General features: G+C 67.2%; 51 protein-coding genes (1 of these 51 cut by a window edge). 28 read left to right on the forward strand and 23 right to left on the reverse strand.

Annotated features, from left to right (window positions below; genetic code table 11):
* Both BLR03_RS11425 and BLR03_RS11430 read left to right on the forward strand, forming a co-directional pair.
* A partial coding sequence (locus tag BLR03_RS11425; protein ID WP_254788411.1) for an HpcH/HpaI aldolase/citrate lyase family protein occupies positions 1 to 528 on the forward strand: 528 nt, incomplete at its 5' end.
* Positions 529 to 587: 59 nt separating this feature from the next.
* Positions 588 to 1,409 (forward strand): fumarylacetoacetate hydrolase family protein, encoded by an 822-nt coding sequence (locus tag BLR03_RS11430; protein WP_091252654.1) that lies wholly within the window; start codon positions 588 to 590, stop codon positions 1,407 to 1,409.
* A gap of 225 nt (positions 1,410 to 1,634) precedes the next feature.
* Here BLR03_RS11430 and BLR03_RS11435 read toward each other — a convergent pair whose 3' ends face one another.
* The 7 genes from BLR03_RS11435 to BLR03_RS11465 all read right to left on the reverse strand — a co-directional run bounded on the left by BLR03_RS11435 (position 1,635) and on the right by BLR03_RS11465 (position 6,518).
* Positions 1,635 to 2,600: an amidohydrolase family protein gene (locus BLR03_RS11435; protein WP_091252655.1), complete on the reverse strand. Its 966-nt coding sequence runs from the start codon at positions 2,598 to 2,600 to the stop codon at positions 1,635 to 1,637.
* Positions 2,601 to 2,828: 228 nt separating this feature from the next.
* The gene (locus tag BLR03_RS11440) at positions 2,829 to 3,353 is read right to left on the reverse strand and encodes an NUDIX hydrolase (RefSeq protein ID WP_091252657.1); all 525 of its coding nucleotides are present in this window, start codon (positions 3,351 to 3,353) and stop codon (positions 2,829 to 2,831) included.
* Positions 3,354 to 3,550: 197 nt separating this feature from the next.
* The gene (locus BLR03_RS11445) at positions 3,551 to 4,315 is read right to left on the reverse strand and encodes an ABC transporter permease (protein ID WP_091252658.1); all 765 of its coding nucleotides are present in this window, start codon (positions 4,313 to 4,315) and stop codon (positions 3,551 to 3,553) included.
* The gene (locus BLR03_RS11450) at positions 4,312 to 5,142 is read right to left on the reverse strand and encodes an ABC transporter ATP-binding protein (RefSeq protein WP_091252660.1); all 831 of its coding nucleotides are present in this window, start codon (positions 5,140 to 5,142) and stop codon (positions 4,312 to 4,314) included. Before BLR03_RS11450 ends, BLR03_RS11445 begins: the two co-directional genes overlap by 4 nt.
* Positions 5,143 to 5,167: 25 nt before the next feature.
* A complete protein-coding gene (locus tag BLR03_RS11455) occupies positions 5,168 to 5,533 on the reverse strand; it encodes a DUF1048 domain-containing protein (protein ID WP_091252662.1) in 366 nt (121 codons plus the stop codon).
* A 2-nt stretch (positions 5,534 to 5,535) separates the two neighbouring features.
* Positions 5,536 to 5,886, reverse strand: coding sequence for a PadR family transcriptional regulator (locus tag BLR03_RS11460; RefSeq protein ID WP_091252664.1), 351 nt, complete (start codon positions 5,884 to 5,886; stop codon positions 5,536 to 5,538).
* Positions 5,887 to 6,038: 152 nt separating this feature from the next.
* Complete coding sequence (locus tag BLR03_RS11465; RefSeq protein WP_091252667.1) at positions 6,039 to 6,518, reverse strand: MarR family winged helix-turn-helix transcriptional regulator; 480 nt, start codon at positions 6,516 to 6,518, stop codon at positions 6,039 to 6,041.
* A gap of 123 nt (positions 6,519 to 6,641) precedes the next feature.
* Here BLR03_RS11465 and BLR03_RS11470 point away from each other — a divergent pair, with 123 nt between their 5' ends.
* From BLR03_RS11470 to BLR03_RS11495, 6 genes are all read left to right on the forward strand, one after another.
* Positions 6,642 to 7,616 (forward strand): SDR family NAD(P)-dependent oxidoreductase, encoded by a 975-nt coding sequence (locus BLR03_RS11470; RefSeq protein ID WP_091252668.1) that lies wholly within the window; start codon positions 6,642 to 6,644, stop codon positions 7,614 to 7,616.
* Positions 7,617 to 7,618: 2 nt separating this feature from the next.
* Positions 7,619 to 8,512: an amidohydrolase family protein gene (locus BLR03_RS11475; protein ID WP_091252670.1), complete on the forward strand. Its 894-nt coding sequence runs from the start codon at positions 7,619 to 7,621 to the stop codon at positions 8,510 to 8,512.
* Between the two features lies 1 nt (position 8,513).
* Positions 8,514 to 9,725 (forward strand): acyl-CoA dehydrogenase family protein, encoded by a 1,212-nt coding sequence (locus BLR03_RS11480; RefSeq protein ID WP_254788414.1) that lies wholly within the window; start codon positions 8,514 to 8,516, stop codon positions 9,723 to 9,725.
* Between the two features lie 50 nt (positions 9,726 to 9,775).
* Positions 9,776 to 10,231: a MaoC family dehydratase gene (locus BLR03_RS11485; protein WP_018774069.1), complete on the forward strand. Its 456-nt coding sequence runs from the start codon at positions 9,776 to 9,778 to the stop codon at positions 10,229 to 10,231.
* A 73-nt stretch (positions 10,232 to 10,304) separates the two neighbouring features.
* Positions 10,305 to 11,681 (forward strand): MFS transporter, encoded by a 1,377-nt coding sequence (locus BLR03_RS11490; protein WP_091252674.1) that lies wholly within the window; start codon positions 10,305 to 10,307, stop codon positions 11,679 to 11,681.
* A 42-nt stretch (positions 11,682 to 11,723) separates the two neighbouring features.
* Positions 11,724 to 13,304, forward strand: a complete 1,581-nt coding sequence (locus BLR03_RS11495; protein WP_091252676.1) for an acyl-CoA synthetase — start codon at positions 11,724 to 11,726, stop codon at positions 13,302 to 13,304.
* Positions 13,305 to 13,519: 215 nt separating this feature from the next.
* Here the strand turns inward: BLR03_RS11495 and BLR03_RS11500 are convergent, their stop codons facing one another.
* The 3 genes from BLR03_RS11500 to BLR03_RS11510 all read right to left on the reverse strand — a co-directional run bounded on the left by BLR03_RS11500 (position 13,520) and on the right by BLR03_RS11510 (position 17,240).
* Positions 13,520 to 14,011: a DUF3237 domain-containing protein gene (locus tag BLR03_RS11500; RefSeq protein ID WP_302846587.1), complete on the reverse strand. Its 492-nt coding sequence runs from the start codon at positions 14,009 to 14,011 to the stop codon at positions 13,520 to 13,522.
* On the reverse strand, positions 14,008 to 15,753 hold the full coding sequence (locus BLR03_RS11505) for a CocE/NonD family hydrolase (RefSeq protein ID WP_091252678.1): 1,746 nt from the start codon (positions 15,751 to 15,753) through the stop codon (positions 14,008 to 14,010). Before BLR03_RS11505 ends, BLR03_RS11500 begins: the two co-directional genes overlap by 4 nt.
* Before the next feature lie 110 nt (positions 15,754 to 15,863).
* Entirely contained in the window at positions 15,864 to 17,240 is a 1,377-nt protein-coding gene (locus BLR03_RS11510; protein WP_091252680.1) for an MFS transporter, read from the reverse strand.
* Between the two features lie 203 nt (positions 17,241 to 17,443).
* Between BLR03_RS11510 and BLR03_RS11515 the strand changes: the two genes are divergently transcribed.
* Complete coding sequence (locus BLR03_RS11515) at positions 17,444 to 18,370, forward strand: PaaX family transcriptional regulator (RefSeq protein ID WP_091252682.1); 927 nt, start codon at positions 17,444 to 17,446, stop codon at positions 18,368 to 18,370.
* 57 nt (positions 18,371 to 18,427) lie between these two features.
* Here the strand turns inward: BLR03_RS11515 and BLR03_RS11520 are convergent, their stop codons facing one another.
* On the reverse strand, positions 18,428 to 19,717 hold the full coding sequence (locus tag BLR03_RS11520; RefSeq protein ID WP_175460506.1) for a helix-turn-helix domain-containing protein: 1,290 nt from the start codon (positions 19,715 to 19,717) through the stop codon (positions 18,428 to 18,430).
* Between the two features lie 253 nt (positions 19,718 to 19,970).
* On the opposite strand from BLR03_RS11520, the gene BLR03_RS11525 reads away from it, so the two are divergent.
* Genes BLR03_RS11525 through BLR03_RS11535 form a run of 3 tightly spaced genes read left to right on the forward strand, consistent with a single transcriptional unit; the run spans position 19,971 to position 24,542 of the window.
* Entirely contained in the window at positions 19,971 to 21,530 is a 1,560-nt protein-coding gene (locus tag BLR03_RS11525; RefSeq protein WP_091252686.1) for an FAD-binding oxidoreductase, read from the forward strand.
* 25 nt (positions 21,531 to 21,555) lie between these two features.
* Positions 21,556 to 23,007, forward strand: coding sequence for a carotenoid oxygenase family protein (locus BLR03_RS11530; RefSeq protein WP_091252688.1), 1,452 nt, complete (start codon positions 21,556 to 21,558; stop codon positions 23,005 to 23,007).
* A gap of 50 nt (positions 23,008 to 23,057) precedes the next feature.
* Positions 23,058 to 24,542: an aldehyde dehydrogenase family protein gene (locus BLR03_RS11535; RefSeq protein ID WP_091252690.1), complete on the forward strand. Its 1,485-nt coding sequence runs from the start codon at positions 23,058 to 23,060 to the stop codon at positions 24,540 to 24,542.
* Positions 24,543 to 24,658: 116 nt separating this feature from the next.
* Here BLR03_RS11535 and BLR03_RS11540 read toward each other — a convergent pair whose 3' ends face one another.
* From BLR03_RS11540 to BLR03_RS11555, 4 genes are all read right to left on the reverse strand, one after another.
* On the reverse strand, positions 24,659 to 25,282 hold the full coding sequence (locus BLR03_RS11540; protein WP_091252692.1) for a LysE family transporter: 624 nt from the start codon (positions 25,280 to 25,282) through the stop codon (positions 24,659 to 24,661).
* 37 nt (positions 25,283 to 25,319) lie between these two features.
* Positions 25,320 to 25,871 carry a dihydrofolate reductase family protein gene (locus BLR03_RS11545; protein ID WP_091252693.1) on the reverse strand — a complete coding sequence of 184 codons (552 nt, stop codon included), beginning with the start codon at positions 25,869 to 25,871 and terminating at the stop codon, positions 25,320 to 25,322.
* Positions 25,872 to 26,112: 241 nt separating this feature from the next.
* Positions 26,113 to 26,577, reverse strand: a complete 465-nt coding sequence (locus tag BLR03_RS11550; protein ID WP_091252695.1) for a hypothetical protein — start codon at positions 26,575 to 26,577, stop codon at positions 26,113 to 26,115.
* Between the two features lie 229 nt (positions 26,578 to 26,806).
* Positions 26,807 to 27,622 carry a methyltransferase domain-containing protein gene (locus BLR03_RS11555; protein WP_091252697.1) on the reverse strand — a complete coding sequence of 272 codons (816 nt, stop codon included), beginning with the start codon at positions 27,620 to 27,622 and terminating at the stop codon, positions 26,807 to 26,809.
* Positions 27,623 to 27,841: 219 nt separating this feature from the next.
* Here BLR03_RS11555 and BLR03_RS11560 point away from each other — a divergent pair, with 219 nt between their 5' ends.
* Positions 27,842 to 29,218: an APC family permease gene (locus BLR03_RS11560; RefSeq protein WP_254788418.1), complete on the forward strand. Its 1,377-nt coding sequence runs from the start codon at positions 27,842 to 27,844 to the stop codon at positions 29,216 to 29,218.
* A gap of 45 nt (positions 29,219 to 29,263) precedes the next feature.
* Here the strand turns inward: BLR03_RS11560 and BLR03_RS11565 are convergent, their stop codons facing one another.
* Complete coding sequence (locus tag BLR03_RS11565) at positions 29,264 to 29,794, reverse strand: MarR family winged helix-turn-helix transcriptional regulator (RefSeq protein WP_091252699.1); 531 nt, start codon at positions 29,792 to 29,794, stop codon at positions 29,264 to 29,266.
* A gap of 256 nt (positions 29,795 to 30,050) precedes the next feature.
* Between BLR03_RS11565 and BLR03_RS11570 the strand changes: the two genes are divergently transcribed.
* Positions 30,051 to 32,261, forward strand: coding sequence for an MMPL family transporter (locus BLR03_RS11570; protein WP_091252701.1), 2,211 nt, complete (start codon positions 30,051 to 30,053; stop codon positions 32,259 to 32,261).
* Between the two features lie 25 nt (positions 32,262 to 32,286).
* Here the strand turns inward: BLR03_RS11570 and BLR03_RS11575 are convergent, their stop codons facing one another.
* On the reverse strand, positions 32,287 to 33,249 hold the full coding sequence (locus tag BLR03_RS11575) for an NAD-dependent epimerase/dehydratase family protein (RefSeq protein ID WP_091252703.1): 963 nt from the start codon (positions 33,247 to 33,249) through the stop codon (positions 32,287 to 32,289).
* A gap of 124 nt (positions 33,250 to 33,373) precedes the next feature.
* Here BLR03_RS11575 and BLR03_RS11580 point away from each other — a divergent pair, with 124 nt between their 5' ends.
* From BLR03_RS11580 to BLR03_RS11615, 8 genes are all read left to right on the forward strand, one after another.
* Positions 33,374 to 34,162, forward strand: coding sequence for a TetR/AcrR family transcriptional regulator (locus BLR03_RS11580; protein WP_091252705.1), 789 nt, complete (start codon positions 33,374 to 33,376; stop codon positions 34,160 to 34,162).
* A gap of 91 nt (positions 34,163 to 34,253) precedes the next feature.
* Complete coding sequence (locus BLR03_RS11585) at positions 34,254 to 34,688, forward strand: hypothetical protein (RefSeq protein WP_091252706.1); 435 nt, start codon at positions 34,254 to 34,256, stop codon at positions 34,686 to 34,688.
* A 331-nt stretch (positions 34,689 to 35,019) separates the two neighbouring features.
* Positions 35,020 to 36,882 carry a molecular chaperone DnaK gene (gene dnaK, locus BLR03_RS11590; protein WP_091252708.1) on the forward strand — a complete coding sequence of 621 codons (1,863 nt, stop codon included), beginning with the start codon at positions 35,020 to 35,022 and terminating at the stop codon, positions 36,880 to 36,882.
* Positions 36,883 to 36,884: 2 nt separating this feature from the next.
* A complete protein-coding gene (locus BLR03_RS11595; RefSeq protein WP_175460507.1) occupies positions 36,885 to 37,550 on the forward strand; it encodes a nucleotide exchange factor GrpE in 666 nt (221 codons plus the stop codon).
* A 179-nt stretch (positions 37,551 to 37,729) separates the two neighbouring features.
* Complete coding sequence (locus tag BLR03_RS11600; RefSeq protein ID WP_175460508.1) at positions 37,730 to 38,716, forward strand: DnaJ C-terminal domain-containing protein; 987 nt, start codon at positions 37,730 to 37,732, stop codon at positions 38,714 to 38,716.
* 15 nt (positions 38,717 to 38,731) lie between these two features.
* Positions 38,732 to 39,154: a heat shock protein transcriptional repressor HspR gene (locus tag BLR03_RS11605; protein WP_091252711.1), complete on the forward strand. Its 423-nt coding sequence runs from the start codon at positions 38,732 to 38,734 to the stop codon at positions 39,152 to 39,154.
* A 270-nt stretch (positions 39,155 to 39,424) separates the two neighbouring features.
* Entirely contained in the window at positions 39,425 to 39,823 is a 399-nt protein-coding gene (locus BLR03_RS11610) for a hypothetical protein (RefSeq protein ID WP_091252712.1), read from the forward strand.
* 91 nt (positions 39,824 to 39,914) lie between these two features.
* On the forward strand, positions 39,915 to 42,089 hold the full coding sequence (locus BLR03_RS11615; RefSeq protein WP_091252714.1) for an elongation factor G-like protein EF-G2: 2,175 nt from the start codon (positions 39,915 to 39,917) through the stop codon (positions 42,087 to 42,089).
* 8 nt (positions 42,090 to 42,097) lie between these two features.
* Here the strand turns inward: BLR03_RS11615 and BLR03_RS11620 are convergent, their stop codons facing one another.
* Complete coding sequence (locus BLR03_RS11620; protein ID WP_091252715.1) at positions 42,098 to 43,507, reverse strand: aldehyde dehydrogenase family protein; 1,410 nt, start codon at positions 43,505 to 43,507, stop codon at positions 42,098 to 42,100.
* Positions 43,508 to 43,845: 338 nt separating this feature from the next.
* Here BLR03_RS11620 and BLR03_RS11625 point away from each other — a divergent pair, with 338 nt between their 5' ends.
* Positions 43,846 to 45,315 carry an APC family permease gene (locus BLR03_RS11625; protein WP_091252717.1) on the forward strand — a complete coding sequence of 490 codons (1,470 nt, stop codon included), beginning with the start codon at positions 43,846 to 43,848 and terminating at the stop codon, positions 45,313 to 45,315.
* A gap of 84 nt (positions 45,316 to 45,399) precedes the next feature.
* On the opposite strand, the gene BLR03_RS11630 is transcribed toward BLR03_RS11625, so the two are convergent.
* Together BLR03_RS11630 and BLR03_RS11635 are read right to left on the reverse strand one after the other, a co-directional pair.
* On the reverse strand, positions 45,400 to 46,371 hold the full coding sequence (locus tag BLR03_RS11630; protein WP_091252719.1) for an AraC-like ligand-binding domain-containing protein: 972 nt from the start codon (positions 46,369 to 46,371) through the stop codon (positions 45,400 to 45,402).
* Positions 46,372 to 46,496: 125 nt separating this feature from the next.
* Positions 46,497 to 47,087: a TetR/AcrR family transcriptional regulator gene (locus BLR03_RS11635; protein ID WP_091252720.1), complete on the reverse strand. Its 591-nt coding sequence runs from the start codon at positions 47,085 to 47,087 to the stop codon at positions 46,497 to 46,499.
* A gap of 121 nt (positions 47,088 to 47,208) precedes the next feature.
* Between BLR03_RS11635 and BLR03_RS11640 the strand changes: the two genes are divergently transcribed.
* Positions 47,209 to 49,152, forward strand: coding sequence for a primary-amine oxidase (locus tag BLR03_RS11640; protein WP_254788420.1), 1,944 nt, complete (start codon positions 47,209 to 47,211; stop codon positions 49,150 to 49,152).
* Between the two features lie 9 nt (positions 49,153 to 49,161).
* A complete protein-coding gene (locus tag BLR03_RS11645; RefSeq protein WP_091252723.1) occupies positions 49,162 to 49,602 on the forward strand; it encodes a hypothetical protein in 441 nt (146 codons plus the stop codon).
* A 41-nt stretch (positions 49,603 to 49,643) separates the two neighbouring features.
* On the opposite strand, the gene BLR03_RS11650 is transcribed toward BLR03_RS11645, so the two are convergent.
* Complete coding sequence (locus BLR03_RS11650) at positions 49,644 to 53,048, reverse strand: DEAD/DEAH box helicase (protein WP_091252725.1); 3,405 nt, start codon at positions 53,046 to 53,048, stop codon at positions 49,644 to 49,646.
* A 196-nt stretch (positions 53,049 to 53,244) separates the two neighbouring features.
* Here BLR03_RS11650 and BLR03_RS11655 point away from each other — a divergent pair, with 196 nt between their 5' ends.
* Complete coding sequence (locus BLR03_RS11655; RefSeq protein ID WP_091252726.1) at positions 53,245 to 54,156, forward strand: DMP19 family protein; 912 nt, start codon at positions 53,245 to 53,247, stop codon at positions 54,154 to 54,156.
* 106 nt (positions 54,157 to 54,262) lie between these two features.
* On the opposite strand, the gene BLR03_RS11660 is transcribed toward BLR03_RS11655, so the two are convergent.
* The gene (locus tag BLR03_RS11660) at positions 54,263 to 54,808 is read right to left on the reverse strand and encodes a COG4315 family predicted lipoprotein (protein ID WP_091252728.1); all 546 of its coding nucleotides are present in this window, start codon (positions 54,806 to 54,808) and stop codon (positions 54,263 to 54,265) included.
* Between the two features lie 199 nt (positions 54,809 to 55,007).
* On the opposite strand from BLR03_RS11660, the gene BLR03_RS11665 reads away from it, so the two are divergent.
* Complete coding sequence (locus BLR03_RS11665) at positions 55,008 to 55,517, forward strand: sigma-70 family RNA polymerase sigma factor (protein WP_091252729.1); 510 nt, start codon at positions 55,008 to 55,010, stop codon at positions 55,515 to 55,517.
* Positions 55,514 to 56,197 (forward strand): anti-sigma factor family protein, encoded by a 684-nt coding sequence (locus BLR03_RS11670; RefSeq protein WP_091252731.1) that lies wholly within the window; start codon positions 55,514 to 55,516, stop codon positions 56,195 to 56,197. The genes BLR03_RS11665 and BLR03_RS11670 overlap by 4 nt, the downstream gene beginning before the upstream one ends.
* Positions 56,198 to 56,258: 61 nt before the next feature.
* On the opposite strand, the gene BLR03_RS11675 is transcribed toward BLR03_RS11670, so the two are convergent.
* On the reverse strand, positions 56,259 to 56,911 hold the 3' portion of the coding sequence (locus tag BLR03_RS11675; protein WP_091252843.1) for a DUF1206 domain-containing protein. The gene runs 154 nt beyond the window's last position; only the last 653 of its 807 coding nucleotides appear in the window; its start codon lies off the right edge, out of view; its stop codon occupies positions 56,259 to 56,261.

Consider the following 56,911-nt stretch of genomic DNA (forward strand, 5'->3'; position numbering starts at 1 on the left):
GACCAGGTCACGGAGAGCTTCCACCGGATGGACGGCAAGACCCCGGTCATCCCGCTCGTCGAGTCCGCCGTCGGCATCGAGGAAGCCAACAACATCGCGAAGGCCCAGGGTGCTTTCCGCCTGGCCTTCGGCTCCGGCGACTTCCGCCGCGACACCGGCATGGCCGCCACCCCGGAGGCCATGGCCTACCCCCGGGCCAAGCTGGTGGTGGCCAGCCGCGTGGGCAACCTGCCGGGCCCCATCGACGGCCCCACGGTCGGCACCAACCACCCGATCCTGCGCGAGCAGACCGGCATCACCGTGATGATGGGCATGACCGGCAAGCTCTGCCTGGCGATCGACCAGACCCCGGTCATCAACGAAGTCATCAGCCCTACGCCGTCCGACGTCGCCTGGGCCACGGACTTCATGGCCGACTTCGAAGCCAACGGCCGCGTCATCCGGGACGGCTCCGACCTGCCGCGCCTGGGCCGCGCCGAGAAGATCATGAAGCTCGCCGTAGCGTTCGGGGTGCAATCGGCACCCTAACGCCCTTCGCACGCCCGCACACTGCTTAATCGGCAAGCAAGATCAGGAAGAGAAAACGAATGGCCTACGCAAACTACCGATACAAGGGTCACAACTTCATCGGCGAAGTTCATGGCGAACACCTCATCCCGCTAGCCGGCCTCACCGACGTCGGACCGGAAACATCCGCAGAGCTCCTTGCCAGTGCTGCCCGGGTGACCGCATCACGGGTTGCCCTATCCGAAGTCACCCTGCGCGCGGCGTCCCCAAGGGCCGGGAAGATCCTCTGCGCGGGCCTGAACTACAAAGACCATGCCAACGACCCCAGCGCGGCCGCCTTTCCCGTCCTGTTCCCCAAGTACACATCCACCCTCATCGGACCGGCCGAGGACATCATCCTGCCCCCGGAATCCAACCAGGTCGACTTCGAAGGCGAACTTGCCGTCATCATCGGCAAGACAGGTCGCCGCATCACCGAACACGACGCCATGGACCACGTCCTTGGCTATTGCGTCGCCAACGCCGTCACCATGCGCGACTACCAAAACAAATCCCACCAATGGTTGCAGGGCAAGGTCTGGGACGACACCACCCCGATAGGCCCCTACATCGTCACCCCGGCAGAAACCGACATCAGCAAGGCCGGCATCCGCACTACCCTGAATGGGGAAGTCGTACAAAAATCCGACCTCTCCCACCTGATTTTCAGCATCCCCACACTCATCGCCACCATCTCCGAATTCGCCACACTGGAGCCAGGTGACGTCATCCTCACCGGCACGCCATCCGGCGTCGGCTACCGCCGAGACCCCCAACTGTTCCTCAAAGACGGCGACACCATCACCGTGACCGTGGAAGGAGTCGGCAGCATCACCAACACCGTCCGGACAGAAACCGCGTGATCCGAACCGGCATCAAGAAGCAACCCACGGGTCTCGGAAGACAACAGCTTTCCAAGACTGGGTTATACGCGCGTCAGTACTTCCAGCCAGGACGCCCAGCTTCGACATCCTCGGCTCCACACTGCGCGTCAACGCACCCCTTGTTCGGGGATCCTGTCGGATTCGCACGGTCCATAGTGAACTCGGAACCCCGCCTGCCAGGGAGCGCAACGCGCACAATATGAACTAATCCTGATCAGGCCTCAGCCGGGGAAAAAGCGCCTCGGAATTGCCGCGGTCTATCGCCGCGCGCACGGAGGGGTCCAGCGGATAATTCTCATACTCCATATTCAGGAAATCGATCGCCGCAGCGGGTGCGAACGGGAAGTCAGTTCCGTACGTGATGCGGCCCGGGTCAGCTACCTCGAGCAGGCTGGGCAGGGCCGCCGGGCTGGCGGACAGGGCCACGTCGTAATAAAACCGCCGCAAGATGGACTGCTTCTTATCTCCCAGCGCCGCCAGCGCGCTGAGGGCCAGGTCCTTATCGTTGAGCATCGTCAGCAGGATCCTGTAGGCGATGTAAGGAACGAAGCCGCCCGCGTGGGCCAGGATGAACCTGATTCCCGAGAACTTTTCCATCGCACCGGACAGGATCAGGCTGATAGCGGTGCGGGTGGTGTCGAGCAAGAAATCTGCGGCAAAGGCGGGTATGCCCGGCACCGCCGGAGCGGGCAGTTCAGCGGGGTGGATGAACACTACGGCCCGGCGGTGGTGCAGGAACTCCAGCAGAGGCTCAAAGCCAGGATCGCCCAGATAGCGGCCGGCGTTGTTGGCCAGCAATACGATCCCGTCCGCGCGCAGGGTGTCCAGGGCGTACTGGGCCTCCGCCAGGGCGCCTTGCACGTCCGGCAGCGTGAGTGTCGCGAAGAACCCGAACCGCTCAGGCCGGGCCGCGACCACCTCTGCACTGTATTCATTGATCTCCCGCGCCCGCCGCCGTGCCTCCGCAGCGTCCCCGAAGTACACGCCGGGCGTGGACAGGGATAATATGCCGGTCTGCACGTCGTGCCTGTCCATGAACTTCAACGCTGAGCGCTCGGACCACGACGGCAGGCCAATGCCGCCGGGGCGGATACCCTTTTCAAGCATCCAGCGTGCATACCCAGGCGGAACGATGTGCTGGTGAGTGTCAATGCGGTACGGCCGGCCCATCCGGATCCTTGTCCACGTGCTCGTTTCGCTGATACGCGGGACCCTCAGCGGATGTGAACAATCTACTCGCAAATCCGACCAATGAGCAGACCGCCGGACGGTGCCTGGGACTCAGCTAGACCGTCAGTGGGCGCTCTTCGAAATCGTGTGTATCAACCGCCGTGGGTTCTGGGAGCCGTTCTCTCAGTCGCCCTGCTAGCCATAGGCCTCAGGAATCCATGGACAACATCATTGAGATTCCTTATGTTGCTCCCCGGCTGGTGCCGCGCCGAGTCCGAGGTGCCGGAGGAGCGCGTCGAGGATCGGCAGCTGGCCCTTCACCAGCCGGTCCCTGGCTTGTGCTTCCGTGGCCCATTCGGCGTGGTCGATCTCGGGGAAGCTGCGGACGGCGCCGGATCCCTTGGGCCACTCCAGGGTGAAGGTGTTGCTCACGATGCGGCCGGGCTGAAAGTCCGATTCGGTCGCGTAGACCGTGATGACCTTGCCGGAAGGCTGCCGGAAGTCGCCGAGCCGGTGGTAGTCGGACGCGGGCGCAGGGGTGCCTATTTCCTCCGCGAACTCCCGGCGCGCGGCCTCCAGCGGGTCCTCACCGGCGGGGTATTCGCCCTTGGGGACGGACCAGGCGCGGGCGTCCTTGCCGGCCCAGAACGGTCCGCCCATGTGGGCGATCCAGACCTCCACCGGAGAAGCGCTGCCGGGTCCGGGCGTGCTGCCCAGCCGGTAGAGCAGAATGCCGGCGCTCCGAACGGCCATGGCTCCTCCTGTCCCAACGCTATCTCAACCGGCGTAGTCAAAGCGCGTGGCGGGCTGTGGCCCGCCCCTCGAAAGCTGGGTCAATCAGGCGGGCCGGGCCCGGTGGAGGAAGAACTACGCGGCGGGGGCCCGGACCTCAGAGGTAATGGTGGTGGTCCTGAACTGGCGCGGCATTCCGGGACCGCCAGCGCCCGGCCTCAGCTGATCTTGCGACGGTAGATGGCGATCGCGAAGGCGTAGGCGACAACGAGAATGCCGACGAGCCAGGCGAGGGCGATCCAGATGTCGCTGCCACTGGGTTCCTGGGCAAGCAAGGCTCGGATGGTGTTCACGATGGAGGTCACCGGCTGGTTCTCGGCGAACCAGGCGACCGGGCCGGGCATCGAGTCGGTGGGTACGAACGACGAACTGATGAACGGCAGGAAGATCAGCGGGTAGCTGAACGCGCTCGCGCCGTCGACGCTCTTCGCCGACAGCCCTGCGATGACGGCAATCCACGTCAGTGCGAGGGTGAACAGGATCAGGATGCCAGCGACGGCGAGCCAGTCGGCCACGGAGGCGCCGGTCCGAAACCCCATGATCAGCGCGACGCCGATGACGATCGCGACCGCGACAAGGTTGGCAGCCAGGGAGGTGAGCACGTGCGCCCAGAGCACGCTTGACCTCGCGATCGGCATGGACTGAAAGCGTTCGAAGATACCGCCCTGCATATCGAGGAACAACCGGTAGGCGGTGTACGCGACGCCGGACGCGATCGTGATGAGCAGGATGCCGGGGAGCATGTAGTTGACGTACGACTCGCCGGATCCGGTGTTAATCGCGCCGCCGAACACGTACACGAACAGCAGCATCAGCGCGATCGGGGTGACGGCGGTGGTCATGATCGTGTCGGGGCTGCGGAGGATGTGGCGCAGCGAGCGGCCGGTCAGGACGCGGGTGTCGCCAAGGACGCGGGTGGTCATCGGGGTGCCTTTCGTGCCGGGGCCGGGTCATCGGTGCGGTCGTCGTCGGTGCGGTCGCCGCCGGTGCCACCGACGAGGGCGAGGAAGACGTCCTCGAGGGAGGGCTGCTTCTCGACGTATTCGACCGTCGCGGGCGGGAGGAGTTGCTTGAGTTCGCTGAGGGTCCCGTTTTGGATGATCCTGCCTTCATGCAGGATCGCGATGCGGTCGGCGAGCTTTTCGGCCTCGTCGAGGTACTGCGTGGTGAGCAGCACCGTCGTGCCCTGACCGGCAAGTTGCTTGACGGTCTGCCACACCTCGATGCGCGCCTGGGGGTCGAGCCCGGTCGTCGGTTCGTCGAGGAAGACGACCGGCGGGTTCCCGATCAGGCTCATCGCAATGTCGAGTCGGCGCCGCATGCCGCCGGAGTACGTCGACGCCTTGCGGTTTCCTGCTTCGGTGAGTGCGAAACGGTCGAGCAGGTTGTCGGCGATCGCACCCGGGTTTGTCAGATGACGCAACTTGGCGATCAGCACGAGGTTTTCCCGACCGGTGAGCACTTCATCGACCGCGGCAAACTGGCCGGTCAGGCTGATCGACTCGCGCACGTCGCCGGGCTTCGCGGCGACGTCGAAACCGTGAACCGTCGCGGTGCCCGCGTCGGCCTTCAGCAGCGTCGACAGGATCCGCACCAGCGTGGTCTTGCCCGCACCGTTCGAACCGAGCAACGCGAAGATGCTCCCCGCCCTCACGGTGAAGTCGACACCCCGCAGAACGTGCACGTCCTTGAATGATTTCTCGATGCCCTGCACCCGGACCGCGGGTTCGAGGGCCTGGCCGGTGGTCATAGCCGGTTCTCCGTTCCCGGTGCATTCACACGCCGTCGGCGGCGGCCTGATCGATGGCGTCGGTCAGGCGCTTGCGCTCCTTGTTGATCCACTGGCCGTCGGAGTAGTTCTGGATGAAGGTGTCTGCGAACTCCACCGGGTCGTCCCCAACGATGTCGCGGACGGGGGTGCCGTCGACGGCGGCCCGCTCGATCAGGTCTGCGAGGTCCTCGAGCATCTGCATGAGCACATCGCCCTTGACGATCGACCCGGCGTACATGAAGTAGCGCTCGAGTCCGTCGATTGCGGTTCGATAGCTGGCGGGGAGTTGTTCTTTTCGATCCTTGTACCGGCGCCAGCGCTTCTTGTCCTCGAATGATCCCGTGATCTTTTCGATCCATCCTGCGGCCATGGTTACTCCCCTTCGCTTTGCGGGTGTTCTATGTCGTGGTGGAGCTGTTCGATCCGCTTTTGGAGGAAGCTCCAAGTCCTCCAGAACTCTTCGAGGTACTCGCCGCCCAGTGCGTTTAGGGAATAGACCTTGCGCGGCGGCCCTTTCTCGGACGGGACCTGGGCCACGTCCACGAGGCCGCGCTGCTCGATCCTGACCAGCAGCGCATAGACGGTGCCCTCGACGATGTCGGAGAAGCCCTGCTCGCGCAGCCGCGCCGTGATCTCGTAGCCGTATGCCGGCTGCGCGGCCAGGATCGCGAGGACGATGCCCTCGAGCGTGCCCTTGAGCATCTCGGTCATTTGCTTGCCCATGGAACCCTCCCAACAGCTACTCGGTGTTACTGACTACCACTAGATAGTAACACTGAATAGCGACCTGGCAATGGATGGCGGGGAGTCGATTCAGCGCATCCGGTTGCGGATTCCGGCACCCGGGCGATTGGGCGCGCGCCGTGCGGGTCAGATCAGGCCGCCGGCCCCCACAAAGCCTTGCGCAGCAGCCCCTTGAGGGCCGCGATTTCGGCGTCGCTGAGGCCGGCCAGGGCTGCGGATTCCGCCTCCCGCGCCGCGGCCTCGGCTTGCCGGAAGACCGCCGTGCCTTCCGTGGTGGCGGAGACGATCTTGGCGCGCCGGTCCTGTTTTCCGGGCGCGCGGATCACCAGGCCGCGCTTCTCCAGCTCATCAATCAACGCGACGATCTGGCTGGGATCCAGGCTAAGGAATTCGGCCATCTCCCGCTGGGTGGGCTCCAGCTCACTGGTGGCCAGGGCCAGCACCGAATAGGAGCGCTCCTTGAGGCCGAACCCGGCCAGCGCGCGGTTGTTCAGGACCGAACCCGCGGCATGCAGTTTGGCCAGGAGGAAGCCCGCATCCCGGCTGATGGTTGCCGCCATGAGCTTCTCCGCCGGGACGGTGCCCGGCGCGTCGTCAACTTCTGTCGGCATGTCAACTCCAATGGTCCAAAAAATAAATCATTGACTTTTTCAACTATCCATATTTACATGGATGCAGACCAGCATCCCACGCCGCAGGGCCGGATGCACACGGCAGCTAGCAAAGGAGCGGCAATGAGCCTGTCAGGAAAAGTAGCAATCGTCACCGGAAGCGGACGGGGCCTCGGCCTGGCCTACGCCCGGGAGCTGGCCCGCCAGGGCGCCGCCGTCGTTATCAATGACGTCGATGCTGCCGTGGCTGCCGAAGCGGTCCGGACCATTGAGTCCGACGGCAGTAAGGCCGCCGCCGTCGTTGCCCCGGTGGGCAGCTCCGAGGTGGCAAAACAGCTCGTGCAGACAGCCGTTACGGAGTTCGGCCGGCTCGACATCCTGGTGACCAACGCCGGCATCCTGCGGGACAAGAGCCTGCTGAAGATGACGGACGAGGACTTCGACGCCGTGATCAACGTCCACCTCAAGGGCACCTTCACCTGCGCACGGGAAGCCTTCGGCTACTTCAAGGAGAACGGCATTGCCGGCCGCATCATCACCATCGGTTCACCGACCGGCCAGCGCGGCAACTTCGGCCAGACCAACTACGCCGCCGCCAAGGCCGGCATCGTGGGCATGGTACGCACGTGGGCCCTGGAAATGAAGAAAGCCGGCGTCACGGCCAACGCCGTCATCCCCGTGGCCGCCACGGCCATGACCAAAACCGTCCCGTACTTCCAGAAGGCCGTCGAGGCCGACGAGCGCGGCGAGGCCATGCCGGCGTTCTTCCGCCACGACCTCGGGTTCGGCACGGCCGACGACGTCGCCGGCCTCGTGGCGTTCCTCGCCTCCGACGCGGCCGCCGGAATCACCGGCCAGGCGATCGGCGCCGGCGGCGACCGACTGCAGCTCTGGACCCACCCCGAGGCCGCCGCCACCGAATGCCGCGAGGGCGGCTGGGGCTACCAGGATCTCGTGGAAGACTTCGGGAAGCTCTTCGGCGACAAGCTGCAGAGCGTCGGCGAAGAGTTCCTGCCGCTGCCGGAGGAACTGCAGCCAACAACGGCTCAGCCCGAACAGACGCAGCCCGAGCCCGCTGCGCCGGCGAAGGTCGGCTAGCCATGTCCGCGCAGCGCTATGAACTCGGCATCGACGCCGCCTCGCTGGATGCGATCGACATGCACGTCCATCTCGAAGTGGACGGCCACGGCCACGAATCCCTGCCGCCGGCACTCACGGAAGCCTCCGCCAAGTACTTCAAGGCCGAGGACCGGACCCCGTCGCTGGACCGGATCGCCGAGGTCTACCGCGAACTGAACATGGCCGCCGTCGTCTTCACCGTCGACGCCCGGACCCAGCTCAAGCACGAGCCCAACAGCATCCCGGACCTCATTGCCGGGGCGGCGCGGAACAACGACGTCCTGATCCCGTTCGGCAGCGTGGACCCGCGCACCGGCGCCGAGGCCATCCAGGGCGCCAAGCACCAGGCAATCGACCTCGGCGCGCGCGGGTTCAAGTTCCACCCGAGCCTGCAGGGCTTCGACCCGTCTAACGAGCAGTTCTACCCGCTCTGGGAAACCCTGCAGGAACTGGGCCTGCCGGCCATCTTCCATACGGGCCAGAACGGCATGGGCGCCGGGCTCCCCGGCGGGTACGGCATCAAGCTGGCCTACTCCAACCCGCTCCTGCTCGACGCCGTGGCCGCGGACTTCCCGGAACTGCAGATCATCATGGCCCACCCCTCGGTGCCGTGGCAGGACGAGGCCAATTCGATCGCCACGCACAAGTCCAATGTGTTCATCGACCTCTCCGGCTGGTCCCCGAAGTACTTCCCGGAGTCCCTGGTCCGGATGGCCAACTCGGTCCTGCAAGACAAGGTCCTGTTCGGCACGGACTTCCCGCTGATCACGCCGCAGAAGTGGCTGGGTGCCTTCGCCGACCTTCCGCTCAAGGACGAGGTGCGGCCCAAGATCCTCAAGGACAACGCCGTCCGCCTGCTCGGGCTGGGTGGCTGAGGTGTCAGTGGCGACCGAAAACCAGACCAGGCTCTACGGCGTCTGCGACTACTACGATGCCGAGTCCCTCCTCACCGCGGACGAGCGACGCGTGCTCGGCAGGCTGCGGGCCTTCCTCGATGAGAAGGCGAAGCCGCTGCTGGCCGACTACTGGGAACGCGGCGAGTTTCCGGACCAGCTGGCGCGGCCGCTGATCGAGCTGGACCTCATGGAACCCGCCGAGCTCACGACCGACAGACCCGCCCGGGGGATCTACCAGGGTTTCCGGATCTTCGAACTCGCCCGGACGGACGCCTCGCTGGCCACCTTTTACACCGCCCAGGCCGGGTTGTTCCGGACCGCCATCCGGGTCGGCGCCTCCGCGGAACAGCAGGCCGAGTGGATGCCCAAGGTCATCGACTTCTCGCTCAAGGGCGTCTTCTCGCTGACCGAGCCGGAATCCGGCTCGGACATCGCCGGCGGCCTCGCGACCACCGCCCGCAGGGAGGCCGGCTCGGACGGCGACACCTGGGTCCTGAACGGCGCCAAGCGCTGGATCGGCGGCGCCGCCACGGCCGACGTCCTGGCGGTGTTCGCCCGCGACACGGCCGACGGGCAGGTCAAGGCCTTCCTCGTGGACCGCGACGCGGCCGGCGTGACCCTGGAGAAGATCCACCGCAAGACGGCGCTGCGGATGATGCAGAACGCCCACATCACGCTCGACGCCGTCCGGGTTCCCGAGGCCAGGCGGCTGCACAACGTGAACTCCTTCGAGGACGTGGCCGCGATGTTGCGGGCCATGCGCTCGGACGTCGCGTGGATCGCCACGGGCATCCAGGCCGGGGCCTTCGAGGCAGCGCTGCGCTACGTCACCCAGCGGCAGCAGTTCGGCCGCCCGGTGGGCTCCTTCCAGCTGGTGCAGGAAAAGCTCGCCCGGATGCTCGGCAACGTCACCTCGTCGCTGTCCCTGGTGGTCCGGCTGACCGAACAGCAGGACAAGGGCATCTACCGCGACCAGGACTCCGCCCTGGCCAAGATGCAGACGTCCCTGCTGATGCGCGAGACCGTGGCGCTCGCCCGCGAAGTGGTGGGCGGCAACGGCATCACGCTGGACACCGACGTCGCCAGGTTCCATGCCGACGCCGAGGCCGTCTACTCCTACGAAGGCACCCACGAAATCAACGCCCTGATCGTCGGACGCGCCCTCACCGGCGAAAGCGCCTTCACCCGCTGACCGCGCCGCCGTCGTCCATCAACCCATCCCCATCAGCACAGGAGCCAAAGATGCCCAACCTCGTCGTCGACTTCGACAAACTGCTCACCCTCGCCGGCACCGACCTCGGTGTCACCGACTACCGCGAAATCACCCAGGAACAGATCAACAAGTTCGCCGATGCCACCGGTGATGACCAGTGGATCCACGTGGACCCCGAACGCGCCAAGGACGGCCCCTTCGGCGCCCCGATCGCCCACGGCTTCCTCACCCTCTCGCTTATCATCCCGTTCTGGGGCGAGCTGTTCGACGTCGACGGCGTCACCACCAAGGTCAACTACGGCCTCGACAAGGTCCGCTTCACCTCTCCGGTAAAGGTGGGCTCGCGCATCCGCATGCGGGCCACCATCGCCGAGGTCACCGAAGTCAAGGGCGGCGCCCAGATCAAGGTGGCCAACACGATCGAGATTGAAGGCCAGGAACGCCCCGCCGTCGTCGCCGAGTTCCTCGCCCGCTTCTACAAGTAAGCCGCTACGGCCAGCACACCACCCTCCGCCCCATCCCTCTGCACCCCATTTCTCTGCACTTAAAGGAACAACGATGTCCCAAATTTCGCAGTTGCAGGCCCTGGACGCGGGTACGCGTCGCCGTGAAGCACGGACCGTCATTGCCTCCAGCTATCTCGGCAGCACCATCGAGTACTACGACTTTCTGCTCTACGCCACGGCCGCCGCCGTGGTCTTCCCGAAGGTGTTCTTCACCGGCATGGACGAGTGGGTGGGGGTGGTGGCCGCCTACGGCACCTTCGCCGCAGGCTATGTGGCGCGGCCCCTCGGCGGCATCATCTTCGGCCACTTCGGCGACCGGCTCGGCCGCAAGAACATGCTGATCATCTCGATGCTGGTGATGGGCATCGCCTCCACCCTGATCGGGCTGGTGCCCGGCGCCGCGGTGGCGGGAGCCTGGGGCGCCGTGATGCTCGTGTTCCTCCGCGTCTGCCAGGGCATTGCCGTGGGCGGGGAGTGGGGCGGCGCCGCGCTCATGGCGCTTGAGCACTCGGAGTCGGGCAAGCGCGGCTTCGCGGCCTCGTTCGTCAACGCCGGCGCCCCCACCGGCGCGGTCTTGGGCACCCTTGTCATGGGAGCTTTCGCGGCCCTGCCCAATGATCCGTTCCTGGCCTGGGGCTGGCGCGTGCCGTTCCTGCTGTCCTTCGTCCTGCTCGGCGTCGGCATGTTTGTCCGGCTCAAGGTCACCGAAAGCCCCATCTTCAAGGCGGCGCTTGAACAAGAGCAAGCCGAACAGGCAAAGGCCGAGCGAGCGGCGCCGGGCACAGTCCCGGGCGGTGCGCCGGCGCGCCGCGAGATTCCGCTCCTGCAGGTCCTGCGCCGGCCCAAGACGCTGATCTTCACCATGCTGGCCGGCGCCGCGGGGTTCGCACTCCAGGTGGTGCTGGCGACGTTCTCCGTGACCTATGCCGTGTCCAAGGGCGCGGACCGGCAGGGCGTGCTCTACGCCTTTGCCGCAGCCTCCTTCGTGTCCATCGCGTTCGTGATCATGGGCGGCCGGCTCTCCGACAAGCTGGGCCGGCGGCCCGTGATGATCGGCGGCCTGGTGCTCTTCATCCTCTACCTCACGCCGATGTTCCAGCTCCTGTCCTCGAACAACATCGGGCTGATCTTCGTGGCCTTCGCAATCGGCCTCATGATCCACTCCACCCTGTTCGGCCCGCTCGCGGCCTTCGTGTCCGAGCAGTTCGGCACCACCTCGCGCTACACCGGCGCCTCGCTGGGCTACCAGCTCGCCACCCTCCTCGGGGCCGGATTCACGCCGGGCATCGTGGCGCAGATCTTCAAGGATTCCGGACAGAACACCGCCGCCGTGGTCTGGTACCTGGCCATCATGTCCGTTGTGTCGATCGTCTTCATCCTGCTGACCCGCGAGCCGAAGAACAACGATCTGCAGACTGTCCGGTCCTAACCCGGTCCCCGCGCACTACCGTCTAACTAGAAAGGATTTGCCGTGGAGAATTTTGGCATCGGCTCGTGGCTGCAACGGCGCCGCCCGAAGTCGGACACCAAGACTGCCGTCATCACCGGGGACAGGGAACTCAGCTACGTCGAACTCGCGGACCGGTCCGCACGGCTCGCCAACGCCCTTCGGGGCCGGGGCGTGGCCAAGGGCGACCGCGTGGCCTACCTCGGCGAAAACGATCCCTCCTTCCTGGAGACCCTGTTCGCCGCCGGCCTGGCCGGGGCGATCTTCGTCCCGCTGAACACCCGGCTCGCGCCGCCCGAAATCCAGTTCCAGCTTCGGGACAGCGGCGCCGTCCTGCTGGTCCACTCGGCGGCGCTCGCGGAACTCGCGGAACGCGGCTCGGCGGGAACCGCGGTGGGCGGGCGGATCGTCGTCGACGATTCAGCGGTGCCCGGCACGACTGTTCCCGGGAAGACAGGGCCCAACGGCGGAGCCGCCGTGGAGGACTTTGAGGCCGTGATCGCCTCCGGCGCGGCGCTGCCGCCGGACGAGCCCGTGGGCCTGGATGACGCCGCGATGATCCTGTACACCTCCGGTACCACCGGAAACCCCAAGGGCGCGCTCCTGACGCACGGCAACATCACGTGGAACTGTGTCAACGTGCTGGTCGACTTCGACTTTGCCTCCACCGACGTGGCCCTCATGATCTCCCCGATGTTCCACGTCGCCTCCCTCGATATGGGCGTCCTGCCCACGCTCCTGAAGGGCGGCACCGTGGTCCTGGAAGCCAAGTTCGATCCCCGCCGGACGCTGGAGCTGATCGAGCGGCACCATGTAACGACCATCAGCGGGGTGCCCACCACGTATCAGATGCTGTGCGAGCACCCGGACTGGGACGCCACGGACCTTAGCTCGCTGAACAAACTGACGTGCGGCGGGTCCGCCGTGCCCATGCGGGTCCTGGAAGCCTACGAACGGCGGAGGCTGCGCTTCTCCAACGGCTACGGCATGACCGAGACGGCGCCGGGCGCCACCACACTGCCGGCGGCCAGGTCCCGGGACAAGGCGGGGTCCTCGGGGCTGCCGCATTTCTTCACCGAGGTCCGGGTGGCCGATCCCATGGACCCGGCGGCCGGCCCGGCGGCGCCCGGAACGGTGGGGGAGATCCAGATCAAGGGTCCGAACGTCATCCCCCAGTACTGGAACCGGCCCGAGGCCTCCGCAGATTCCTACACCGCTGACGGCTGGTTCAAGTCCGGCGACATGGGCTACAAGGACCCGGACGGTTTCGTGTTCATCTCCGACCGGCTCAAGGACATGATCATCTCCGGCGGGGAGAACATCTACCCGGCCGAGGTGGAGCAGGCCATCGCCGAGCTCGACGCCGTCGGCAGTGTCGCGGTGATCGGTGTGCCGGACGAGAAGTGGGGCGAGGTGCCGCGGGCCGTGGTGCTGCTGCGTGAGGGAGCCCGGCTCACGGAGGAGCAGCTGCGCTCCCACCTGGCGGACAGGCTCGCGCGGTACAAGATCCCCAAGTCCGTGGTGTTCGTGGCAGAGATGCCGAGGACGGCGAGTGGCAAGATCCGGAAGGCCGATCTGCGGAAACTGACGCCCGGCCCCGTCTGATAGGGAGCAGAGACCGTGTAGGACCTTGCCCCGCAGCCGCGGGGCCGTGCGGCTGCGGTTCGGGGGCACTTTGGTGCCGACACGCCGCCAACCAGGGCGCCGGCGTCGGGCATTGTGCTCAAAGTGCCCCCGGACGGAGGCCGCCCGGCACGAAACCGGACGGGGAGGCCGCGGCACGAAACCGGACGGGGAGGCCCACTAATCGCCGCGGCCGATTAATCGACAGTGAAGATGTTGAGGACCACCCGGCCGGGCTGGCGGATGCCCGTCCCGAGCATGAGGCGCGTATTCAGCCAGTCCAGGGCGGGGGACGCGGTGGTGAGCCGCGGCCAGCAGCGGAAGTAAATCCGGGAAGGATCGACGGCGGTGCCGGAGTTCAGCAGCTCGATGTCCTGGGCCGAGCCGTGCCGGAGGGCGGTGTTGTGCACGAAGATCCGGTGGCCGTCCTCGGTTTCCAGTACGTACCGGGCGTCCAGTTCCGTCAGGGTGGTGCCGCGGAGGAACTGGTAGTCGGCGCCGCCTGGCAGGACCCGCCCGTTGAGGGAAGGCCCTCGGACGGTTCCGCCGGTGATAGGAACCATTCGGCGGTGACCCTCCGGCGTGGGCCCGACCTCCACCGGCTCCCCGACGCTAACGGACACTTCCGTCAGGAAGGAAAGTCCGGGAGGGAAGGGCAGTCCCGGCGGTGCCGGAGGAGGGGCGGTCAAAGGATGCCGGCCGTCAGCCGGCTCGGGTGGCCCTCGCCGAACAGGACGGACTGCCGGGCAACGATTGTCTCGGCGGAGTCGTAGGCGAGCTTGCCCGTGTTGAGGTTCCGGTCCCAGCGCGGATGGCAGCTGGACGTGATCTGCACGCGGAGCCGCTCCCCCGGGGCAAAGGTGTACGCCGTCTGCCAGAGACTGACGGTGTATTCATACGGCTTACCGGGTGCGATCGGGGAGGGCTCGTGGCCGGGCTCCCAGAGCCCGTTGCCTGCGTAGCTGTCCCGCCAGGACGCACGGATGATCCCATCGGCCAGGCCCAGGGACGTGCCGTCCGGGGTGACCCGGCAGAGGCGCACCACGAAATCGGTGTCGACGGCGGAGGACGCGGCGAAGAAGGTGGCGCTGACCTCGCCGAAGACGGTCACGGTTGCGTCGAACGGCGCCGTCGTGAAGGTCAGGACGTCGTCGCGCGCCTCGACGGCCTGCTGGTGCGCGGGCCCTGCCGGGACGGCGCCGTGGATCATGGTCGCCCCGCCCGCCGTCGGGACTGGGTCGAGGGGATCGTAGTCGTAGCTTTCCTGCCCGGCGGCGCCCGGCACATCCCCGAGGGACCCGCCGGCGCCCAGGAACCACGAGCGCTGCCGGGCCGGGGCCGGCAGTTCCTCGAAGCCGTGCCACCGGTTTTCCCCCATGACGTACAGCAGGACCGGCGGCACCTGGCGCAGCCCGTCGGGATCGCCCTTGAGGACGGCATCGAACCAGGCCGTATGGAGTCCGGACAGGTCGCCGAGGCCGTTCATCACGCCGGCGGCCGCGTTGAGGCCGAAGCTGACATCCGGGTAGACCCCGGAGAAGTTGGTGTGGGTCCACGGGCCGATGATGAGCCGCGGCGCGGCCGCGGGGTTGGCGCGGCTGTGCTCGAGCTGCATCCGGTACTGCGCGAGCGTGCTCGGGGCAAAGATGTCGAACCAGCCGCCGATGTGCAGGGTGGGCATGTCCACCGGTGCGGCCGACGCGGCGTCCCACACGCGCGTGAAGCCGCTTCCCGGGGCTTCTCCGGCCGAGGGCAGGACGTGGCGTCGCATGAAAGTGCCGAGTCTCGGGGACAGGTCCCGGAGCGGCAGTGTGCCGAAGGCCGTGGCGTCGGAAAACGAGCGGTCGAGGTCCAGCCACGATTCCATTTCCTTGGCCCGGAGTTCGGGGTCGTCGGAGAACTCCCGGAGCAGCTCGTTGGCCGCGATGGAGGCATGGCCCCACGTGAGGCGGCTGCCGAGTTCGAAGGCGCCGCCGCGGTAGAGGGAGCCGTTGTTTGCGTTGGCTCCTGCGGAGATGCCGGGGGCCAACGCGGCCAGCCCGGCGGGCTGGCGCGAGGCGGCGCGCCACTGGGTTTCGGCGAAGTATGACCGCCCCCACATGCCCACCACGCCGTTGGAGTACGGCAGCCGCGCTGCCCACTCGACTGTGGTGGCGCCGTCGGACGCCTCATTGACGGAGGGGTCGAACGTTCCGCCGGAACCGAAGCGCCCGCGGCAGTCCTGCACGATCACCACGTAGCCCGCGGCGGCGACCGTCGCCGGGTTCAGGTAGGCGGAATTGACGGCAAGGTCCCTGCCGTATGGCGTCCTGGTCAGCAGGACCGGGCAGGGTTCCCCGTCCGCGGGTCGGTACACGGTGGAGCGCAGGATGGTGCCGTCGGGCAGCGGTGTCTCGACGTCACGGTCAATAAGCACGGGGCGGGGTGTCACGGAAGGGTCCTAACGTGGAACGGAGATGCGGATAGACATGCCGGGAGGGGCCGGGGCGCGGTGCACGCGTCCCGGCCCCCTTCGGGTGAGTGGCGGGTGAGTGGCGGGTTTCAGGCGGGGGCGCCGGCCGATGCCTTGGCGCCGAGGGCCTCGGTAGGCACCTGGTAGGTTTCCTTGACCCAGATCGCGGTGACGGCCGCGGAGACCAGGCAGCAGGCTGCCGTGAAGGCCGCCACCGGGATCCAGCCAGCGGGGCCGGGCTGGACAATGGCGGCCGCGATCGCCGGGGCGAAGCCGGTGACGACGAGTCCCAGCTGCGAGGCCGTGGCGGCGCCCGTGTAACGGATCCGGGTGGGGAACATTTCGGCCGTCATGGCCGGCCCCAGCGGGTTGACCATTCCGTAGCCCACGGTCATGAAGAGGATGCCGCTGGCGAAGATCAGCGGTACGACTGCGGTGCTGATGGACCAGAAGTAGGCGAAGGCGGCCACGGCACAGATGATGTTGCCGGTGATGAAGACCGGCTTGCGGCCGATCCGGTCGGCCAGAATACCGGCGTAGGGCTGGGCGATGATGCCCAGGGCGGCCGTGGCAATGGTGACCCCGAGCATGGCGGCGGAGGGGACGCCGAATTTTCCGGTCGCATACGCCAGGCCGAAGGCCGCGAAGACCGAGGACACCACGCTCCAGAGCCCGAAGAAGATGACTTTGACAATGGTGCGCCAGTGATCGCGCAGGACCACCTTGAGCGGCAGTTCCTGGCTGGCGCCTTCCTCCTTCGCGGCTTCGAAGACCTCGGATTCGGGCAGTCGCAGGCGGATGTATAGGCCGACGGCGACCACCAGGATGCTGGCGAGGAACGGCAGCCGCCATCCCCAGCTGAGCAGGTCTTCCTGCGGGAGGAGAGACACTGCGAGGAAGGCCAGGGAGGCGAGCATGATCCCGGCCACGGCGCCGGTGTTGACCCAGCTGCTGTAGAAGGCCCGCTTGTTGCTGGGCGCATGCTCCATGGTCATGGTGACGGCGCCGACGGACTCTCCGGCCGCGGAGGCGCCCTGAAGTGCGCGCAGAACCACCAGGAGGACCGGGGCGGTGGCGCCGATGGCGGCTGCCGGCGGCAGGCAGCCGATGAGGAAGGTGGCCACGCCCATGACGACGAGCGTCAGGACCAGCATCTGGCGCCGTCCGAGGCGGTCGCCAAAGTGGCCGATCACGCTGGCCGCGAGGGGCCGGACGACGTAGCCGATGCCGATGGTGGCCATGGACAGGATGGTGCCGAGGGCGGGATCGATGCCAGGGAAGAAGATCTTGTTGAAGATCAGGGCCGACGCCGAACCATAGATGAAGAAGTCGTAGTACTCCAGGGTGCTGCCGATGAAGCTGGCGGCGGCGGCACGGCGGGCATGGTTGGTTCCCTCGCGGGAATCGGGGGCCTGTTCCGCGGGCGGCGTCAACGGCGACGACGGAACGATGGGACCAGCGGTCATTGCGGATCTCCTAGGTGGGCAGGCAAATAGCACCTGAAACGGTGAGGCTGGGAAAGATCTGTGGCTCGCATGCTGAGCAGGGCGGCAGGGTCGGCTGTGGCCTCCGTCACTCTGAAAGCAATGGTATGCACTTGGTTCTACGTCCGTCAATCTAAGTGCAAAATAAAAATGACAGTGGATGCGGCTGGCATGATGGAGGCGTGATGAGCGAGCGGCCGGCCTCCGTACCCGGCATGGACCCAGACCTGGCCATCGACTTTCCGCGGCCGTTGAGGGGGCCGTCCACCCAGCACCAGCTGGTCACCCTGCTGGTCGACTACTGGTTCACCAGCGAGGAATGGCTGCCGTCCCGGCTTATCGCCGCCCTGGCCGCCGGCCTCGGGATCACGGGCTCGGCGACGGCGACGGCGCTGAGCCGCCTGGCGTCCCGCGGTGTACTGGAACAGTCGAGTGCCGGGCGGACCTCGCGCTACCGCGTCACCCAGGGCGCACGGAACCGGCTGCGCCAAGGCTTCGCACAGGTCTCCGCCTTCGGCGAGGAGTCCCGCCACTGGGACGGCAACTGGACCGTCATCGCGTTTTCCATTCCGGAGACGTCGCGGGATGTCCGCGAATTGTTCCGCTCACGCTTGCGTTGGCGCGGATTCGCACCGCTGTTCGGGGCGCTGTGGGTCTCCCCGCGTGACCACTCCGAGGAGCTCGAAAACACCTGCAAGGGCTATGGCGTGGACGACTACGTCATCTTCCGCACGGCGGAATCCAGCCTCCGCGGCAAACGGCTCTTCGAGGCTTGGTCGCCGCAGGAGTTCAAGGAACAGTACCGTCCGTTTACCGAGAAATTCACGCCCTGGGCGGAGCGTCTCGACGCCGGTACGGTCAGCCCGGCGGAGGCCTTCAGGGTCAGGACCGAGCTGATGGACGCGTGGCGGGCCTTCCCGTGGAGTGACCCTGACCTTCCCGCCGAACTTCTGCCGGAAGCGTGGCCCCGGACTGGGGCCCGGGACCTGCTGGTGCGCCTCTACGACGGGCTCGCGGACGCTGCCACCGCCTACATTGAGGAAGTCGTGGCCCGGGAAGCGCCCGAACTGGCGGGTACGGCGCGGGCGCTGTCGGTGGCTTCGGGACTCTGAGCCCGGCTGGGCTCACCAACACGCCCGGGCCAGCCGATCCTCGTCAGGCACCATTCCTCACTTCGGAAGCGCCAGCGCGTCCATCAGTTGCGGGAACGTGTGTGCCAACTGCAGGGCCACCAGCGTCACCACCTGGTTCTCGTTGATGGGCCGGCCGAGTAGCTCCGCGGCACGCTTGACCCGGTACGCCACGGTGTTGGTGGCCAGATGCAGTGCCTGGGCTGCGGCGAGGCGGCTGCTGCCGGCCATCAGGAAGTGCCGCAGGGTGTCGCGGATGTCGGTCAGTTTCTGGTCCGGACCCAGCAGACCGGCGAGCTGGACCTGAACGAACCTGGCCGCCCCCTCCGGATCGGCAACAAGCAGCGCCAGCATGCCGGCGTCCTCGTAGTCCCAGAACTTCTGCCGCGGCGAAAGCCGCGCCACCAAGGCAGCCTGCTGGGCCTCAAAGTGGCTTTCGCGCAACCCCGAAAGCCCCGAGCCGGGCCGTCCTGCCGCGAGCTGGATCCAGTCGGGGCGGGGTACTGCACGCAGCGCGCTCATCACCGAAGGGGCGGGGCGGGTGTTGAACGCCCACCAGAACAGCGTGGTGCCCTGGTGCTCGATGGTCAGGAAGCCCGTCGCGCCCAGCGACTGCGCGGCGTCCGTGCCGAAACGCTGGCGCGCGGCATCGCGGTCCGGGATGTGGCCGCTCGTGGCGGGCCGGCCCAAGGCGATCAGATGGTGCCCGCTCAGCCGGAGGCCTAGGATGCGTTCGGCGTCTTCGGCGGGCTCTTCGCCGTCGAGAATTGCCGTGAGAACCCTCAACCGTTCGGCCGGAAGCCTGCCATGCCAGAGGGCGAGCTCGTCCTCGTAACCGCGCATGAGGTCGCTGACGTAGGAGTTCACGTAGGAAAATAGGGCCGCATTCAGCTCGCGCACTTCAGCGACCATGCGATCCGCGGGAACTTCCCGCTCGATGACGGCCAGCAGGGCGTCCTGAACCCGGGTGTGGCAGGCCCAGACAGTGCGCAGCACGCTCGCGATGGGGACGCCCTGACGCACGGACAACCGGACATTCTCCTGGGCGCCGCGAGGGGCGACAATGTCAGCCGCGACAGTGCCGCGATGCAAGCCGATGAGGGTTGTCAGCAGGCACGCTTCACAGCCCTCCCGCTCGGTGCCGGTCATCATGCCGGGCGTTCCGGCGAGGCTGAATTCTTCATCCACCAGGCGGACTATGTCCGCGGCAGTCTCCGCCGCCCACGCCGTGGCGGGCGCCCCGATTTCCGCCTCGGCGCTGGCAATGATCTCCGGATCTGATGCCGGACCGTCCCCTGTGGCGGACGCCGTCGGGCGGAGACTATCCATCCAATTCATCACTACTACAAACCGCCTTTGGTCTTGGCCCCGAGGGCCAGTATAGATTCCGTGCCCGTGCCCGTGCCCGTGCCCGTGCCCGTGCCCGTGCTTCCGGGCTGGCGGCCCTCTGCTCCCGGGCACCATAGGCAGCCGCTTTTCTTGCACTCCGGCGCCAAGAACCGGACACGTGTCCCAAACCACACTTGATAGCAACGGTGTTCGGAGCTGAACACCCGTCAAGCAACGGAGCGTGACACACCACATGACAACAACCACTGAGCTCAACAACTCGTCCTCGGTTCTGACCAAGGCCATTGCGCGGATGACCGAGGTTCTTGGCGCCGACGCCGTCCTGCTGGACGAGAGCCAGGTCAAGGACTTCCGCGACCCCTACGAGGGCGACGACGCAAAGGACTACCAGCCCTCCTTCGTGGTCCAGCCAGCCACCGTGGAAGAAATCCAGGCCGTGGTCCGGATCGCCAACGAACTGCAGATCCAGCTCTGGACTTCCTCCACCGGACGCAACTACGGCTATGGCGGCTCCGCGCCGGTGGTCAACGGCTCCGTGGTCCTGAGCCTGCGCCGCATGAACAAGATTCTGGAAATCAATGAAGCCGCCGGCTACGCCCTGCTGGAGCCCGGCGTGAGCTTCTTCGACCTCTACAACGAGATCAAGGCCCGCGGTCTGAAGCTCTGGATCTCCGTACCGGACCTCGGCTGGGGCAGCATCGTCGGCAACACCCTGGACCACGGTTACGGCTACACCGTCAACGGCGATCACGCCAGCGCCGTCTGCGGCATGGAAGTGGTCCTCGCCTCCGGCGAAGTGGTCCGCACCGGCCTCGGCGCCATGAGCAGCAACCCCATGTGGCAGCGCCACAAGCGCGGCTTCGGCCCCTCCTTGGACAGCCTGTTCATGCAGTCCAACTTCGGCATCGTGTCCAAGATGGGCGTCTGGCTCATGCCCGAGCCCGAGGTATTCACCACGGGGGCGATCATCTGCCACAACGACGAGGACATCGCCCCGCTCGTCGACGCGCTCCGCCCTCTGGTGCTGGACGGCACCATCCAAGGCCTCCCGCTGATCACCAGCTCACCGGAACCCGAGGACGGTCGGGCCAACCCGATGCAGGACACCACCGGGATGTCGAAGGCGGCGAAGCTGTCCGCGACACTTCCCCCGGGGCGCTGGCACGCCCGCATCGCCTTCTACGGCCACGAAGCCATAGTGGAGGCACGGCGCCGCATTGTCACCGATGCCGTGGCCCATCTTCCCGGCGTCACCGTAGACCTAAGGTCCTACCGCGGCGACGTCAGCCCGGAAGAAGTGCACCCCCTGGACCTGGTCCCGGCCGGCATCCCTAACATGTTCCTGCTGGACATGATGAAGAAGCACATCGGCGAAAGCGTTGGCCACATCGATTTCTCGCCCGCGATCCCGTTCGACGGCGAATCCGCCGCCAAGCACGAGCTCATGGTCCGCACCATCCTCGAAGAAGCCGGACTGGTGGCGGGCTTCGGCTGGATCGCCAACACCCGCAGCCTCGTGGGCGCCTGCATGGTCTTCTTCGACGTGAACGACCCTGCCGAAGCGGCAGCCGCACACGCCGCCGTCGAACTCATGTGTGAAAAGGCCGCCGAATGGGGCTGGAGCGAATACCGTGCTCACCCCTCGCTGATCGAGCACGTGGCAGAGAACTTCGACTTCAACGATCATGCCTTGAACCGGCTCTACACCTCCCTCAAGGACGCTCTGGACCCCGCCGGAACGCTCTCGCCGGGCAACCACGGCATTTGGCCCTCGTCGGCCAAGAACTCCTAGAACTCCAATACCGAAAGGCACCACCATGTGGGAGACAGACAACAAGTTCCTCAACGGCCCCTTCACCCCCTGGCATGAGGAGACCGAAGCCTTCGACCTCGAGGTCATCGGCAAGATTCCCGATGACCTCGACGGAGCACTGTTCCGCACCGGGTCCAACCCCAAGTTCAAGCCGCGCAACACGGACCGGTACCACTGGTTCGAAGGTGACGGTATGGTCTACGCCACCTACCTCCGCGACGGCAAGGCGGCCTACCGGAACAAGTGGGTCATGACCGACGCGCTGAAAGTCGAGATGGAGGCGGGAGAGGCGGTCTACTCCGGGTTCGTCAACGGCGGCACGGCCCCATCACTGCCGGCCGGCGCCCCGCCCATGAAGAACGTTCCCAACACCAACGTCGGCGTCCTCGCCGACCGGCTGCTCGTGTTCTTCGAGGGCGGCCTGCCGCACCAGATGAATCCGCAGTCCTTGGAAACATTCGGAACATATGACTTCAACGGCGATGTGCCGTTCACCTGCACGGCCCACTACAAGCTCGACCCGGACAGCGGCAACATGCTTTTCTACTCCTACATGGGCACCAACGTCACCTGGTACGAGGCAGACCGGCACGGGAAGGTCCTCGACACCTTCGCTTTCAGCACCAGCGCCCCGTCCATGTTCCACGACTTCGCCGTGAGCAAGAACTACGCGATCTTCTTTGTAACCCCGGGGCTGTTCCTGGCACCCAATATCGGCCAGGGCAAGCCGGGCCTGGTCTGGGACCCCGCAGCCACGAACAACGGCGTCGAGATCGTCACCATGCACCGGGCGACCCACGAAGTGCGGACCTACCGGGTCGACGAGACGTTCTTCCCGACGCACTTCTTCAACGCCTACGAGCGAGGCAACGAAATCGTCATCGAAGCCCCGCGCATCAAGGAACGCTTCGGCACCCCGACGGACCGTATCACCCGGCCCGTGGACTCCCATGAGTGGTTCATGAACGCAATCCCCTGGCGCTGGACCGTCAACACCGCCACCGGACGCGTAGCTAACCAGGCCACCAGCCACATCGCGGGGGAATTCCCGGCCATCAACCCGAACAAGGTCGGTCTGGAACACAAATTCGGCTACTTCGCCACCACTCGTGGCCGGGACGCCGACACCATGAGCGACGGCCTGGCCAAGACGGACCTCACCAAGGAAACGGTCACGGTGATCGAGGGGCTGGATGATCTGACCAACCCCTCAGAACCGATCTTCGTACCACGGGCCGGGGCCGTGAATGAGGACGACGGTTACCTGCTCTCCATCTGGTGGAACCGCCAGACGGAGCTATCAGAGCTGTGCATCTATGACACGGCCGATTTCGGGCGTACACCGCTTGCCCGCGTCAGGCTGCCCGGCCGTGTCCCCTTCGGCTTCCACGGCAGCTGGTCCGACCGGAGCCGGATCGAAGACTCGCTTAAGGTCCTCGCCGCCGAGCACACCTGATCCGGCCCTCCCCGCTCACCCAAAGACCCACAGACTTAGGAGTCACAACGATGGCCACTTCACTGACCGACACCACGACGGCGTTTGCCGGCACCTTCGCCGGACAGACCACGCAGCTGCAATACATCGCCGGCGAATGGCGCGAAGGCCGCTCCGACAAGGTCCTGACCGTCACCGACCCGTTCACGAACGATCAGCTCACCACCATCCGGCAGGGCACCGTCCAGGACCTCGACGACGCCTACCGCGCCGCCGAAGACGCCCAGAAAAGCTGGGCGGCGCAGACCCCCGCCGCCCGCCAGCAGGTCATGCTCCGCGCCGCCGCCATCATCGAGGAACGCCGCGGGGAAATCATCGACTGGCTGGTCAAGGAATCCGGCAGCACCGTCATCAAGGCCAACGTGGAGGTATCCGCCGCCGCCGGCATCACGCTGGAGGCGGCGTCCTTCCCCGGACGCGTCTTCGGCCGGATCGTCGAATCCAACACCCCGGGCAAGGAAAACCGCATCTACCGCCGCCCGCTCGGCGTCGTTGGTGTGATCAGCCCGTGGAACTTTCCCTTGCATCTTTCCCAGCGCTCGGTGGCGCCGGCACTTGCCCTGGGCAACGCCGTCGTCATCAAACCGGCCAGCGACACCCCGGTCACCGGCGGCCTGATTCTGGCCCGGATCTTCGAGGAAGCCGGCTTGCCGGCAGGTGTTCTCAACGTCGTGGTCGGTGCAGGCTCCGAGATCGGCGACGACTTCGTCACCCACCCCGTCCCGGGCTTGATTTCCTTCACAGGCTCGACGCCGGTGGGCCAAAACGTGGGCAGGCTCGCCGTCGGCGGCGAATTCATCAAGCACGTCGCGCTGGAACTGGGCGGCAACAGCCCGCTCGTGGTCCTCGGCGACGCCGACCTGGACGCCGCCGTGCAGTCCGCGGTGCTGGGCAAGTTCCTGCACCAAGGGCAGATCTGCATGGCCGTGAACCGGATCATCGTCGAAGCGCCGCTGTACGACGAGTTCGTGGAGCGCTTCGTCCAGGCCGCAGCCTCCATCCCCGTGGGCGACCCGTCCAAGCCGGACACCGTGGTCGGTCCGCTGATCAACGACAGCCAGCTCGCCGGAATCCGAGAGAAGATCACCCTGGCCAAAAGCGAAGGTGCGCGGGTTGCGCTGGAAGGCTCAATCGACGGCCGCGTCGTGTCCCCGTTCGTCTTCGCCGACGTCACGGCGGACATGGAGATCGCCCGAGAGGAAATCTTCGGACCTCTCGTCGGCATCATCCGCGCCGAGGACGAAGCCCACGCCCTAGAAGTGGCCAACGCCAGCAACTTCGGGCTCAGCAGTTCGGTGTTCACCCAGGACACTGAACGCGGCGTCCGCTTCGGGCTGGGCATCAAGGCAGGCATGACCCACATCAACGACATGCCCGTCAACGATGAAGCCCACGTCCCCTTCGGCGGGGAACGCAACTCCGGCCTGGGTCGCTTCAACGGCGACTGGGCCATCAACGAGTTCACCACCGACCACTGGATCGGCATCAAACGCTAGAAGCGGCAGTGATGCGATGAAGGTCCGCTTGTCCTTCCGGCGCAGGAAGACCTCCGGCGCCGGAAGGACAAGCCCGAGACCGCCTTCCCACACCCTTGACTGGCAATCGCTGAGTGTCAGTGGATCGAGGCCAGCAGGACGCCGACGCCGACGAAGAGCACCCCGAACGTCCGGTTCAGGACCTTCTGTCCGCGGGCGTCATGGGTGAAGCGCTGGAAGGACCTGGCCGCCGCCGCGAAGAAGAACCACATGACCAGGATGTCGATCACGATCACGGTGGCGGACAGGACTGCATACTGCGGCAGCAGCGGCTGCTCCGGCCGGATGAACTGGGGCATGAAGGCCAGGAAGAAGACCACGGCCTTGGGGTTGAGCAGATTGACCCAGAGGCCGCGGCGGAACATGGAGAGGGCCGGCTCATTGCGCAGAGCGGCGGCCTTCTCGTGGTCCAGATCCGGTTTGTGCAGGAACTGACGGATGCCCAGATAGACCAGGTAGGCGGCGCCGGCGTAGCGGATCACGTTGAAGGCGAGCGGCGAGCTCGCCACAAGCACTCCGACGCCGAGGGCCACGATCAGGATATGCACCACGAGGGCGGCCTGCTGGCCCAGGATGCCCCAGATGGAACGGCGGAACCCTGAGTTCAGGGAGTTGCTCATGGTGTTGATGGCGCCTGCGCCGGGAGTGAAACTGATCAGGGCGCCGGCGCCGGCCAGGGCCAGCCAAAGGGAGGGTTGCACCAGCCAAGTTTACGGTCCCGGCGAGGAACAGCTGGCGTCAGTCCCCGCGGACACCGTAGCTGAGGATCATGTTGCCTTTGCTGGTCTCCTGGGACTGCTGCAGCACCAGCCGGGTGAGGGGGTCGCCGTCGTTGAAGAGCCGTCGCCCGCTGCCCGCGATCACGGGATGGACAATCAGCATCAAGGTGTCGAGCAGCCCGGCGAACAGCAGTTGGCGGACCAGCGAGATGCTGCTAAAGACCCCAATTTCGCCGCCGTCGCTGTTCTTCAGGTTGGCCACGAAGTCCTCCAACGGACCCTCGATCAGGCGCGAATTTTGCCAGCCCAGCTCCCCGGCCAGGGTCCTGGAGGCGACAAATTTCGGCAGGCCGTTGATGAAGCCCGCGAAGTCGGCGTCGCCCTCGGCGTTCGGCCAGTAATCCGCCCACTGCTGGTACCCGACGCGACCCAGGAGACCGGTATCGATCCGGCCCATCATCTCGCCCATCCCGGCACCCAACTCCGCGTCGAAACTGTCGAACTGCCACAGGAACGGGTCTTCAACCACCCCGTCCACGGAACAGAACAGGCCGGCCGTCACTTTGCGCATGGGTTCTCCTTACGGGGGTGTCTTTCAGTGCACCCTATCCGCAGATCAGGGGACAGGGAATGGCAGGCAAAAAACTCGGGGCGACTGCTCCGGACAACGGCGTGCCGCCGCCCGGAGCAGCGCTTGCCTGCGGTGAAGTGCTGGTGGCCGGGACCGTCCCGTCAGAAGCGCCAGCCCAAGGCCCGCCAGGGGTTAGCCGTTGGAAGTGGCGCCGCCCGTGGCGGCATCGTCCGCATCCCCGTCATTTGGGCCGCCATGGCCCCCCGGCGCCGGGGCCGCCCTGGCCTTGGTCCTGGGTCTCGGTCACGGTGAAGTTCGAATCCAGCAGGACGGTGGCGCGGGTGCCGTCCGCCTTCGCGATGTGGGCTTCGTAGGTGGCGCCGTCGGCGTCGGTCTCTATCCGTTCGATCGTCGCATCCGGCTGGGCAGCTTTCACCGCGGCCTCGACCTTCGTGGCGGTGTCGCCGGTGAGGACCTCCTCCGTCTTGCCGTTGGCCTGGTGCGGGCCGCCTTGGCCTCCCGTGCCGCCGGGCATGCCGTAGCCGCCACCGTAGCCGCTGTTGCCGTCAGGGGCAGTGGTGCTCGAGGAGGAGGACGTGCCGGTGCCATCGTCGGCCATTGCCGGGATGGCCGCCGCGCCGATGGCGCCGCCGCCGATCACCCCGGCGAGCATGATGCCGGCCGTCGTCTTGTTGATCTGTGCCATGGTGAAACTCCTTTGCTGGGACCCGGACATCCGGGCCGGCCGGGGGTCCGGCCTGTCCCCAGCCTCTGCGTGGCAGGTATGGCGGCACTTTGGCGGCGCTGTGCCCGTGCTGTGAGTGCAGGTCGCGGATCGAACGTGCCCGGAAGGCGCGTCAGAGCCACCCTGCTGCCGCGTCAGATTCGGCGTGGGAGCGGCTTGGGTGCACCGGCCACCCCGGGGGACCCGCGCCTCAGGCCCGGGCGATGACCTCGCCGTTGGGAATCAGGAACCAGCCGTCCTCGGTGGAGCCCCACCGGTGCCACCCGGCGGAAATCCGGGCCAGGTCAGCCTCGCTGGCAAAGCCGTACTCGAGCGCCTGGTCGGCAAAGGACGAATGCAGCACCCGCTCGCCCCACACGCGTGCCTGCCACCGCCGCTGCTGCCCGGTGGCGTAGAGCCAGTTGCTGCTCGACGGCGCCACGTCGGTGAACCCGGCGGCCTGCGCCCACGACACGAGTCGGCGCCCGGCGTCGGGCTCGGCGCCGTTACGGCGGGCGATCCGCTGGTACAAGTCCATCCAGTCGTCGAGTTCGGGGATCGCCGGGTACCAGCTCATGCCGTGGAAATCGGCGTCGCGCACCGCCACAATACCGCCGGCTTTGGCCACCCGGCGCATCTCGCGGAGGGCCGCGACGGGGTCCGTGAGGTGCTGCAGGACCTGATGGGCGTGGACGACGTCGAACGACTCGTCCGGGAAACCGAGGTCGTAGACGTTGCCGGTGGCGAAGTCGACGTTGTCCACACCGCGCTCGGCGGCGAGGGCCGCTGCCTGGCCGATGATGTCGGGGGAACGGTCCAGGCCCGCGACCCTGCCCGGTGCCACCATCTCCGCGAAGTCGCAGGTGATGCTGCCCGGCCCGCAGCCGACGTCCAGGACGGAGACCCCGGGCGTGAGATGCGGGATCACGAACGCGGCCGAGTTCTCCGCCGTGCGGGAGGCGTGGGCGCGGACCACCGACTCGTGGTGGCCGTGCGTGTACACATCGTCAGGCTGCTGCGCACTCATAATGGAACGCTACCCTCCCGAGATCGGAAATGGGTGGACCCACCCAACTAGGTCGCAGCAGGGGCCGTTATGAGCCCTCAAAACGGCCCCTGCTGCGAGCTAGTTGGGGGAGCGTAGGGCGCTCAAGTCAGCCGGTGCGCGCGACGGCAGGCAGTTTTTTGCGGATGGCCGTCAGTTTTGCCGCTTCCGGCGCCCGGGGTTCTGCGGATGAATTGAGGAGTGGAAATCAGCAGCAGCAATAAGGGACTGGGACTGTTCCGGGCCACCGGGATTTACGTCGGGGCGATCCTCGGTTCGGGTGTCCTGGTGCTCCCGGCTATGGCAGCCGACGTGGCCGGCCCGGCATCACTCCTGGCGTGGGCCCTTCTGCTGGTGTTCTGCACCCCGGTCGCCTTCAGCTTCGCCGAAATGAGCCGCCAGCAGCCCGACGCCGGAGGGATCGCTCATTTCGTCAAGCGCGCCTTCGGGCACCGCGCCTCCGTGGTGGCCGGATACCTCTTTTACTTTTCGATCCCCTTCGGCGCTCCGGCGACGGCCGTGATCGGCGGCAGCTACATCGCCCATGCCTTGGGCGGCGGACGCGAGACCACGGTGCTCGCCGCAGCGGTGATCCTGCTCGCCGCCTTCGCAAGCAACGCCGTCGGCCTCAGGGTTTCCAGCCGCATCCAACTGGTGCTCATGGTGCTGCTCGTTGCCTTGCTTGCGCTCGCCGTCGCGCTTGCAGCCCCGCACGCGAAAGCGGAGAATTTCCAGCCGTTCGCCCCGCACGGCTACTGGGCGGTCGGCGGTGCCGCGAGCCTGCTCTTCTTCTGTTTCGCCGGCTGGGAAGCCGTTTCCCACCTCGCCGGAGAATTCCGGAACCCCGAGCGCGACCTCCGGAGGGCCACCTGGCTCACCCTGATTGTGGTGGGCACGGTCTACATCGGCGTCGTCGCCGCCTCGGTGGCCGTGCTCGGCCCGCAGCTGCCCGGCACGGCGGTGCCCATTGCTGAGCTGCTCGAGAAGGGGCTGGGCTCACTTGCGGCGCCGCTTACCGCCGTCGCCGCCGCGGTATTGACGTTCGGCCCCATCAACACCTTCGTGGCCGGCGCCAGCCGGCTCGGGGCCACGCTGGCGTCCGACGGCGTGCTGCCGCAGGCCCTCGCCCGCGGCGCCGGCCGGGGACAAGTGCCTTCCGGAAGCCTGGCCGCGCTGGCCGTCCTGACGCTGCTGTCCTTCGTCGCGGCGGTTGCCGGGCTCACTGACATGCAGTTCCAGATCGGGGCCGCCTCTGCCTGCTTCACGGCCGTCACCGCGTTTGGGCTGGCCGCCGGCATCCGGCTGCTGCAGCCGCGGACGGCCGCCTGGTACGGCGTGATTGTGGCGGCCGCCGTCATGGTGGCGGTCCTGTGCTTTAGCGGCTGGGCGCTCGTGGTCCCGCTGGTGCTGGCGGCCGCCGCCATCGGCGTCGGCGTTCGCGTCGGCGTTCGCGTCGGCGTTCGCGTCGGCGCAAGCCGAAAGCAGGGGACGACGCAGGTGACGTCGGTGACGGCTGCTGCACCGGAAGCGGTGGCCGCGGTGACGGCTGCCCGACCGCGGACTGCCGCGCAGCCATAACCGCACCGCGGATTGGCCGGGGCGGCGGATTGGCCGGGACCGCGATCAGTCCGCGCGGGCGTCCGGCGCAGCGCCACGCGCCGCTTCTTCGCCGGCCCGGACGGTGGCGTCGATCATCGAGTTCATGAACCGGGTGACGATCTCCAGTTCTTCCGGCGTGAAGTTTTCGATCGCCGCGCCCATGTGGCGGGCCAGCGGAAGGAACATGGCGCCGCCGTCCCGGTATGCCTTGGGCGTCATACGCAGTTGCACCTGCCGGCGGTCCGGGCCCTCCCGCTCGCGGACCACATGGCCGGAACTGTAGAGCCGGTCGATCAGTGCTGTGGTGGCGGGAGAGCTGAGGTTCAGCTCTTTCCTGAGCACGCCCGGAGTGACGATCTGGTCCCGTGCCGTGTGCTGCATCATGACGGCCAGGGCATTCAGGTCCGTGCGGTGCATGTCGTTGCGGCCGCCGGCGGAGTCCACGTAGCGGTTGGCTTCGAGGTTGAATTCCTGCAGGAGCCGGACGAGCGGAGGCGGACCGGCCGCGTCGGGGGACGCTGTGTCTTCGGATGGGCCCCGGAATTCGGCTGACACTGCGGACCTCCTTTGTCCCTAGATATGGCGTCCCTGAATGCGGCCGCGGCGGTCTGACCGCGGCCGGTCGGCGCCCTCGGGAGTTTACTGCAGTGTCTGCTGCAGCGCTTACCGCAGTACCTACCGCTGGCAGGCCGGCGCCGGCTGTCCTTCCATTCTCCTCCGGCACACGCGATTCGGGGTTATCTCCATGATAGAGATAGTCTACTATGGAGTTGATTCCTCGTCCCCTCCGAATCGCACCCTAGAAGGACACATGAAAACGACTTCGCCCCCGACGACGCGCGTACCGTTCTGGCTGCGTTGGCTGATTCCCGCAGTGCTGGTCGTGGCCTGGCTGGCGATCGCCGGTATAGGCGGCCCGACGTTTGGCCGTCTGAGTGAGGTTTCATCCAACGACCAGGCTTCCTTCCTGCCCGCCGGGGCCGAGGCCACCGAGGCCCAGGACTGGCAGGCCAAGTTCCGGGACTCCAAGGAATTCCCCGCCGTGATCGTGGTCGAGAGCGATACCGCCTTCACCCCGGCCGAGCTCGGCGAAGCCGCCGCCCTCAAGAGCAGGCTGGAGGCGCTGCAGGTCGGCAGTACGGTGATCGGCCCCATCCCCTCCGCGGATGCCAAAGCGGTTCAGTTCGTGGTGCCCATCGCTTCCTCGGCAGAAGTGAAGACGGTGGTCAAGGAACTGCGCAATGAGGTTCAAGCATCCGCACCGGCGGGAATGCAGACCTTCGTCACCGGGCCGGCCGGCCTTGCGGCGGACCTGGCGAGTGCCTTTGCCGGGATTGACGGCATTCTGCTGCTCGTGGCCCTCGGCGCCGTGTTCCTGATCCTGCTGATCGTCTACCGCTCCCTGCTGCTGCCGATCATGGTGCTGCTCACCTCGGTCTTCGCGTTGTGCGCCGCGATCCTGCTGGTGTTCAGCATGGCCAAAGCCGGCTGGATCCAGCTGAACGGCCAAAGCCAGGGCATCCTGTCCATCCTGGTGATCGGCGCGGCCACCGATTACGCCTTGCTGTACGTGGCACGGTTCCGCGAAGCACTGACGCACACCACCAACCGCACGGCTGCCGCAATCACGGCCTGGAAGGCCGCCTGGGAGCCGATCCTGGCCTCCGGCGCCACGGTGATCATTGCGCTGCTTTGCCTGTTGTTCTCCGACCTCAACTCCAACAAGGCGCTCGGGCCGGTAGCCGCCGCGGGCATCCTCTGCGCGCTCTTCGCGGCCTTGACCCTGCTGCCCGCCCTGATGGCGCTTTTTGGCCGCGCCGCGTTCTGGCCGTTCCGGCCGAAGCTGCTTCCGGAAACCGAGCGGGAGCCGGAACTGGTCACGGGACTGGAGGGCCAGAAGGGACTCTGGCGGGCCACAGGGTCGCTCGTTTCGCGCCGGCCGCGCACGGTCTGGGTGGCCTCGGTCCTTCTGCTGCTCGTGGCGGGGACCGGCCTTCTGCAGCTCAAAGCCAACGGCGTCGCCCAGACCGATGTCATCCTCACCGCCTCCAACGCCGTCGACGGGCAGCAAGCCCTGGGCCGGCACTTCGACGCTGGATCCGGCAGCCCGGCGGTAATCGTGGCCGACGAGGCAAGGGCGCAGGACGTTCTGGCGAAAGCCAAAGCCAGCGACGGCGTCGGCGACGCCTACCTGCTGGCCGAGGGGGGCGCCCCGGTTATCACCGGAGCCCCGGGCGCACCGGCCGCCCCGGCAGTCAGGGATGGCAGGGTTCTGATCAACGCGACGCTGAACTACGCTGCGGACTCAAATGAGGCGGAAAACGTCGTGGTGTCGCTCCGCCAGGAACTGAAGACGATTGACAGCGGCGTGCTGGTCGGCGGCGTGACTGCCACCGCCCTGGATACCAACACCACCGCACAGCGCGACCTCGTCACCATCATCCCGGTGGTCCTGGGCGTCATCCTGGTCATCCTCATGCTGCTGCTGCGTTCGGTGCTGGCGCCGGTCCTGCTGGTCGCCTCCGTGGTCCTGTCCTACGGCGCGGCGATGGGCGTTTCGGCCTTCGTCTTCAACAACATCTTCGGCTTCCCGGGAGCGGACGCAACAGTGCCCCTCTTCGGCTTCGTCTTCCTCGTGGCGCTGGGCGTCGACTACAACATCTTCCTCATGAGCCGGGTCCGGGAGGAGTCGATCAAGCACGGCACCCGGGCCGGCATCCTGCGCGGCCTCGCTGTGACGGGCGGGGTCATCACCTCGGCGGGCGTGATCCTCGCGGCCACCTTCGCGGCCCTGGGGGTCATCCCGATCATGTTCCTGGTGCAGCTGGCCTTTATCGTCGCGTTCGGCGTTTTGCTGGACACGGTGCTGGTCCGCTCGCTGCTGGTGCCCGCGCTGGCCTACGATATCGGCCCGCGGATCTGGTGGCCGGGCAAGCTCGGCCGGCCGGAGAGCGACGCCGCGGCCCGCGCCGACGTTCCGTTCCCCCGGACTGCGGATAACGAAGAAGCCGGAGTCCGCTAGCCGGACCCTAAAACCGCAGCCGCCGTCACTGTCCCTGGTCCCCCCACCAGGCGACGGTGGCGGCGGCTGCTTCGCGCAGCGGCGTGGGCGCCAGCCCCAGAGCGGCCTGGCTCGCAGCGGAATCCATCACGAACGGGCGCTGGAACTGGTACAGCGTCTCCGCCAGTTCCCGCATATCGGGCGAAAACACTCCCATCGCCTTTAGCGCCCAGCCGGGCAACGCCGTGACGCGCGGGGACCGGGTGCCGGCCGCGTTGGCGAATGCCCCGGCGATCTCGCGCTGGGTCAGCGCCGATCCGGTAGGCGCATGCCACACCCGATTCCACACCTGCGGCTTGTCGGCCGCCGCAATCATGGCGGCCGCGAGATCAGGAACGTAGGTAAAGGAATGCGGCTGATCCGCCCGTCCGATCACCATCAGGGATTTGCCCGCCAGCACCGGCTTCACCATGCGCTCGCCGGCGTGCGCGGTGCGTACCCTAGGCCCGAAGAAATCGCCGGCCACTACGCTCACGGTGTCCGTTGCGGACTCTGCCCGGGCCTTCAGAAGCGCCGTCCGGACACCCCGCTTGCCGCCCTGGGCCTCACGGGGGTCCTCCTCGGTCATGGGCCGTTCCGGCGCGCTGTAGGAGTACAGGCTTTCCGGGAAGACGACGACGGCGCCCGCCTCGCCCGCCGCGGTGAGCACGCTTTGCTCCGCCTGCGGCAGTTCCCTGGCCCAGGCCTCGGCGCTATACCGCGAGCCGTGAATGCAATGGAAAACGGCCGAGGCACCGCGGAAGGCCTCGCCGAGCCTGGCCGGGTCCGAAACATCAACGGACATTCTCTCAACCAGCGGGTGGGCGGGCCCGCTTCCGGACCTCGTCAGGACGCGCACGCGGTGACCCGCCGCTGCCAGTTGTTCCGTAACCGTCCAGCCCACGGGGCCCGCACCGGTGACGACGAAGAGACGAGATGGGGTACGCCCCGGGGCGCCGGATTGGGACATTCTGATCTCCTTAGAATTATGAGAGCGGTGCTCTCTGAATTCAGGATGCGCCGCCAAGCGAACGTAAGTCAAGAGCAGTGCTCACATTTGTTGACAGTGCTCTTGTTTGTGACATGCTGGATGCATGCCCGAGGACAGTGCCAATGCCACCGTTGAAGCCGCCAATGGGAACGCCGGGGCCGCCACCGCGGCTTCCCGGCCCAGGACCCCGAGGGAGCGGGCGCGCGCCCGGACTGTGGCCGACATCCTCCGCCTGGGCAGGGAGCACCTGGCGCTGCATGGTGCGGCCTCCCTGTCCCTCCGCGCTGTCGCGCGGGATCTGGGCGTCGTCTCCTCGGCGGTCTACCGCTACGTGGAGAACCGGGAAGAGCTGCTGACCCTCCTGCTGATTGACGCCTATAACGAACTCGGCGATGAAGTGGATGCCGCCGTCGGGGCCGTGCCGGAAGGTGACTTCGGCGGCCGCTTTGCGGCGCTGGGCCGTGCGGTCCGGGGCTGGGCACTGCGCGAACCGTCCCGCTATGCCCTTCTCTTCGGCAGCCCGGTGCCCGGGTACCGGGCGCCCGCCGAGCGGACCACCGGCCCCGGAACGCGGGTGATTTTTGCCCTTATGGCAATTCTCGACGGCGCCTTCCGGGCCGGTCAGCTCTCGGTTCAGGGCCGGCGGAGCCCTGCCGTCGCCGCCGGACTTGGCGGGGATCTGGCGAAAATCCGCGCCGAGTTCGGCCTGGCCGTCCCTGATGACCTCTTGGCCCGTGGTGCCCTCGCCTGGACCTCGCTCTTCGGCGCCGTCAGCTTCGAAGTCTTCGGCCAGTACGGCGAGGAAACGTTCACCGCCCGGGAGGAGCTCTTCGACCATCACCTCGCGGTGCTCGCCGACGTCGCCGGGCTGCCGGCGGCCGCCGCCCCGTGAAACGGGTTCCCCTGTTGCCCCGCGGTGGTGCTCGGTAGACTGCCCCTGCGCCCGCACGGGCACACCCGATGCTTTCAGGAAGGATCCATCCATGTCTGAAGAGAACATGTCCGAAGAGAACATTTCTGAAAAGAACACGCCTGAAGAGAACATGCCGGAAAAGAACGTGTCGGACGAGACCATATCCGAAGAAGCAGAGGCCGAGGGGCAGTATGTCGAGGGTGACTACGGCACCGCGGGTACGGCGGGTGAAGTCCCGCCCACGGCCGTCGAGGGGGAGTATTCGGCGGGGGACTACGGCGACGCCGGAGTGGCCGGTGCGGCCGCTGTCGGTGAGGTGGAGGGCGACTACGCCGCGGGCGACTACGGCGACGCCGGAGTCTCGGCGCCCGAGGTCTCCGGTGAGGGGTCCGTCGCCGAGGAAGCAGAGTACCCGGAGGGCGACTACGGAACTGCCGGAACGGCTGGCGCCGAGCGTGCAGGCCGGCAGGCAGCGGGCGAATCGTCGGAGGGCGTCGAGCGATAAGTCGCGGAGGCAGTGGTCCGTCCCCCGCGGGGTCGTCCGCCGCGGGGGTCCGCACGCTGAAGGTTCGCGCAGGGCGAAACGCGGCCCGGGGCGCGCCGGAAGGCCTGAAATCCCGGGAATTCGGGCGGCAAAGAGAGGCTGCCGACTGCGGCTGGAGCAGAGTTGAGTCGATTGCGCTCAACTTTGGATTGACTTAAATCCGGGTCTGGGTAAAGTTGAGTGTAGATCGCTCAATAACGGTCGGGCCCTTTGTTGTTAGAACCCATTGCGGTTAGAACCACTGTGGTCCGCGGATTGCTCAAAGATTCCAAGGAAAGTAAGGAAACAACCCATGTCACGTGCAGTAGGTATTGACCTCGGAACCACTAACTCCGTCGTCTCCGTTCTCGAAGGTGGCGAGCCCACCGTCATTGCCAACGCCGAGGGTGGCCGCACCACGCCGTCGGTCGTTGCGTTCTCCAAGTCCGGCGAGGTTCTGGTCGGCGAGATCGCCAAGCGCCAGGCCGTCAACAACATTGACCGCACCATCGCGTCCGTCAAGCGCCACATGGGCACCGACTGGACTGTCGCCATTGACGACAAGAAGTACACGGCGCAGGAAATCTCCGCCCGTATCCTCATGAAGCTGAAGAACGACGCCGAGTCCTACCTCGGGGAAAAGGTCACCGACGCCGTCGTCACCGTCCCGGCCTACTTCAACGACGCCCAGCGCCAGGCCACCAAGGAAGCCGGTGAAATCGCCGGCCTGAACGTCCTGCGCATCGTCAACGAGCCCACCGCGGCCGCCCTGGCCTACGGCCTGGACAAGGGCAAGGAAGACGAGCTCATCCTGGTCTTCGACCTCGGCGGCGGCACCTTCGACGTCTCCCTCCTGGAGGTCGGCAAGGACGAAGACAACTTCTCCACCATCCAGGTCCGCGCCACCGCCGGTGACAACCACCTCGGCGGCGACGACTGGGACCAGCGCGTCGTGGACTACCTGCTGAACCAGCTCAAGGTCAAGGGCATCGACCTCACCAAGGACAAGATTGCCCTGCAGCGACTCCGCGAGGCAGCCGAGCAGGCCAAGAAGGAACTCTCCTCCTCCTCCAGCACCAACGTCTCCCTCCAGTACCTGTCCGTCACCCCCGACGGCCCGGTCCACCTGGACGAGCAGCTGACCCGCGCCAAGTTCCAGGACCTCACCAAGGACCTGCTGGACCGCACCAAGAAGCCGTTCCAGGACGTGATCAAGGAAGCCGGCATCAAGCTTTCCGAGATCGACCACATCGTGCTCGTCGGCGGTTCCACCCGCATGCCGGCCGTGTACGACCTCGTCAAGGAACTGGCCGGCGGCAAGGAACCCAACAAGGGCGTCAACCCGGATGAGGTCGTCGCCGTCGGCGCCGCCCTGCAGGCCGGTGTCCTCAAGGGTGAGCGCAAGGACGTGCTCCTGATCGACGTCACCCCGTTGTCCCTGGGCATCGAAACCAAGGGCGGCATCATGACGCACCTGATCGAGCGCAACACGGCCATCCCCACCAAGCGGAGCGAGACCTTCACCACCGCGGATGACAACCAGCCGTCCGTGGCCATCCAGGTCTTCCAGGGCGAGCGTGAGTTCACCCGCGACAACAAGCCGCTGGGCACGTTCGAACTGACCGGCATCGCTCCGGCCCCCCGCGGCGTCCCGCAGGTCGAGGTCACCTTCGACATCGACGCCAACGGCATCGTGCACGTTTCGGCGAAGGACAAGGGCACCGGCAAGGAACAGTCCATGACCATCACCGGCGGCACCGCGCTGTCCAAGGAAGACATCGACCGAATGGTCCGTGACGCCGAGGAGCACGCAGCCGAGGACAAGGCTCGCCGCGAGGCAACCGACACCCGCAACACGGCCGAACAGCTCGCCTACTCCGTGGACAAGCTGATCGCGGACAACGCCGACAAGCTGCCGGAAGAGGTCAAGACCGAGGTCAAGGCCGACGTCGACGCCCTCAAGGCAGCCCTTGAAGGCACCGACGACGCCGCCGTGAAGACCGCGTTTGAGAAGCTGCAGGCTTCCCAGAGCAAGCTCGGCGAGGCCATCTACGCGCACGCAGGATCCCCTGACGGCGCCGCCGGCGCCCACGGCGCCCCCGCAGGCGAGCAGGCAGCGGGCTCCGACGAGGACATCGTCGACGCCGAAATCGTTGACGAAGACGAGAAGAAGTAATCATGCCGCACCACGGTAACGAAGAAGAGCACGGTTCTTCCGAGAGCCGGCGTGACGCTGAACAGCGGGAAGACGAGCCGCAGAAACCGGTGATCCACGACAACCGCAAGGTTGATCCGAAGACCGGCCAGGCCCGCCACCCTGACCAGGAACACCATGCGGACTCCGGGGATGCACTGTCCCAGGCGGAGGACATCCTCAACAGCGTTGAGGTGCCCGCCGCCGACTCGGTGGCCCAGAGTGCAGCCGGCGCCGCCGAGGCGGAGGAGCTCAGGAATGACCTTCGCCGCCTGCAGGCCGAGTACGTCAACTACCGCAAGCGGGTCGAACGCGACCGGGCCGTTGCGGGCGAGATGGCCGTCATCGGCGTCCTGAACGCCCTGCTGCCGGTACTGGACGACGTCGACGCCGCCCGCCAGCACGGTGACCTTGCGGACGGACCTTTCGCCGCGATTGCCACCAAGCTGGAGGCTGCGCTGAAGACGTACGGACTGGTCCGCATCGATGAGACCGGCGTGGAGTTCGACCCCACGATCCACGAGGCCCTCATCCAGCAGCCCGGCACGGATATCGACTTCGATACCGTCAGCCAGGTCCTGCGCTCGGGCTACAAGTCCGGCGACCGCGTCCTCCGTGCCGCCCAGGTGATTGTGGCTGTTCCGGCGTAGGGTTGCCCCCACGCCTTCGCGGACGAGGGGACCCCGCCCCTACGCGTGGCAGCTTAGGTCCTGCGGACCTAAGCTGCCACGCTCCGGCAGGCCCGAAGCCACTCCCAGGCCCCCTCATCCGCTTCGGCGTTCAGCGGTAATCTCGCCTTAACGCTTTGTACTTTTGAAAGGAAACGCCATTGGCTAGCCAGGATTGGGTGGACAAGGACTTTTACAAGATCCTTGGTGTCGCCAAGGACGCTTCCGACGCCGATATCAAGAAGGCTTACCGGAAGCTTGCTCGGCAGCACCACCCGGATACCAATGCGGGCAATGCGGCATCGGAGAAGAAGTTCAAGGACATCTCCGAGGCCTATTCCGTGTTGTCCGACGCCGATGAACGCCAGCAGTACGACGCCATCCGGGCGATGGGCGGCGGCGCACGCTTTGCCCCCGGCGGAGGCGGCGGGGCTGCCGGCGGCGCAGGCTTCGAAGACCTCTTCGGCGGACTCTTCACCGGCGGCGGAGGACGCCATTCCGGCAGCTACAGCACCGCCGGCGGCATTCCGCCCGAGTTCGCCGATCTCTTTGGCGGCGGCGGTGGGTTCGGTGGCGGCGGCCAGTCGTTCCAGCGCGCTCCGCAGAAGGGCGCGGACCGCACCGCGTCCACCTCGATCTCATTTGCCGGGTCCATCCGCGGCACCACCATCGGGCTGCGTGAACCCGACGGCGAGGTCATCGACGTCCGCATTCCGGCCGGTATCAAGGACGGCCAGAAGGTCCGCGTTCGCGGCAAAGGCCAGCACGGTCCCGCCGGCTACGGCGACCTCATGGTCACAGTCTCCGTGAAGCCCCATGATTTCTACGTCCGCGACGGCGAAAACCTCCGCATCCACGTCCCCGTCTCCTTCCCGGAGGTGGCCCTCGGCGCCGATGTCGAGGTTCCGACGATCGACGGCGACAAGGTCAAGGTCAGGGTCCCCGCAGGGACGCCCTCCGGCCGCACGCTGCGCGTCAAGGGCCGCGGCGTCAAGCACGCCAGCGGCACCGGCGATCTGCTGGTGACGATCGACGTCGCTGTCCCGCGGCGGCTGAGCAAGGAAGCGGAGGAAGCCGTGAAGGCCTTCGCCGCGGCCACTGCCGACGAGGACGTCCGCGCGGGCCTGGCAGCCAAGGCCCGGCTCTAGGAACGGAGTCCAGCCATGGCCATCGACTTCGATCAGCCGATCTTCGTCATCTCCGTTGCCGCCGAGCTGGCGGACATGCACCCGCAGACGCTGCGCCAGTACGACCGGTTGGGGATCGTCTCGCCCAGCCGCGCCCCGGGCAAATCGCGGCGCTACTCGCAGCGCGATGTGAACATGCTCCGCGAGGTCCAACGGCTCTCCCAGGAAGGCGTCTCGCTCGAGGGCATCAAGCGGATCCTGCAACTGGAGAATCAGGTCGCTGCCCTGCAACGGCGCGTCACCGAGCTGAGCGAAGAACTCGAACGCCGCCCCCGTGCCCTTGACTCCCGCGTCTTCGCCGCGGGAGCCGCGGGCGACGTCGTCAGCCTGGCCCGCGGCAAGCGCCCCCAGGCGAGGTCCCAGGCGCTGGTGGTGTGGCGGCCGCGGGGGATCGAATAGGACAGTGTGCGGCGCCCGGGCAAGTAGCCGCGGCCGCGATCTGAGTACCTCGGAGTGGAAACGGGTAACGTGCCTTCCGATAGTCGGGTACCTGAAGCGCGTGACTTCAGGCCTTGAGCGCGCGTTGAATTGGGGTGTCAGAAAGTCTGGCGTGACACGCTCGCAGCTCCTTCGGAAGCCCCGGCGGAGCCAGCGCAGCAGCGTAGAGGCCGGGGGGCATCGCATGCATGAGTCAGCCGAGTTTGGACCGTCCACGTTCGCGGGCACGCGATGAGCCCGGGGCTCCAGGCGGCCGTCCTGTTTGCCGGCTCGCTGCCAGGGCACATCCTGATGTCCCTGGGGCAGACTGTCGTGGTCGTGTGCGTGTGCTTCGACTTCGTCCGCGCGGTCTCGGTTCCGCGGTCCCACCGTCGCTATGTGGCCAACACTGTCTTCCGCACCCTGGCCCTGCCGTCCATCCTGATCATGGCGTTCAGCGTGCTGCTCGATGCAGCCTCCGGCTCCTGGACCAACGTCGCAGCAGGCGTCTTTGTCATGGTCGCCGTGATCTTCCGGTGGCACCACGACACCGACGAAGACAACTGGTGGAAGGGCAAAGGAAAGGCCCTGGGCCGCTGGCTCAAGAACCGGGCGGCCTCGGGATCCCTGGTTGCTCCGGCCGCGGCGTGAAAAAGCCCTTGCTGTCCGGGCGTCCCAGGGTGTCCAATCCTTAACGGAAGGCCCTGCGGGGCACGAGTGGACGCCACGCCAGGAGGATTTCATGCCATCGAAAGCCGCCAGGACTCCGTCGAGGGGTCCGGCCCGGGGCACGTCTGACCTCCGGCGGGCCGACTCCAACGGTTCCGCGCCGCCGGAGCAGCCGGACAGGATCCGCAATGTGGCACTTGTAGGCCATTCAGGTGCTGGAAAAACGATGCTCACCGAAGCTCTGCTTGCCGCCACCGGGGCCATCACGCGCAAGGGCTCGATCGCCGACGGCACCACGGTGAGCGACTCGGATCCCGCCGCGATCGCCCAGCAACGCTCCGTGGCACTGGCCGTGGTGCCCGTGACGGTCGGGGATATCAAGGTAAACCTGCTGGACACTCCCGGCTATACGGATTTCATCGGAGAACTGCGCGCCGGGCTGAGGGCGGCGGACGCGGTGCTGTTTGTCGTATCGGCCACCGACGACGTCGACGCCGCGACCACCGCGCTCTGGAACGAGTGCCAACGGCTCGGAATGCCCCGGGCCGTGCTCATTAGCCGTCTGGACCATCCGCGTGCGGATTTCGACGCCGCCCTTGCCCGCTGCCGGCTGGCGTTTGGCGACTCTGTCGTCCCGCTCTACCTTCCGGTCGGCACCGACGGTGCCGTCACCGGCCTGCTGGGGCTGCTGACTGGCACGGTTTCCCAGTACGGTCCGGGCGAAGCGGCACCCTCAGCCCGCGCCGCGACCGAGGTCGAGCTCGCCGGGTCGGAGCCCGCGCGGGGCACGCTGATCGAAGGGATCATCGCCGAGAGCGAGGACGAGACGCTCATGGACCGGTACCTCGGGGGTGAAGAAATCGCTTCCGAAGCCCTGATAGCCGATCTGGAGACCGCCGTCGCCCGCGGGTCCTTTCACCCCTTGCTGCCGGTGTCCGCGGAATCAGGACTTGGCCTGGCGGAACTGCTGGACGTCCTGGTGCGCGCTTTTCCCACGCCGGCTGAGCGCGGGGTCCCGACAGCCACGGACCTCGACGGCGTGGCCGCGGGCCCGCTGGCCTGTGACCCCGAAGGGCCGCTGCTCGGCGAAGTGGTGCGCACGACGATCGACCCATTCCTCGGCCGGGTCTGCCTGGTACGCGTCTTCTCCGGCGTCGTGCGGGAGGACGCCGCCATCCACGTGGGCGGCCGCGGCATGGCGGACCGCGGCCACGAGGACCACGACAGCGACGAGCGCATCACGCACCTGTATTCGCCGCTCGGATCCGGTCTGCGGCCGGTAGCGTTCTGCGTTGCCGGGGATATCTGCGCGCTGACCAAACTGGGCACCGCGGAGACCGGCGACACGATTTCGGCCAAGGAGTCGCCTTTGCTGGTCGCCGCCTGGGACATGCCGGATCCGCTCATGCCTGTGGCCATCGAAGCGGCCACGCACGGCGATGAGGACGTCTTGGCCAGGAACCTGGGCAAGGTCATCGCCGGGGACCCGACGCTGCGGGTGGAACGCAACTCCGAAACCCACCAGCTGATCCTGTGGTGCATGGGCGAGGCCCATGCAGACGTCGTCCTGGGCAGGCTGCGGGACCAGGGAGTGAACTTGCAGACCGTCCCGGTGGTCACCCCGCTGCGCGAGACGTTCGCCGCGCCGGCGGCCGGCCACGGGCGGTATGTCAAACAATCCGGCGGCCACGGCCAGTACGCCGTTTGCGACATCGAGGTGGAACCACTCGAGCGCGGCGCCGGATTCGAATTTGTCGACAAAACGGTGGGCGGGGTGATTCCCGGGCCGTTCATCGCCTCCGTGGAAAAAGGCGTGCGGGCGCAGATGCAGAAAGGCGTCTCCGCCGGATTCCCCGTGGTGGATATCCGGGTGACGCTGGTTGGCGGCAAGACCCACAGCGTGGACTCTTCCGACGCGGCCTTCCAGGCGGCCGGTGCCCTGGCCCTTCGGGAAGCCGCGGCGGCCACCCGGATTCAGTTCCTGGAACCGGTCTCGGCTGTGACCATCAGCGTTTCGGAGGACCACGTGGGCACCGTGATGAGCGACTTGTCCTCCCGCCGGGCGCGGCTGACGGGAACGACATCCGCCGCGGACGACAGTACCGAGATCAGCGCCGAGGTTCCGGACCAGGAGCTGCTGAAGTACGCGGTGGAGCTGCGGGCCTTGACCGCCGGCAGCGGCCGGTTCCGGCGCAGCTACCTGCGGCACGAACCCGTGCCCGCAGCCGCCGCGCCGGCCCCCAGATAAGAGCGGCGTCAGCCGTTGATGACCTGGGGGACGCCGAGGGCTTTGAGGCCTTCGACGCCGAATTCGAGTCCGTAGCCGGATTGCTTGGCTCCGCCGAAGGGGATGCGGGGGTCCACGGCGCCGTGTTTGTTGATCCAGACGGTGCCGGCCTCGAGCCGGCCCGCGACGGTGCGGGCTGCGGCGGGGTCGGAGGACCAGACGGAGGCACCGAGTCCGACGTCGAGGGCGTTGGCGTTGGCGACGGCTTCGTCGAGGGTGCTGTAGCGGATGATCGGCAGGGCGGGGCCGAACTGTTCTTCGGTCACGAGGGGGTTGTTGTTGTCGATGTCGGCGATCAGGGTGGTGGGGTAGAAGTGGCCGGCCCGGTCCGGGTCGGGGTTGCCGCCGAGCAGGACCCGGGCGCCGGAGGCCTTGGCGGCGTCCACGAGACGGGCGACGATGTCGTATTGCTGGCGGTTCTGCAGCGGGCCGAGCACGTTGGCCTCGTCCAGGCCGATGCCCATGGGCATCGCGGCGGCGACGTTGGTGAGTTCCTCGCAGACGGCGTCGTAGATGTCGGTGTGGACGTAGAGGCGTTTGAGGGCCGCGCAGGTCTGGCCCGTGTTGATGAACGCGCCCCAGAAGAGGCCTTCGGCGATGGCTTTGGGGTCGGCGTCGGGCAGGACGATGCCGGCGTCGTTGCCGCCGAGTTCCAGGGTGAGGCGTTTGACGGTGTCTGCGGAGGATTTGATGATGGCCTTGCCGGTGGCGGTGGAGCCGGTGAACATGATCTTGCCGATGCCGGGGTGTCCGGCCAGGGCCTCGCCGACGTCGCGGCCGCCGGAGACTACGGACAACAGGCCTTCGGGAAGTTCCTCGTTGAGGATTTCGACGAGGGCCAGGACGGAGAGCGGGGTGTATTCGGAGGGTTTGACCACCACGGCGTTGCCCATCCGCAGGGCGGGGGCGAGCTGCCAGACGGTGATCATCATGGGCCAGTTCCAGGGGCCGATCGCGCCGACGACACCGATGGGCCGGTAGTGCAGTTCGGCGCGGGTTTCGCCGTCGTCCACCACGGTTTCCGGCTCCAGGGCTGTGGTGGCGGCGACGCGCAGCCAGGCGGCGCAGGCGCCGACTTCGAAGCGGGCGTTGGGGCCGTTGAGGGGCTTGCCCTGCTCGCGGGAGAGCAGGCGGGCGAGTTCCTCGGCGGAGCGTTCGACGGCGTCGGCGGCCTTCAGGAGGGCGGCGGACCGGGCGTCGTGGCCCAGGGCGGCCCAGGCTGGCTGCGCGGCCGTTGCGGCGGCGATGGCCTGCTCCAGGTCCGCAACGGTGTGGACCGGGGCCTGCCCGACCGCTTCACCGGTGGCGGGGTCCAGGATGGTCCGGGTCGCACCGGACGTCGGGGAGATCGAGGCGAGAAGGGCGTCGTAGGTTTCCATGGGTGGACTCCACATCGAGTAGTTGAGGGCTGGGGTCGTTGAAGCGCTGTGTTGTTGAAACACTGCACGCGGCGCAAGATGGTTCCAGAGCGCCCGTGCTGTCATGTCCGAGTTTCCTCCGGTGCCGGACCTGCAGTCTTGTCTTTGCGCGAACTGCAGTTGACCCGCTGCGAATGATCGCGAGGGCCCGGGATTCCATTGCGCTGGGGAACAACAACCGATCGCTGAGCGACAAGAGCGTGACGCGCGCCACCTGCCATGCTGGATTTCACGGTGCAACGCACCCCCATATTCCCAGACCGAAATTTCCCAGACTCATGACCGTTAAGAAGGATCCGATGAGTATTTCAAAATCCGAGTCCCCGACCGCAGAGGCCAGTCCCCGCACGGAGCACTCCACCGCGCTGCGCGCCGGAAGCGTCGGCGTCATGGGCATTCTCTTCTTTGTGTTGTCCGCCCAGGCGCCGTTGACCGGGATCGTCGGTGCGTCACCGCTGGCCGCGGCCCTCGGCAATGGCCCTGGCGCGCCAGGCGCGTATCTGGTGGTGGGCATCGTGATCGTGATCTTCGCCGTCGGGTTCGTCGCGATGAGCCGCAAGATCCAGGCCAACGGCGCCTTCTACGCCTATGTCACCGCCGCCTTTGGGCGAAGGATCGGGGCAGGAGCGGCGTGGCTCGCGCTCCTCGCGTACAGCACGGTGCAGGCCGCGATGTACGGGCTGTACGGCGCCGCATTCTCGGGCGTCCTCGGAACCGCCGGGATCGTGGTTCCCTGGTGGCTGCTGGCCATGATCACCATGGCGGGCGTGCAGGTGCTGGGATCCCTCAACATCGAACTCGGTGCCCGGGTCCTGGCGGTGCTCGTCGGCCTCGAGGTTGCGATCCTGCTTATGTTCGGCTTCACCGTGCTGCTGCGGGGCGGCGGACCGGAAGGGCTCAGCCTGGCTGCCTCCTTCTCTCCTGCGGCGATCGGCGCAGGCGCCCCGGGCGTGGCCATCATGTTCGCTGTCGCCTCGATGTTCGGCTTTGAATCCACGGCCATCTACTCGGCCGAGGCCAAGGACGCCCACCGCACGGTGGCCCGTGCCACATATCTTTCGGTGGGGGTCATCGCGGTCTTCTTCTCCTTCATTTCGTGGATGCTGGTCAGCTACTACGGCCCCTCGCACGTCATCGACGCCGCGGGCGCGGCCCTGGAATCCGGCGACTCCACCTCCTTCGTGCTGACACCCATGGTGGAGCTGTTCGGGCCGTGGGCCGGAACCGTCACCGGCATGCTGCTCGTGACCTCCCTGCTGGCCGGCATCATCGCCTTCCACAACGGCATCAACCGCTACCTCCATTCGCTGGCCCTGCGCGGGTCGATGCCCCGCGGAGTGGCCCGGACCAACCGGCACAAGGCCCCCTCCGTCGCCGCCCGGATCCAGACCGTGGTCGCCTTCCTGCTTGTGGCGCCGTTCGCAGTGCTGTCCCTGGACCCTGTCCTGACCCTCTTCTCCTGGTTCAGTGGGCTGGCCGTGGCGGCGCTCCTGGTCCTGTACATGCTCTGCTCCCTGGCCGTCGTCGCGTACTTCCGGCGCGAAAAGGTGCCCGGCCAGCTCTGGCAGACCGTGGTGGCGCCGGTGCTCGCCACCGTGCTGCTTGGCTGGGTCCTGTCTCTCGTGATCAGCAACTTCACCGCACTGATCGGCGGCAGTGCCGAAACGGCCGTGGGCCTGCTGCTGACCGTGCCCATTGTGTTTGCCGCCGGCGTGCTGGTGGAAGTTGCCGTGGAGCGCAGGGCCGCGCGAGCCGAGGTCTCCGCCTAGCGACCAGCCTTAGACACAGAAGGGGCGGTGCCGGACAGATCCGGCACCGCCCCTTCCGCATCCGAAACCGGGTGAAGGACAGGCTCAGGCGCCGCGCCGCCAGTCGCTGGGGGATTCGCCGAAGGCATCACGGAAGGAACGGCTGAAATGGGCGGCATCCAGGAAGCCCCAGCGCGCGGCCACGGCCCCCACCGGCATGCCGGCCAGGAGCGGATCCCGCAGTTCGCGGCGCGCCCCTTCCAGTCGCTGGGTCCGGATCCAGCTCGCCACAGTGGTCCCGGATTCATGGAAGACGTTATGCAGATGCCGGGTGGAAATGAAGTGGGCCGCCGCGATGGACGCCGGCGAGAGCATCGGATCGGCCAGGTGGGCGTCGATGTACTCGCGGACGGAGGCCGCCAGGAGGGCCTGCGGCCGCATCCGGTCCGGGGACATGTCCAGTTCCGAGTGCAGCATCGTGGAGACAAGATCGAGGGCGTTCGTGGCAAGGCGCGAGCCGCTGGGGCCGCTCAGTGCATCCAGGTTCTCCGCGAGGTGGGAGATGAACGGCCCGACGATCGCGGCGAGGCCTCCATCCGCCGCCATCCGCACGGCCGAAAGCTGAGCGATGCAGTCCGCCGGCAGGGACAGCGCATCCCAGGGGAACATCACCACCATGAGCCGGGCATCCCCCTCGAAGGCAAGGGTGTAGGGGCGGCTGGTGTCGTAGATGGAGAGGTCGCCGGGGCGCAGGAGGGCTTCGCGGTTGTCCTGGATGAGGAGTCCGGTGCCCTGCAGTTGGAGATTGAGCTTGAAGTAGCGCTGGTTGGACTGGGCAATCAGCGCCGGAGTGCGGTGGACCTCGTGGCTCGTGGAGGAGACTTCGACGACCGCCACTCGGTCCAGTCTGCGCGCCCGCATGCGGCCGCGGAAGTTGTCCGGATCCCTGCTCGAGGCGCCCAGGGGAACGAAGGACTCCGCGATGAGGTGCCTCCAGTGCTCGAAGGAGGCTGCCGTGCTGGTGTGGACGTCCTGTCCGGCGGGGCTGGACGATGGGCGGGCTGCAACTGCGGTCATCGAAGATCCTGACGCCGTCGTATTTCGGGGACTGTGTCATGGGACACAGTCTCTTCAGGGTAGCGCCGCAGCCCGTCGATGTCATCTTTTTTCGACAGTTGGCGAAAAAAGATGCTCGAGGGCGCCTAGCAGGCCAGCAGCGTCAGGAATCCCTCGAGCTGCTCGTTCAGCCCGAGTTCCACCTGGCCTTCCGGGGCGAGTGCCGCCGCGATCTGCGCGCCGAGGAGGAGATTGAGCAGCTGGCCGGCCAGGGCGGAGTCGTTGACGGCGGTGGTGACGGCCCCGGACTGCCGGGCCTCGGCCATGTACTGCCGCATGGCCGCTAGCCACTGCTCCATCGAATCGCGGTGGATCCGGGCCTTGTCGGGGTCGGTGATGGCCTTCTGCCAGAACGGGATGACAATCCGGGCCTCATTGATCCGCTCCTCATCCAGCGGCAGCACCTCGACGCAAAATGCCCGCAGGGCCGCGAGCCCGGCCTGCCCGGCGGTGACTTCCGCGATGCGCTCGTTGGTGCGGTTGAAGACGTGCCCGAACGCGAAGGTCAGCAGGTCATCCTTGGTGGGAAAGTACGGCTTGAGGGCGCCGTTCGCAAAGCCGGCCTCGAGGGCAATTTCCCGCATGGTGGCACTTTCGATACCGAGCCGGGCGATAATCCGCCATGTGGCGTCGACGAGTTCGAGCCGCCGCTGGTCGTGGTCGACAATCTTTGGCACCGGACAGCTCCCCAATTATTTTGCGTCGGACTCTTGTGGCACAGCTTACATTTCCGTATTCTCTACAAGTATAGAAAATAAAGTTCTGACCCGCCAGGGTCCCCGACCGAAGGCCGTCATGATGACCGCACAAACTGACACCCGCACTCCGTATGGCCCGTACAGTCTGGCCGCGGACGCCGAAATCACTGCAGTCCAAGGCATCCTGCGGGCGGCGGGCCTGCTGGGCGAGACCAAGCGCATCGCGTATCTGGGCCTGGTGGACCCCGCCAGGAACGCGCCGGAGGGAAGCGAGGGCCGCCGGTTCCGGGTCTTCCTCCACGACGTGTCGGGAGGGCGTCCGGCGGACGTGACGGTCTCGGTGTCCGGCGGTGCGGTGGTTTCTGTCGTGGAGCTGGACACGGCCGAGTCCGGCGAGCTCCCCGTCCTGGAGAAGGAGTTCGAGGTGGTCGAACAGCTGCTTGCCACGGACGAGCGGTGGCTCAAGGCGCTGGCCAGCCGCGGCCTGGATGTCAGCAAGGTCCGCGTCGCCCCACTGTCTGCCGGTGTGTTCGAATACCCGGAGGAAAAAGGACGCCGGATCCTCCGTGGCCTGGCCTTCGTTCAGGACTTCCCGGAAGACAGCGCCTGGGCGCACCCCGTGGACGGTCTCGTGGCGTACGTCGACGTCGTCAGCAAGGAAGTCACGCAGGTGCTGGATACCGGCGTCGTTCCGGTTCCCGCCGAACACGGCAACTACACGGATCCTGAGCTGACCGGGCCGCTGCGGACCACACAGAAGCCCATCAACATCACCCAGCCGGAGGGGCCCAGCTTCACCGTCACCGGCGGGAATCACATTGAGTGGGAAAAGTGGAGCGTCGACGTCGGCTTCGATGTCCGCGAAGGCGTGGTGCTCCACAACCTGGCGTTCCGGGACGGCGACCGGCTGCGTCCCGTCATCAACCGGGCGTCGATCGCCGAAATGGTGGTCCCGTACGGGGACCCGTCGCCAATCCGGTCCTGGCAGAACTACTTCGATACCGGCGAATACCTCGTGGGCCAGTACGCGAACTCCCTGGAGCTTGGCTGCGACTGCCTCGGCGAAATCACGTACCTCAGCCCCGTCATCAGTGACGCCTTCGGCAACCCCCGGGAGATCCGCAACGGCATCTGCATGCACGAGGAAGACTGGGGGATCCTGGCCAAGCACAGTGACCTCTGGACGGGCATCAACTACACCCGCCGCAACCGCCGCCTGGTGATCTCCTTTTTCACCACCATTGGCAACTACGACTACGGCTTCTACTGGTACCTCTACCTCGACGGCACCATTGAGTTCGAGGCCAAGGCCACGGGCGTCGTCTTCACCTCCGCCTACCCGGAGGGCGGATCGGCCAACATCTCCCAGCTCGCCCCGGGGCTGGGTGCCCCGTACCACCAGCACTTGTTCAGCGCCCGCCTGGATATGGCGATCGACGGCCTCACCAACCGGGTTGAGGAAGAAGACGTGGTCCGGCAGGCGATGGGCGAAGGCAACGAACGCGGCAACGCCTTCTCCCGGAAGCGCACCGTGATCGCCCGTGAATCCGAGGGCGTCCGCGAGGCCGACGCCCGCAGCGGCCGGACCTGGGTCATCTCCAACCCGGAATCGCGCAACCGCCTCGGCGAGCCCGTGGCCTACAAGCTCCATGCCGAAGGGCAGCCCACCCTGCTGGCGGACCCGGAGTCTTCCATCGCCCGGCGCGCCGCCTTTGCCACGAAGGACCTCTGGGTGACCCGGTTCGCCGAAGACGAGATGTACCCCACGGGCGACTTCGTGAACCAGCACGCCGGCGGAGCCGGTCTGCCGGCCTACATCGCCCAGGACCGGGATCTGGACGGACAGGACATCGTTCTCTGGCACACCTTCGGCCTGACCCACTTCCCGCGGCCCGAGGACTGGCCGATCATGCCCGTGGACACGGCCGGCTTCAAGCTGCGTCCCGAGGGCTTCTTTGACCGCAGCCCCGTCCTGGATGTGCCCGCCAACGCCCAGCAGTCCTCCGGTTGCCATGGCGACACCGGCGGCCACGGCCACAGCTAGTCCGACGCCGTGAGTGTCGCCCTCAGATGGGGCCGCCGGTCCGGCATCGTGCTCCATCCCCGGATCTGTGCCGCCGTGACGGCGGGGTCGTGCCTCGCGCACCTGTGGCTTGTCGCCGGGAACCAGCACGGGACCTGGCTGAACGTGCTCATGCTCGCCATGGTGGCGGTGTGCCTGCCGTGCGCGGTGCACATCTGGCGCCACGGACGGGTCAGCTCCCTGCGCCAGGTCATGGCCTCGGCACTGGTGATGACCGGGGTCCACGCGGTTCTGCTCCTCGGCGTCGGGTCCGGCGCCGGGGGCCACAGCCATCATGGCGCCGCGGCCGCAGCCTCCGGTGCGGCGCCGTCCGGTGCCGGTGCGCTGCTGGCGGTCATCGTGCTGGAAATGACGACGGCGCTGCTCGCCGCGACGCTCCTGGCCCGGCTCCGGACCCGGCCCCGCGGCTGAAGTCCGGGCCGGGGACCCGGCCGCGGCGCGGGTCAACCGTGTCAGTCGTTGAAGAGCCCCGCCAGGTCCTCGGCGGTCAGGGCGCCGCCGGTGAGCGCGTCGCCTTCCATGACGTCGGCGAAGAGCTGGGATTTCTTCGCCTTGAGGGCCATGACCTTCTCCTCGATGGTGTCCTTGGCGACCAGCCGGTAGACCATGACGTTCCGGGCCTGGCCGATCCGGTGGGTCCGGTCCACGGCCTGGGCCTCCGATGCCGGGTTCCACCACGGGTCCAGCAGGAACACGTAGTCGGCCTCGGTCAGGTTCAGGCCGAAGCCGCCGGCCTTGAGGCTGATGAGGAACACCGGTGCGGCGCCGTTCTTGAACTCGTTCACGACGTCGGAGCGGTTGCGCGTGCTGCCATCGAGGTAGCAGAATTCGATGTTCTCCTCGACCAGGCGCTCCCGGACCTTGCCCAGGAAGCCGGTGAACTGGCTGAAGATCAGGGCCCGGTGGCCCTCGGCCACGAGGTCCGCGAGCTGCTCGAACAGGACATCGAGCTTGCTGGCCCGTACGCCGGAGAGCGAGGGGTCGATCAGCGACGGGTCCAGGCTGAGCTGCCGGAGCAGGGTCAGCGACTGGAAGATGGTGAAGCGGTTCTTGTTGACGTCGTCAATCAGGCCCAGGATCTTTTGGCGTTCCCGCTGCAGGTGCGTCTGGTAGACCTTCTGGTGCCGCGGATTCAGCACGACTTCCAGGATCTGCTCCTGCTTGGGTGGCAGGTCCCGGATGACCTGTTCCTTGGTGCGCCGCATCATGAGGGGCCGGACCCGGCGCCGGAGCTTGTCCAGCTGTGCCTTGTCGGCGTTCTTTTCCACCGGCTTCTGGTAATACTCGGCGAACCGCTTGGGGCTGGAAAAGAGCCCGGGCGCCACGATCGAGGTCAGCGCCCAGAACTCCATCAGGTTGTTCTCCAGCGGGGTGCCGGTGATGGCGAGTTTGAAGGCGGCCGGCAGCTTGCGGGCGCACTGGTAGGCCTTGGACTGGTGGTTCTTGACGAACTGGGCCTCATCCAGAACCAGGCCGGCCCAGGTCCGGGACGCATAGGCCTCGTAGTCGATCCGGAACAGGGCATACGAGGTGATGACGATGTCTGCGCCAGCCATCGCCTCGGCCGGGTCCGCACCGTTCTTGGCGAAAGTTTCGCCAATGGCACGCACCGTCAGTCCCGGCGCGAACCGCGCCGTCTCAGCCTCCCAGTTGCCCACCACGCTGGTGGGGGCGACGACGAGGAAGGGCGCGGTCCCGGCGTCGGACTGGGCTTCATCTCCTGTGGCCGCATCCTTCGCGGCGCAGATCAAGGCCAGGGCCTGGACGGTCTTGCCCAGGCCCATGTCGTCAGCCAGCACGCCGCCGAGCCCGTGGCGGTACAGGAAGCTCAGCCAGTTGAAGCCTTCCAGCTGATACGGGCGCAGCTCGGCGTTCAGCGTCGCGGGTAACGGCAGCCCCTTGATGTCGCCTTCCAGCAGGCCGCCAACGGATTCGCGCCAGGCGGCCGCCTGTTCGTCGACGATGCCGAGGTGCGCGAGCTCGTCCCACAGCCCGGCCTGGAAGCGGCTGATCTGCAGGGGCGCGTCTTTGTCGCCCGGGTTGTCCTGCAGCGAGCGGGCCTCATCGATCAGTGCCCGCAGCTGGTGCAGCTCCGGCAGGTCCAGGGAGAAGTACGCCCCGCTGGGCAGCAGCATGCGGGTCTGCCCGGCCGCGAGGGCCGAAAACAGCGCCGCGAAGGACACCGGCTGGCCTTCCAAGGTGATGACGATGCCCAGATCGAACCAGTCGCGGCTGTCCGTAGCTTTCGTGGAGATCGCGACCACGGGCGCTTCCTCGGCTTCGCGGTAGTCCGCGATTTCGCCGGAGGTGTCCACCGCGACATCGGGGAGGTCGCGGAGCCGGGGGAGCACGTCCTCGGTGAAGGCGAGCGTGTCCAGTCCGGACAGTTCCGCCGTGGCCGCCAGGCGCGGCGTGCCCCAGCCTCCGGTCGCGGATTCGCCCAGGGCCGGAACCACGTCCCAGGGTTGCCCGACGGCCTCCAGGATGCGGGCCTCGGCGGGGTCGTCCCGGTAGCCGTGGTCGCCCGGATGCCGCCACAACGGCTGCGCCGTGACGAGGTTCCCGGACTTGTAATGCCATTCCCAGTGCAGCCGGACCCGGTGGTCGGCGCCGTAGTTGGCCAGCAGGGACAGGGTGGGGACGGCAAGCGCGGGCAGTTCCACGGACTCGTCCGAGGCCGTCACCCGGGCGGTCTGCTTGAGTTTGGGGTAGAAACCGGTCAGGAAGCGGCTTTCGTCCCGGGCGGGGATGTGCAGGGTGGTCCCGCCCGTGACGAAGGTCAGCAGTTCCTCGCTGAGCCCGCTTTCCAGCGGGGCGAGCGTGATGACGGGGTCGGCCGGGGCGACGCCGGGCAGGGCGCCGCCGTCGGACGTCAGGAAGATTCCGTGCGCCGGGCGGCCGATGGTCCCCACCGACGCCGGATCCACCACTTCGCCTTCCACCGTGATGGTCGGCGCGAGTTCCAGTCCGCCGTCGTCCCCGCCGGTGCCGAACCGCGCCAGGTTGAGCCCGACGGCGGCCGGCTCCTGAACGAACCGTACCGGCTCCGTGCCGCGGCTGTGCACCAGGGCGAGGCCGATCTTCTGGGCCTGGGACAGCAGGCTCCACAGGTTCTTGCCGGCGTAGGTGTTGAGCCCCAGCCACAGTCCGGTGCCCGCATGCTGGCGGTTCGCCACGGCGGTGTGCGAGGCGAGGAACTCCTGCATCCACTCCACATGCGCCTCGTTGCATTCACGCCGGTAGTTCAGGTAGCTCAGCGTGCTCCAGGAGACGTCGCCGCGGATCCACTTGCCCTTGGCCCCCATGATCACGGGCCGTGCCTTGAGCTGGCGGACGCTGCGGAGCGGATCGCGGCGGCCGGTGTAAGAAAAATGCGGGGCGGGTTCCTCGACGTCGAACTGGAGCGCCAGGGGCGTGCCGTTGGCGGACGGGGTGATGCCCGGGCTGGCGATCAGCGGACTGAGCGCCTGCTCCCAGTCGGCCAGCTCCGGCGGCGCGCTCTGGCGGGACAGCCGCGTGGACTCCGCCGGGGCCAGCAGCTGAAGCCGGATGGCCGGGTTGTCTTCGGCCGAGAACAGCAGGGCCGCCACGTGTTTGCAATCCTTGCGCACCGGGCAGCTGCAGACGCCCACCGTGCAGCTCCAGCCGCCGGTCTTCCGCACGAGCTTCGCCGTCGTGGAATAGGGAACGTCGGAGCCGCCCCGCACCTTGCCCAGGAGCAGCCCGGTGGCGGCATCGAAGGACATTCCGGAAACGCGGCTCCCCATGGCGTAAGCAAGCCCGGCCGCAAGGGAGCGGTCGTTGATCGCGGGAGTCTGAATTGCCAGTGCCGCACTCTCGTCCGGATGGGATGGCATGTGCGCGCTACTTTCGGCAGGAGGTCATCTGATCCATCTTAGCGAGCCTTTAAGGTCCCCGGAACTTCGCCGGCCGCCGGGGGAACATCCCCCAAACTTCGCCTGACGTTCAACTGGGGCATGGCTGCCGGCAGGGACGACGGACCTACCGTGGAGGGGTCCGGAGTATCAGCAGTTCCAGCAGTAAGGATTTCGCATGACCAACGGTGAGCCCACCAGCCAGTCCGCCCACAGCTACCCGACCGTGCTGACGACGGAAAGCCTCAAGGGTGGCAACGAGGACGTCGTCGACGCAAACGTCAACGTGGTCAACGCCATGTTCGAGGAGTTGCTGGATGCGGACGAGATCTCCCCGACCGCGCTGCGCAGCTACTACGTGGACTTCTACCTGACGCAGGCGCAGGCCGGCGGATTCGCGCAGTACGTGTTCACCGCGCCGGAACGCGAGGAAATCGATCCCTATGTCCGGGAAGGGCTGGCGGGCATGGGCGCGGCCGCGCATCTGGACCTCTTCAACCGCACGGTGGCGGCTTTCGGCGCCCTGACCGACACCGACGTCGAGACCTACCTCGACGGCGGCAGCGGCTGGGTCGCCGGAGGCGACACGGAGGCCGACGACCCGGAGGAGGACGTCTCCGACGCCGTGCGGCGCATCGAAGAACTGGACGGGGAATTCGAATCGGTCCTCGCAGCGGAGGACATCGTGGCCCTGAACGCCGCGTGGCTGCGCGACCAGCCGGACCTGCTGGTCCTTGCCGACGACGACCTCGATGTCCACATCGCCGGCAGGGTGGCCCGCATCCCCGACCTCGCAGAGCGCCAGGCCGCCGCCGCGGCCGAAGCCCTTCTGGACGCGCCGGAGTTCGAACAGATTATCCGGGAGCTGTGCGACATCGCCGGGCACAGCCTGGAACGGATCACCATGGGCGATCCCAACTACGAGCACAACGGGGAGACCACCCTGGCCTGGCACTTCACCACCGAACAGGGCGGATTCCTCATGCTCGAAGACGATGACGAGGCGTTCATGCTGAACCCGCGGACCAACGAGATCCTCGCGGCCGTGGAGTTCGAGGAATCGGTGGAGTTCGACGAGGCCGACGCCTAAAGGGCTTTCCCTACGGTCCCGGCGGCGGCGCCATTGCGCGCTGCCGCCGAGACCGCCACTGCCTGGGACCCCTTACTGCGGCCTGGCGACCTTCCCGCGCGCCTTTTTAGTAGCCGCCCGCCGCGGTCTTGATCATGTCCCCGGACGGTGTCACGAGGTACCAGACCCCGCCGACGCCCTGGCCCAGGATGTCTCCGGCGGCCTGGTCCTTGCCGAAGTAGTAGAGGCGCATCCCGTTGATGGTCACCTGCTTCTTCCCGTCAGGGGTGGCGATGGTTCCGACCGTGCCGGTGACGCCGTCAACGGCGGGGGCAGCCGACGTCGTCGTGACAGCGGGCCACGAGGCCGCGCAGTCGCCGGTGCAGGCGCTGGCGGTGGCGCCCTTCGCGTCCTTGGTGAAGACGTAGACGCTCATCCCCTTGGCGTCCACCACAATCTGACCTGCCGTGGATGCGGCCGTCTTGAGCTCCGCCGCGGTCATGGGCGCCGGACTCGCCGCTGTGCTGCCGGACGACGCCATGGGAGTGGACGCGGCCGCCGAGGAGGGGGCCGGCGCTGCCGACGTCGGCGTCGTCGAGGTCGCGCCGCCACAGCCGGACAATAGCGCGGCAAGGGCGAACGCGGACAAGCCTAGGCTGAGGTGCTTCTTCATTGCTGCTCCTTGACTCGAGCCAGCCCGACTCGCCAGGCCGGCGCTACTTGCTAAGACGTATGGGGCGTGCGGAATGGTTCATTTAGGGCTGTCGTGGACACGTCGCTGTTCACGTCAGCCCAGTCCCGGGGCACACTGAACTATTGGGCGCGCCCGTACGTCTTACAGGGGGCAGAGCACAACTCGCGGGAGGTGGGACATGCCGCTGGACGAGGACGTCGTGGCCGCCATCTACCGCGACCACGGTGCGGCCTTGAAGCGGTTCGTCCTCAGCGCTTCCCGGGACCCCCAGCTCGCCGACGACGTCGTCCAAGAGACAGTGCTGCGGGTCTGGCAACAGGCGCCGCAGATCACCGGCAGCCTGCGCAGCTACCTGTTCCGGACGGCCCGGAACATCATGATCGACAACTATCGCAAGGCCCAGCGGCGCCCGCAGGAAACCGGTGACCGCGAAGTCCCGGACCCCACCGACGGCGCAGGCGCCGCCGGACGCATCGACGATCTACTCAACAAGGTCCTGATGGAGGAGGCGCTCCTGCGGCTCAGCGCGGAGCACCGCGACGTCCTCGTGGCGCTTCACTACCGCCGCTGCACGGTCCAGGAGGCAGCCGCCCAATTGAAGATCCCCAGCGGCACGGTGAAGTCCCGGGCGTTCTACGCCGTGCGGGCCCTGCGGACAATTCTGGACGAAATGGGGGTGCAGCGGTGAACGACGGCGGGCTGCATGAGCTCCTCGGTGCGTATCTGCTCGGCGGGCTGGAACCGGCCGAGGCCGCCGCCTTCGAACAGCACCTGGCCGTCTGTGCGGACTGCCGGCAGGAACTGGACGAACTCGCCAGCCTCCCCGCGCTGCTCGACGCGGTCCCGGTGCCCGACGCCGTCGCACTCACCGCGGCGGCTGCGGCCGCCAGGGACCGTGCTCTTGTGCGGCAGGAACCCGTGCCGGTCCCGCGCAGGCTGCTCGACGAACTCGCCCGCCGGCGCCGGACGGTGCGGCGCCGGTGGATAGCGGCCGTGGGCGGCGCCGCCGCCGCATGCCTGGCGCTGGGGATCCTGGCCGGTCCGCTGCTGAACCAGCCGGCCAAGCCTGACGCAAGCTACTCTGTGACGGCGAGCAGCGGGCTGGAGGTCACGGTGGGACTCGCCAAGAAAACCTGGGGCACCGAACTGGCGGTGGACGCCCGCAGCCTGCCCGTCGACGGGACCCTCTCGCTGTGGGTGAAGGACCGCGACGGCGGCGAAGACCGCGCCTGCGCATGGACGGCCACGCCCACCGGAAAGGTCCGGATCACCGGGGCGACGCCGGTGCAATTGGCCAAGATCGCCAGCGTCGAGATGCGCAATGAGCAGCAACAGACTGTGGCCGTCATCGCCGTGCCGCAGGGTTAGCGGGGGCCGTTCCGGCATGGGCCCGGGCAGGTCACGCCCGGGTCCTGCAAGTCCGCGGGACCTACATCTTCGCGAGCTTGGCCCGCACCGCCATGTAGATGCCGTAGCAGATCAGGCCGACCCCGACGGCGGCCAGCAGATACACGCCGAACGGCTGTTCGCGCAGGGCTTTGAGGCTGCCGTCGAGCCCGGTTGACTCTTCCGGGTGGGCTTTCACGGTGGCGATGATGATGAGCAGGCCCACCAGCAGCAGAGCGAAGCCCTTGGCGGCGTAGCCCACGACGCCGACGACCGTCACCGCGGTACGCGCCTGCTTCTGGGACGGCATGCGCAGGTACTTGATGAAGGACTTCCGGAAGCCGCGGATCGCGTAGACGATCCCCGTGACGGCCACCGCGGCGCCGATGACAATCAGGAGTGCGACGCCGCCGGGCGCCTTCATCAGGTTGATGGTCAGATCGCTGGTTGACTGTCGGTGGTCGGCGTGTGCGCCGGTGGCGACCGAGGCCAGGGTGAGGGCAAACCCGGTGTACACCACGGCCTGCAGGCCGGCTTTGAGCTTCTTACCGACTTTCTTCTTGGTGGGCAGGTGCTCGAAGTCGAAGATGGCGTCGCTGGCCTGCCAGATGGCCAGCGCCACGCAGGCGGCAAACGAGGTCCAGAGCAGCACCGGCCCGGCCGGCTGCCCGGCGAGCTCTTCCACGGCGCCGCTGA

Origin of the sequence: Arthrobacter sp. ok909 (assembly GCF_900104405.1) — a bacterium.
GTDB lineage: Bacteria > Actinomycetota > Actinomycetes > Actinomycetales > Micrococcaceae > Arthrobacter > Arthrobacter humicola.

Bases quoted from the DNA above. Each gene is read 5' to 3' on its own strand.
- BLR03_RS11570 (WP_091252701.1), top strand. From the start codon at position 30,051: ATGAAAACGACTTCGCCCCCGACGACGCGCGTACCGTTCTGGCTGCGT.
- BLR03_RS11605 (WP_091252711.1), top strand. From the start codon at position 38,732: ATGGCCATCGACTTCGATCAGCCGATCTTCGTCATCTCCGTTGCCGCC.
- BLR03_RS11545 (WP_091252693.1), bottom strand. From the start codon at position 25,871: ATGCGCAAAGTGACGGCCGGCCTGTTCTGTTCCGTGGACGGGGTGGTT.
- BLR03_RS11535 (WP_091252690.1), top strand. From the start codon at position 23,058: ATGGCCACTTCACTGACCGACACCACGACGGCGTTTGCCGGCACCTTC.
- BLR03_RS11430 (WP_091252654.1), top strand. From the start codon at position 588: ATGGCCTACGCAAACTACCGATACAAGGGTCACAACTTCATCGGCGAA.
- BLR03_RS11465 (WP_091252667.1), bottom strand. From the start codon at position 6,518: ATGCCGACAGAAGTTGACGACGCGCCGGGCACCGTCCCGGCGGAGAAG.
- BLR03_RS11455 (WP_091252662.1), bottom strand. From the start codon at position 5,533: ATGGCCGCAGGATGGATCGAAAAGATCACGGGATCATTCGAGGACAAG.
- BLR03_RS11620 (WP_091252715.1), bottom strand. From the start codon at position 43,507: ATGGAAACCTACGACGCCCTTCTCGCCTCGATCTCCCCGACGTCCGGT.
- dnaK (WP_091252708.1), top strand. From the start codon at position 35,020: ATGTCACGTGCAGTAGGTATTGACCTCGGAACCACTAACTCCGTCGTC.
- BLR03_RS11660 (WP_091252728.1), bottom strand. From the start codon at position 54,808: ATGAAGAAGCACCTCAGCCTAGGCTTGTCCGCGTTCGCCCTTGCCGCG.
- BLR03_RS11460 (WP_091252664.1), bottom strand. From the start codon at position 5,886: ATGGGCAAGCAAATGACCGAGATGCTCAAGGGCACGCTCGAGGGCATC.
- BLR03_RS11435 (WP_091252655.1), bottom strand. From the start codon at position 2,600: ATGGGCCGGCCGTACCGCATTGACACTCACCAGCACATCGTTCCGCCT.
- BLR03_RS11440 (WP_091252657.1), bottom strand. From the start codon at position 3,353: ATGGCCGTTCGGAGCGCCGGCATTCTGCTCTACCGGCTGGGCAGCACG.
- BLR03_RS11610 (WP_091252712.1), top strand. From the start codon at position 39,425: ATGAGCCCGGGGCTCCAGGCGGCCGTCCTGTTTGCCGGCTCGCTGCCA.
- BLR03_RS11575 (WP_091252703.1), bottom strand. From the start codon at position 33,249: ATGTCCCAATCCGGCGCCCCGGGGCGTACCCCATCTCGTCTCTTCGTC.
- BLR03_RS11515 (WP_091252682.1), top strand. From the start codon at position 17,444: ATGAGCGAGCGGCCGGCCTCCGTACCCGGCATGGACCCAGACCTGGCC.
- BLR03_RS11625 (WP_091252717.1), top strand. From the start codon at position 43,846: ATGAGTATTTCAAAATCCGAGTCCCCGACCGCAGAGGCCAGTCCCCGC.
- BLR03_RS11615 (WP_091252714.1), top strand. From the start codon at position 39,915: ATGCCATCGAAAGCCGCCAGGACTCCGTCGAGGGGTCCGGCCCGGGGC.
- BLR03_RS11580 (WP_091252705.1), top strand. From the start codon at position 33,374: ATGCCCGAGGACAGTGCCAATGCCACCGTTGAAGCCGCCAATGGGAAC.
- BLR03_RS11485 (WP_018774069.1), top strand. From the start codon at position 9,776: ATGCCCAACCTCGTCGTCGACTTCGACAAACTGCTCACCCTCGCCGGC.
- BLR03_RS11595 (WP_175460507.1), top strand. From the start codon at position 36,885: ATGCCGCACCACGGTAACGAAGAAGAGCACGGTTCTTCCGAGAGCCGG.
- BLR03_RS11655 (WP_091252726.1), top strand. From the start codon at position 53,245: ATGACCAACGGTGAGCCCACCAGCCAGTCCGCCCACAGCTACCCGACC.
- BLR03_RS11525 (WP_091252686.1), top strand. From the start codon at position 19,971: ATGACAACAACCACTGAGCTCAACAACTCGTCCTCGGTTCTGACCAAG.
- BLR03_RS11520 (WP_175460506.1), bottom strand. From the start codon at position 19,717: ATGGATAGTCTCCGCCCGACGGCGTCCGCCACAGGGGACGGTCCGGCA.
- BLR03_RS11640 (WP_254788420.1), top strand. From the start codon at position 47,209: ATGACCGCACAAACTGACACCCGCACTCCGTATGGCCCGTACAGTCTG.
- BLR03_RS11530 (WP_091252688.1), top strand. From the start codon at position 21,556: ATGTGGGAGACAGACAACAAGTTCCTCAACGGCCCCTTCACCCCCTGG.
- BLR03_RS11490 (WP_091252674.1), top strand. From the start codon at position 10,305: ATGTCCCAAATTTCGCAGTTGCAGGCCCTGGACGCGGGTACGCGTCGC.
- BLR03_RS11665 (WP_091252729.1), top strand. From the start codon at position 55,008: ATGCCGCTGGACGAGGACGTCGTGGCCGCCATCTACCGCGACCACGGT.
- BLR03_RS11470 (WP_091252668.1), top strand. From the start codon at position 6,642: ATGAGCCTGTCAGGAAAAGTAGCAATCGTCACCGGAAGCGGACGGGGC.
- BLR03_RS11450 (WP_091252660.1), bottom strand. From the start codon at position 5,142: ATGACCACCGGCCAGGCCCTCGAACCCGCGGTCCGGGTGCAGGGCATC.
- BLR03_RS11445 (WP_091252658.1), bottom strand. From the start codon at position 4,315: ATGACCACCCGCGTCCTTGGCGACACCCGCGTCCTGACCGGCCGCTCG.
- BLR03_RS11585 (WP_091252706.1), top strand. From the start codon at position 34,254: ATGTCTGAAGAGAACATGTCCGAAGAGAACATTTCTGAAAAGAACACG.
- BLR03_RS11555 (WP_091252697.1), bottom strand. From the start codon at position 27,622: ATGAGTGCGCAGCAGCCTGACGATGTGTACACGCACGGCCACCACGAG.
- BLR03_RS11650 (WP_091252725.1), bottom strand. From the start codon at position 53,048: ATGCCATCCCATCCGGACGAGAGTGCGGCACTGGCAATTCAGACTCCC.
- BLR03_RS11510 (WP_091252680.1), bottom strand. From the start codon at position 17,240: ATGACCGCTGGTCCCATCGTTCCGTCGTCGCCGTTGACGCCGCCCGCG.
- BLR03_RS11630 (WP_091252719.1), bottom strand. From the start codon at position 46,371: ATGACCGCAGTTGCAGCCCGCCCATCGTCCAGCCCCGCCGGACAGGAC.
- BLR03_RS11550 (WP_091252695.1), bottom strand. From the start codon at position 26,577: ATGGCACAGATCAACAAGACGACGGCCGGCATCATGCTCGCCGGGGTG.
- BLR03_RS11475 (WP_091252670.1), top strand. From the start codon at position 7,619: ATGTCCGCGCAGCGCTATGAACTCGGCATCGACGCCGCCTCGCTGGAT.